Origin of the sequence: Sphingomonas sp. MMS24-J13 (genome assembly GCF_044905095.1) — a bacterium.
In the GTDB taxonomy this organism is placed as follows: domain Bacteria; phylum Pseudomonadota; class Alphaproteobacteria; order Sphingomonadales; family Sphingomonadaceae; genus Sphingomonas_I.
Map to the genome: position 1 here is coordinate 3,917,832 of NZ_CP173258.1, position 55,034 is coordinate 3,972,865.

At 65.7% G+C, this 55,034-nt stretch carries 57 protein-coding genes (2 of these 57 cut by a window edge); 31 read left to right on the forward strand and 26 right to left on the reverse strand.

Features of this window, described 5'->3' with window-relative positions; all coding sequences use genetic code 11:
* Positions 1–140 carry the beginning of a hypothetical protein gene (locus AB4Z44_RS17935; protein ID WP_404711038.1) on the reverse strand. It extends 175 nt beyond the left edge of the window, so the window shows 140 of its 315 coding nt (coding positions 1–140); its start codon is at positions 138–140; its stop codon lies beyond the left edge, outside the window.
* Between the two features lie 31 nt (positions 141–171).
* A complete protein-coding gene (locus AB4Z44_RS17940; RefSeq protein ID WP_404714271.1) occupies positions 172–1,497 on the reverse strand; it encodes a replication-associated recombination protein A in 1,326 nt (441 codons plus the stop codon).
* Between the two features lie 183 nt (positions 1,498–1,680).
* Here AB4Z44_RS17940 and AB4Z44_RS17945 point away from each other — a divergent pair, with 183 nt between their 5' ends.
* Together AB4Z44_RS17945 and AB4Z44_RS17950 are read left to right on the forward strand one after the other, a co-directional pair.
* The gene (locus tag AB4Z44_RS17945) at positions 1,681–2,274 is read left to right on the forward strand and encodes a PadR family transcriptional regulator (RefSeq protein ID WP_404711039.1); all 594 of its coding nucleotides are present in this window, start codon (positions 1,681–1,683) and stop codon (positions 2,272–2,274) included.
* Between the two features lie 83 nt (positions 2,275–2,357).
* Positions 2,358–2,687: a DUF2218 domain-containing protein gene (locus AB4Z44_RS17950; protein WP_404711040.1), complete on the forward strand. Its 330-nt coding sequence runs from the start codon at positions 2,358–2,360 to the stop codon at positions 2,685–2,687.
* A gap of 5 nt (positions 2,688–2,692) precedes the next feature.
* On the opposite strand, the gene AB4Z44_RS17955 is transcribed toward AB4Z44_RS17950, so the two are convergent.
* Positions 2,693–3,520: a DUF1932 domain-containing protein gene (locus AB4Z44_RS17955; RefSeq protein ID WP_404711041.1), complete on the reverse strand. Its 828-nt coding sequence runs from the start codon at positions 3,518–3,520 to the stop codon at positions 2,693–2,695.
* A gap of 70 nt (positions 3,521–3,590) precedes the next feature.
* On the opposite strand from AB4Z44_RS17955, the gene dctA reads away from it, so the two are divergent.
* Both dctA and AB4Z44_RS17965 read left to right on the forward strand, forming a co-directional pair.
* Positions 3,591–4,865 carry a C4-dicarboxylate transporter DctA gene (gene dctA / locus AB4Z44_RS17960; RefSeq protein WP_404711042.1) on the forward strand — a complete coding sequence of 425 codons (1,275 nt, stop codon included), beginning with the start codon at positions 3,591–3,593 and terminating at the stop codon, positions 4,863–4,865.
* A complete protein-coding gene (locus AB4Z44_RS17965) occupies positions 4,865–5,329 on the forward strand; it encodes an NUDIX domain-containing protein (protein ID WP_404711043.1) in 465 nt (154 codons plus the stop codon). Before dctA ends, AB4Z44_RS17965 begins: the two co-directional genes overlap by 1 nt.
* Here AB4Z44_RS17965 and AB4Z44_RS17970 read toward each other — a convergent pair.
* Both AB4Z44_RS17970 and AB4Z44_RS17975 read right to left on the reverse strand, forming a co-directional pair.
* Complete coding sequence (locus tag AB4Z44_RS17970) at positions 5,326–5,742, reverse strand: DUF1810 domain-containing protein (protein WP_404711044.1); 417 nt, start codon at positions 5,740–5,742, stop codon at positions 5,326–5,328. The two genes, AB4Z44_RS17965 and AB4Z44_RS17970, sit on opposite strands and share 4 nt — an antisense overlap.
* A complete protein-coding gene (locus AB4Z44_RS17975; RefSeq protein WP_404711045.1) occupies positions 5,739–6,257 on the reverse strand; it encodes a DUF1993 family protein in 519 nt (172 codons plus the stop codon). The genes AB4Z44_RS17970 and AB4Z44_RS17975 overlap by 4 nt, the downstream gene beginning before the upstream one ends.
* Positions 6,258–6,362: 105 nt before the next feature.
* On the opposite strand from AB4Z44_RS17975, the gene AB4Z44_RS17980 reads away from it, so the two are divergent.
* The 4 genes from AB4Z44_RS17980 to AB4Z44_RS17995 all read left to right on the forward strand — a co-directional run bounded on the left by AB4Z44_RS17980 (position 6,363) and on the right by AB4Z44_RS17995 (position 8,810).
* Positions 6,363–6,659 (forward strand): hypothetical protein, encoded by a 297-nt coding sequence (locus AB4Z44_RS17980; protein WP_404711046.1) that lies wholly within the window; start codon positions 6,363–6,365, stop codon positions 6,657–6,659.
* Positions 6,647–7,183 (forward strand): GNAT family N-acetyltransferase, encoded by a 537-nt coding sequence (locus AB4Z44_RS17985; protein WP_404711047.1) that lies wholly within the window; start codon positions 6,647–6,649, stop codon positions 7,181–7,183. The genes AB4Z44_RS17980 and AB4Z44_RS17985 overlap by 13 nt, the downstream gene beginning before the upstream one ends.
* A gap of 77 nt (positions 7,184–7,260) precedes the next feature.
* Positions 7,261–8,031, forward strand: coding sequence for a glutathione S-transferase family protein (locus tag AB4Z44_RS17990; protein ID WP_404711048.1), 771 nt, complete (start codon positions 7,261–7,263; stop codon positions 8,029–8,031).
* Positions 8,028–8,810, forward strand: coding sequence for a glutathione S-transferase family protein (locus tag AB4Z44_RS17995; protein ID WP_404711049.1), 783 nt, complete (start codon positions 8,028–8,030; stop codon positions 8,808–8,810). Before AB4Z44_RS17990 ends, AB4Z44_RS17995 begins: the two co-directional genes overlap by 4 nt.
* A gap of 43 nt (positions 8,811–8,853) precedes the next feature.
* Here the strand turns inward: AB4Z44_RS17995 and AB4Z44_RS18000 are convergent, their stop codons facing one another.
* From AB4Z44_RS18000 to AB4Z44_RS18055, 12 genes are all read right to left on the reverse strand, one after another.
* Positions 8,854–9,192, reverse strand: coding sequence for a hypothetical protein (locus AB4Z44_RS18000; protein ID WP_404711050.1), 339 nt, complete (start codon positions 9,190–9,192; stop codon positions 8,854–8,856).
* Between the two features lie 82 nt (positions 9,193–9,274).
* Entirely contained in the window at positions 9,275–10,285 is a 1,011-nt protein-coding gene (locus tag AB4Z44_RS18005; RefSeq protein ID WP_404711051.1) for an alcohol dehydrogenase catalytic domain-containing protein, read from the reverse strand.
* 105 nt (positions 10,286–10,390) lie between these two features.
* Positions 10,391–10,981: a 2,4'-dihydroxyacetophenone dioxygenase family protein gene (locus tag AB4Z44_RS18010; RefSeq protein WP_404711052.1), complete on the reverse strand. Its 591-nt coding sequence runs from the start codon at positions 10,979–10,981 to the stop codon at positions 10,391–10,393.
* An 11-nt stretch (positions 10,982–10,992) separates the two neighbouring features.
* Positions 10,993–11,397: a VOC family protein gene (locus AB4Z44_RS18015; protein WP_404711053.1), complete on the reverse strand. Its 405-nt coding sequence runs from the start codon at positions 11,395–11,397 to the stop codon at positions 10,993–10,995.
* Positions 11,398–11,482: 85 nt separating this feature from the next.
* Positions 11,483–12,916, reverse strand: coding sequence for an NAD-dependent succinate-semialdehyde dehydrogenase (locus AB4Z44_RS18020; protein WP_404711054.1), 1,434 nt, complete (start codon positions 12,914–12,916; stop codon positions 11,483–11,485).
* Between the two features lie 68 nt (positions 12,917–12,984).
* Positions 12,985–13,779, reverse strand: coding sequence for a glutathione S-transferase family protein (locus AB4Z44_RS18025; RefSeq protein WP_404711055.1), 795 nt, complete (start codon positions 13,777–13,779; stop codon positions 12,985–12,987).
* Positions 13,780–13,791: 12 nt separating this feature from the next.
* Positions 13,792–15,006, reverse strand: a complete 1,215-nt coding sequence (locus AB4Z44_RS18030; protein WP_404711056.1) for an MFS transporter — start codon at positions 15,004–15,006, stop codon at positions 13,792–13,794.
* 28 nt (positions 15,007–15,034) lie between these two features.
* A complete protein-coding gene (locus AB4Z44_RS18035; protein ID WP_404711057.1) occupies positions 15,035–16,423 on the reverse strand; it encodes an MFS transporter in 1,389 nt (462 codons plus the stop codon).
* A gap of 129 nt (positions 16,424–16,552) precedes the next feature.
* The gene (locus tag AB4Z44_RS18040) at positions 16,553–17,509 is read right to left on the reverse strand and encodes an NAD-dependent epimerase/dehydratase family protein (RefSeq protein WP_404711058.1); all 957 of its coding nucleotides are present in this window, start codon (positions 17,507–17,509) and stop codon (positions 16,553–16,555) included.
* Positions 17,510–17,668: 159 nt separating this feature from the next.
* Positions 17,669–18,430, reverse strand: coding sequence for a glutathione S-transferase family protein (locus AB4Z44_RS18045; protein WP_404711059.1), 762 nt, complete (start codon positions 18,428–18,430; stop codon positions 17,669–17,671).
* Between the two features lie 16 nt (positions 18,431–18,446).
* On the reverse strand, positions 18,447–19,205 hold the full coding sequence (locus tag AB4Z44_RS18050; protein WP_404711060.1) for an SDR family NAD(P)-dependent oxidoreductase: 759 nt from the start codon (positions 19,203–19,205) through the stop codon (positions 18,447–18,449).
* 130 nt (positions 19,206–19,335) lie between these two features.
* Positions 19,336–20,850, reverse strand: a complete 1,515-nt coding sequence (locus AB4Z44_RS18055) for an aldehyde dehydrogenase family protein (RefSeq protein WP_404711061.1) — start codon at positions 20,848–20,850, stop codon at positions 19,336–19,338.
* 126 nt (positions 20,851–20,976) lie between these two features.
* On the opposite strand from AB4Z44_RS18055, the gene AB4Z44_RS18060 reads away from it, so the two are divergent.
* The 7 genes from AB4Z44_RS18060 (at position 20,977) to purH (ending at position 28,645) form a co-directional block, all read left to right on the forward strand.
* A complete protein-coding gene (locus AB4Z44_RS18060; RefSeq protein ID WP_404711062.1) occupies positions 20,977–21,468 on the forward strand; it encodes a MarR family winged helix-turn-helix transcriptional regulator in 492 nt (163 codons plus the stop codon).
* Positions 21,469–21,587: 119 nt separating this feature from the next.
* Entirely contained in the window at positions 21,588–22,730 is a 1,143-nt protein-coding gene (locus tag AB4Z44_RS18065; protein ID WP_404711063.1) for a glycosyltransferase, read from the forward strand.
* 43 nt (positions 22,731–22,773) lie between these two features.
* Positions 22,774–24,987, forward strand: coding sequence for a molybdopterin cofactor-binding domain-containing protein (locus AB4Z44_RS18070; protein ID WP_404711064.1), 2,214 nt, complete (start codon positions 22,774–22,776; stop codon positions 24,985–24,987).
* Positions 24,984–25,991 (forward strand): ferrochelatase, encoded by a 1,008-nt coding sequence (gene hemH / locus AB4Z44_RS18075; RefSeq protein WP_404711065.1) that lies wholly within the window; start codon positions 24,984–24,986, stop codon positions 25,989–25,991. The genes AB4Z44_RS18070 and hemH overlap by 4 nt, the downstream gene beginning before the upstream one ends.
* A 29-nt stretch (positions 25,992–26,020) precedes the next feature.
* Entirely contained in the window at positions 26,021–26,743 is a 723-nt protein-coding gene (gene phbB, locus AB4Z44_RS18080) for an acetoacetyl-CoA reductase (RefSeq protein ID WP_404711066.1), read from the forward strand.
* Between the two features lie 6 nt (positions 26,744–26,749).
* Positions 26,750–26,998: a ribbon-helix-helix domain-containing protein gene (locus AB4Z44_RS18085; RefSeq protein WP_404711067.1), complete on the forward strand. Its 249-nt coding sequence runs from the start codon at positions 26,750–26,752 to the stop codon at positions 26,996–26,998.
* 33 nt (positions 26,999–27,031) lie between these two features.
* Positions 27,032–28,645, forward strand: coding sequence for a bifunctional phosphoribosylaminoimidazolecarboxamide formyltransferase/IMP cyclohydrolase (gene purH, locus AB4Z44_RS18090; protein ID WP_404711068.1), 1,614 nt, complete (start codon positions 27,032–27,034; stop codon positions 28,643–28,645).
* 39 nt (positions 28,646–28,684) lie between these two features.
* Here the strand turns inward: purH and AB4Z44_RS18095 are convergent, their stop codons facing one another.
* Positions 28,685–29,452 carry a hypothetical protein gene (locus AB4Z44_RS18095; protein ID WP_404711069.1) on the reverse strand — a complete coding sequence of 256 codons (768 nt, stop codon included), beginning with the start codon at positions 29,450–29,452 and terminating at the stop codon, positions 28,685–28,687.
* Positions 29,453–29,592: 140 nt separating this feature from the next.
* Here AB4Z44_RS18095 and AB4Z44_RS18100 point away from each other — a divergent pair, with 140 nt between their 5' ends.
* On the forward strand, positions 29,593–31,917 hold the full coding sequence (locus AB4Z44_RS18100; RefSeq protein WP_404711070.1) for a DNA translocase FtsK 4TM domain-containing protein: 2,325 nt from the start codon (positions 29,593–29,595) through the stop codon (positions 31,915–31,917).
* A gap of 30 nt (positions 31,918–31,947) precedes the next feature.
* On the opposite strand, the gene AB4Z44_RS18105 is transcribed toward AB4Z44_RS18100, so the two are convergent.
* Positions 31,948–34,191: a S8 family peptidase gene (locus AB4Z44_RS18105; RefSeq protein WP_404711071.1), complete on the reverse strand. Its 2,244-nt coding sequence runs from the start codon at positions 34,189–34,191 to the stop codon at positions 31,948–31,950.
* 98 nt (positions 34,192–34,289) lie between these two features.
* Here AB4Z44_RS18105 and AB4Z44_RS18110 point away from each other — a divergent pair, with 98 nt between their 5' ends.
* The 5 genes from AB4Z44_RS18110 to AB4Z44_RS18130 all read left to right on the forward strand — a co-directional run bounded on the left by AB4Z44_RS18110 (position 34,290) and on the right by AB4Z44_RS18130 (position 39,283).
* Positions 34,290–34,955, forward strand: coding sequence for a pyrimidine 5'-nucleotidase (locus AB4Z44_RS18110; protein WP_404711072.1), 666 nt, complete (start codon positions 34,290–34,292; stop codon positions 34,953–34,955).
* The gene (dapD, locus tag AB4Z44_RS18115; RefSeq protein WP_404711073.1) at positions 34,952–35,788 is read left to right on the forward strand and encodes a 2,3,4,5-tetrahydropyridine-2,6-dicarboxylate N-succinyltransferase; all 837 of its coding nucleotides are present in this window, start codon (positions 34,952–34,954) and stop codon (positions 35,786–35,788) included. Before AB4Z44_RS18110 ends, dapD begins: the two co-directional genes overlap by 4 nt.
* Before the next feature lie 124 nt (positions 35,789–35,912).
* Positions 35,913–37,931 carry a M13 family metallopeptidase gene (locus AB4Z44_RS18120; protein WP_404711074.1) on the forward strand — a complete coding sequence of 673 codons (2,019 nt, stop codon included), beginning with the start codon at positions 35,913–35,915 and terminating at the stop codon, positions 37,929–37,931.
* A 17-nt stretch (positions 37,932–37,948) separates the two neighbouring features.
* Positions 37,949–38,314, forward strand: coding sequence for a VOC family protein (locus tag AB4Z44_RS18125; protein WP_404711075.1), 366 nt, complete (start codon positions 37,949–37,951; stop codon positions 38,312–38,314).
* Positions 38,315–38,386: 72 nt separating this feature from the next.
* Positions 38,387–39,283 carry a DMT family transporter gene (locus AB4Z44_RS18130; RefSeq protein ID WP_404711076.1) on the forward strand — a complete coding sequence of 299 codons (897 nt, stop codon included), beginning with the start codon at positions 38,387–38,389 and terminating at the stop codon, positions 39,281–39,283.
* Between the two features lie 18 nt (positions 39,284–39,301).
* Here the strand turns inward: AB4Z44_RS18130 and AB4Z44_RS18135 are convergent, their stop codons facing one another.
* Entirely contained in the window at positions 39,302–39,853 is a 552-nt protein-coding gene (locus AB4Z44_RS18135; protein WP_404711077.1) for a TlpA family protein disulfide reductase, read from the reverse strand.
* Between the two features lie 16 nt (positions 39,854–39,869).
* On the opposite strand from AB4Z44_RS18135, the gene argH reads away from it, so the two are divergent.
* The 6 genes from argH to AB4Z44_RS18165 all read left to right on the forward strand — a co-directional run bounded on the left by argH (position 39,870) and on the right by AB4Z44_RS18165 (position 45,504).
* Entirely contained in the window at positions 39,870–41,246 is a 1,377-nt protein-coding gene (gene argH / locus AB4Z44_RS18140; protein ID WP_404714272.1) for an argininosuccinate lyase, read from the forward strand.
* Positions 41,243–41,488: a hypothetical protein gene (locus AB4Z44_RS18145; protein WP_404711078.1), complete on the forward strand. Its 246-nt coding sequence runs from the start codon at positions 41,243–41,245 to the stop codon at positions 41,486–41,488. The genes argH and AB4Z44_RS18145 overlap by 4 nt, the downstream gene beginning before the upstream one ends.
* Positions 41,489–41,494: 6 nt before the next feature.
* Positions 41,495–42,769, forward strand: coding sequence for a diaminopimelate decarboxylase (gene lysA / locus AB4Z44_RS18150; protein WP_404711079.1), 1,275 nt, complete (start codon positions 41,495–41,497; stop codon positions 42,767–42,769).
* An 18-nt stretch (positions 42,770–42,787) separates the two neighbouring features.
* Positions 42,788–43,660 (forward strand): UTP--glucose-1-phosphate uridylyltransferase GalU, encoded by an 873-nt coding sequence (gene galU, locus AB4Z44_RS18155; protein ID WP_404711080.1) that lies wholly within the window; start codon positions 42,788–42,790, stop codon positions 43,658–43,660.
* Positions 43,661–43,782: 122 nt separating this feature from the next.
* Positions 43,783–44,541, forward strand: a complete 759-nt coding sequence (locus AB4Z44_RS18160) for an NAD(P)-dependent oxidoreductase (RefSeq protein ID WP_404711081.1) — start codon at positions 43,783–43,785, stop codon at positions 44,539–44,541.
* A complete protein-coding gene (locus AB4Z44_RS18165) occupies positions 44,542–45,504 on the forward strand; it encodes a zinc transporter ZntB (protein ID WP_404711082.1) in 963 nt (320 codons plus the stop codon).
* Positions 45,505–45,512: 8 nt separating this feature from the next.
* Here the strand turns inward: AB4Z44_RS18165 and AB4Z44_RS18170 are convergent, their stop codons facing one another.
* The 5 genes from AB4Z44_RS18170 to AB4Z44_RS18190 form a co-directional block, all read right to left on the reverse strand.
* Positions 45,513–46,748 (reverse strand): NupC/NupG family nucleoside CNT transporter, encoded by a 1,236-nt coding sequence (locus AB4Z44_RS18170; protein ID WP_404711083.1) that lies wholly within the window; start codon positions 46,746–46,748, stop codon positions 45,513–45,515.
* Between the two features lie 71 nt (positions 46,749–46,819).
* A complete protein-coding gene (locus AB4Z44_RS18175; RefSeq protein ID WP_404711084.1) occupies positions 46,820–47,533 on the reverse strand; it encodes a dienelactone hydrolase family protein in 714 nt (237 codons plus the stop codon).
* A gap of 156 nt (positions 47,534–47,689) precedes the next feature.
* Complete coding sequence (locus AB4Z44_RS18180) at positions 47,690–49,804, reverse strand: sodium-translocating pyrophosphatase (protein WP_404711085.1); 2,115 nt, start codon at positions 49,802–49,804, stop codon at positions 47,690–47,692.
* A 115-nt stretch (positions 49,805–49,919) separates the two neighbouring features.
* Entirely contained in the window at positions 49,920–50,816 is an 897-nt protein-coding gene (gene thiL / locus AB4Z44_RS18185; protein WP_404711086.1) for a thiamine-phosphate kinase, read from the reverse strand.
* Between the two features lie 104 nt (positions 50,817–50,920).
* Complete coding sequence (locus AB4Z44_RS18190) at positions 50,921–51,514, reverse strand: J domain-containing protein (protein WP_404711087.1); 594 nt, start codon at positions 51,512–51,514, stop codon at positions 50,921–50,923.
* 38 nt (positions 51,515–51,552) lie between these two features.
* Here AB4Z44_RS18190 and AB4Z44_RS18195 point away from each other — a divergent pair, with 38 nt between their 5' ends.
* The 3 genes from AB4Z44_RS18195 to AB4Z44_RS18205 are packed head-to-tail and all read left to right on the forward strand — an operon-like array spanning position 51,553 to position 52,999.
* Entirely contained in the window at positions 51,553–51,840 is a 288-nt protein-coding gene (locus tag AB4Z44_RS18195) for a BolA family protein (protein ID WP_404711088.1), read from the forward strand.
* The gene (locus AB4Z44_RS18200; RefSeq protein WP_404711089.1) at positions 51,837–52,292 is read left to right on the forward strand and encodes an NUDIX hydrolase; all 456 of its coding nucleotides are present in this window, start codon (positions 51,837–51,839) and stop codon (positions 52,290–52,292) included. Before AB4Z44_RS18195 ends, AB4Z44_RS18200 begins: the two co-directional genes overlap by 4 nt.
* A complete protein-coding gene (locus AB4Z44_RS18205; protein ID WP_404711090.1) occupies positions 52,289–52,999 on the forward strand; it encodes a glutathione S-transferase in 711 nt (236 codons plus the stop codon). Before AB4Z44_RS18200 ends, AB4Z44_RS18205 begins: the two co-directional genes overlap by 4 nt.
* A 12-nt stretch (positions 53,000–53,011) precedes the next feature.
* Here AB4Z44_RS18205 and AB4Z44_RS18210 read toward each other — a convergent pair whose 3' ends face one another.
* Positions 53,012–54,376: a hypothetical protein gene (locus tag AB4Z44_RS18210; RefSeq protein ID WP_404711091.1), complete on the reverse strand. Its 1,365-nt coding sequence runs from the start codon at positions 54,374–54,376 to the stop codon at positions 53,012–53,014.
* Between the two features lie 144 nt (positions 54,377–54,520).
* Here AB4Z44_RS18210 and AB4Z44_RS18215 point away from each other — a divergent pair, with 144 nt between their 5' ends.
* Positions 54,521–55,034, forward strand: partial view of a peroxiredoxin gene (locus tag AB4Z44_RS18215; protein WP_404711092.1) — the 5' portion only. It continues 26 nt past the right edge of the window; only the first 514 of its 540 coding nucleotides appear in the window; the start codon lies at positions 54,521–54,523; its stop codon lies off the right edge, out of view.

A 55,034-nucleotide genomic window follows, 5' to 3' on the forward strand; every position in this document is an offset into this window, starting at 1 on the left:
GCCATCATCGCCTCGATCACGCCATGATCGAGGCGAAGTCCGAAGCTGGTATCGGCTTCGCGACTCGAACCGAGGAAGGCGTTCCCGTTCGCCTTGACCGCAGGCGCGCCATAGCTGGTCGATAGCTCGGCGCCCGGCAAGGCGAGCGCATAAGCGATCGCCTCTCCAGTGTCATTTCAGCCCGCGCTCCGCCCGCAGATTCTCCCAGTAAGCGAGCCGCTCGGCGATCTTCGCCTCGAACCCGCGCGGCGTGGGTTCGTAGAAGGTCTGCGGCTCCATCTCGTCCGGCCAGTAATTGTCGCCTGAAAACGCATCCTCGGCGTTGTGGTCGTAGGCATAGTCGCGGCCATAGCCGATCGACTTCATCAGCTTGGTCGGCGCGTTGAGGATGTTTCGCGGCGGCATCAGCGATCCGGTTTCCTTCGCCGATCGCGACGCCGCCCCATAGGCCTTGTAGCCCGCATTCGATTTGGGCGCGGTCGCGAGATAGACGACCGCATTGGCGATCGCGAGCTCGCCTTCCGGGCTGCCGAGGAAGTCATAGGCATCCTTGGCGGCGAGGCATTGGACCAGGGCCTGCGGATCGGCGAGCCCAATATCCTCGCTCGCCATCCGCACGATCCGGCGCAGCAGAAAGAGCGGCTCCTCCCCGCCGACGAGCATGCGCGCGAGATAGTAAAGCGATGCCTGCGGGTCCGATCCGCGCACCGCCTTATGGAGCGCGGAGATGAGGTTGTAGTGGCCCTCGCGATCCTTGTCATAGACCGCGACGCGGCGGTGAAGCAGCTGGGCGAGGCCGCCCGGATCGAGTTTCTGGGTCAGCCCGACCGAAAACAAGGTCTCGGCCTGGTTGAGCAGGAAGCGGCCATCGCCGTCGGCGCTGGCGATCATCGCCGCGCGGGCGGCGTCGTCGAGCGGGAGCGGGCGGCCCTCGATCGCCTCCGCACGATCAAGCAATTTTTCGAGTGCGGCGCTGTCGAGCCGGTTGAGAATCAGCACCTGAGCGCGCGACAACAAAGCCGCGTTCAGCTCGAACGACGGATTCTCCGTCGTGGCACCGACCAGCACCACCGTCCCGTCTTCGACATAAGGCAGGAAGCCGTCCTGCTGCGCGCGGTTGAAGCGGTGAATCTCATCCACGAAGAGCAAAGTACGCTTGCCCATCCGGGCATAGTCGCGCGCTTCGGCAAAGGCCTTCTTGAGATCGGCCACGCCCGAAAACACCGCCGAAATCGCATGGAAGCGCAGTCCCACCGCGTCGGCGAGCAGGCGCGCGATGCTGGTCTTGCCGGTGCCGGGCGGGCCCCAAAGGATCATCGAGGATAACCGGCCGGCCGCGACCATTCGGCCGATCGCCCCCGCCGGCCCGGTCAGATGCTCTTGTCCGATCACCTCCTCGAGCGCGCGCGGGCGCAGCCGATCGGCGAGCGGCGCATCCTCAACAAGCGCGGCATCGGGCGAGTCGGGCAACGGATCAGCGGCGAAAAGGTCGGCCATGCCAGTGGATATAAGCATGACCGTCGCCCCTGCGAAGGCAGGGGGGCCATCTCTCTCACGCCATAAACCGTCTTCGGATCGGGGAGACATGGGTTCCTGCCTGGGCAGGGGCGACGAGAGATATTGACAAAAACGACTCAAGATATATCGTAGACCCATCGTGATTCATTGGAGATAGAAGAAATGCGATTTGGACATGGTTATGGCCGCTGGCTTGGCGGTGGATTTGGCGAAGGTCGCGGCGAGCATCCCGGCTTCGGTTTCGGACGCGGCGATCATCATGGTCGCGGCGGTGGTGGGGGCGGACGGCGTGGCCGGATGTTCGACGGGGGCGAATTGCGCCTCGTCCTGCTCGCCTTGCTCGTCGAGCAGCCCCGCCATGGTTACGATCTCATCCGTGAGATCGAGGAGCGGACCGGCGGCAGCTACGCGCCCAGCCCGGGCGTGGTGTACCCCACGCTGACGATGCTCGATGAAATGGGGCATATCGACGAGGTGAAGGAAGAAGGCGCCCGCAAGCGCTTCGCGATCACCGATGCGGGCCGCGAATTTCTGGCCGGGAAGCAGGAGGAGGTCGAAGCCTTGCTCGCCCGTCTCAGCCAGCTCAGCGAGACGCAGGGTCGCAGCGGCGCGGGGCCGATCAAGCGTTCGATGGTGGGGCTCCACATGGCGCTCCGTGAGGCGCTTGCATCGGGCCGGGGCCGCGACGACATGGTGCACGATATCGCGGCGATCCTCGACGAGGCCGCCCGCAAGATCGAGCGCCTCGAGCGGTGACGCGACTGGCGGTGCTGCGCCGGCGGCTGGGGCTCGATCCCACCGCCGGCAAGGTCGTCCCTTTCAGAAAGGATAAACAGGATATGACAATCACCAAGGTCAGCAGCGTGTCGCGCGTCCCCACCGCGAGCGCGAGCCGCTATCTGCAGCAGACATGCAAGCATTGGGCGCACAATCTGGCGGTCGAATTCACCCCCGAGCATGGCACGATCGTCTTCCCGCGCGATGCGCGCGGTGCGGATCATCCCGGCGATGCGCTGGTGACGTTCGACGCGGACGCGGAAGCGCTCACCACCCGGATCGAGGCGACCTCCCCGGCGCAGCTTGAAGGCCTGAAGGGCGCGGTCGCGCGGCATGTCGATCGCTTCGCGTTCCGCGAGGCGCCGCTGCCGTTCGCGTGGCAGGATGATTGAGGGACCTAGGCCGGCCTTTTGACGAGCGTCTCGTAATCGCTTCGTGGGCCGGCCAAGTCCGCCGCCAGCCGTTCGTAAAACCGAGCAAACCCCTCGAACACCTCGCCCGCGCCGGGCTCGGTCGCGCCGAACTCCGCGATCTCGCGCATCTCGGGCGCCCAGCGCCACGCGCGCGCGAAGACCGAAGCCGCAGTGCGGTCGAGTTGATCCAGCACATGCGGCAGCCGTTCCTGCAGTTCGTGCGTCAATGCGCCGCCGACGCCGGCCCCATCGGCAGCGAGGCGCATCATGTTGCCGAGCGCGAGCAGGCCCTTGTTGATCCCGGCAAAGCACATTTTCAGCGATGCCGCCGCGCCGATCGGAGCATCCAGCACGGTCCAGCGCAGGCCATGGTCCGCTAGCGCGCCGGCAGCGGCTGCATGCGGCCCGCAGGCATAGAAACTCGGCCCGCCCGGATCGTTCGGTCCGCCGATGATGCATGCGTCGACCATCGATGCGCCCGCCGCTTCGACGATAGCGGCCACCGACGCCTTGGTCGCGGGGCTCAGCGCATTACAATCGACATAAAGGGCCGGCCGCCCAATGCCTTTTGCCCACTCGGCGAAAGATCGCGCGACTTCCTCGGCGGTGTGCGGCGGCACGATCGACAGGAAGATATCCGCGCCCGCCAGCGCCGCCGGCGCCGCATTCTCCAACCCACCCTTTCGCGCGCGCTCGACCGATTCGGCGCTGCGCCCTTCCAGCCGGGTGAGGACGCGCGCGCCATGGTCGGCCAGCCGTGCGCCCACCGCGCCACCCATCGCTCCGGGTGAGACCAGTCCGATTGTCAGCATCGCACCCTCCACATGGTTTCGGTCCGGCTAAGCCTTTGTGAAGCGCTGCGCCACCGTCTAAGCAACTTCTGTGGAGAGCAACCAGACCGTCAAACGCCCGCGCCTGATCGGCCAGCTCTGGCTGCAGGTGCTGTTGGCAACGCTCGCGGGCATCGTCCTCGGGCTGGTCGCCCCCAATGCCGCCGCTGCATGCAAGCCGCTCGGCGATGCGTTCGTTAATTTAATCCGGATGATGATCGCGCCGGTGATCTTCTGCACCGTCGTCCACGGCGTTGCCGGGATGCGCGACATGGGACGGATCGGGCGGGTCGCGTTGAAGGCGATCGTTTATTTCGAGGCGGTCACGATCCTCGCGCTGATCTTCGGGCTGGTCGTGGTGAATGTGTGGCAGCCGGGTGTCGGCATGCACATCGACGCTACGCAGATCGACACGAAATCGATCGCCACCTACGTCGCCAGCGCCAGGGAGCAGAGCGTCAGCGGCTACCTGCTTCACATCATCCCCGATACGCTGGTCGGCGCCTTCGCCAAGGGCGATGTGCTGCAGGTCCTGTTCGTATCGGTCCTGTTCGGGATCGCGCTCGCTGCAACCGGCGAGGCCGGCCGGCCGGTGGCCGAGGTGGTCGAATGGCTGTCGGCGGTCTTCTTCCGGATCGTCGCGATCATCATGTACGCCGCCCCGATCGGTGCGTTCGGCGCGATCGCCTTCACCGTCGGCAAGTTTGGATCGGGCTCCTTGTTGTCGCTGGGCGGGCTCATCGTCGAATTCCTGGTCGTGTGCCTGCTGTTCACCGCGATCGTCTTCGGCGGGATCGCGCGTTGGGCGGGAATCAGCCTGGTCGCGTTGCTCCGCTATATGCGCGACGAGATCGTGGTGGTCGCGGCCACGACGTCGACCGAAACGGTGTTGCCCCGTGTCATCCAGAAGATGCGCGCGGTGGGCGTCGAGGAAAGCGTCGCCGGATTCGTCGTTCCGGCAGGGTATTCGTTCAATCTCGATGGCACCTGTCTCTACCTCACCACCGTCTCGATCTTCCTGGCGCAAGCGACCGACACGCACCTCACCCTGTGGCACCAGCTCGGGCTGATCGCTGTGCTGTTGCTGACCTCGAAGGGTGCCGCCGGGGTCGCGGGCGCCGCGTTCATCGTGCTCGCCGCCACGCTCAGCGCGACCGGCACGATCCCGGTCGCCAGCATCGCGCTGGTTCTCGGCATCCACCGCATCCTGGCCGAAGGTCTCACCTTCGTGAACCTCATCGGCAATTGCCTGGCCGCGATCGTGGTGGCGAAATGGGAGGGTGCGCTGGATCAGGGCATGCTCGCCGAACGATTGGGCCGGCGCTGATGCCCACCCGCAGCGCCGGGGTCTTGCTTTATCGCCGCACCTCGCCGCGGCTGGAAGTGCTGCTGGCATTGCCGGGCGGGCCTTTCTGGCGTGGCCGCGATGCAGGCGCCTGGCAGATCCCCAAGGGCGCGATCGAGGAGGGCGAAAAACCATCCGAAGCCGCGCAGCGCGAGGTCGCGGAAGAACTGGGCGTGCATCTGCGTGCCGATCCGTGGCCGCTGGCGCAGGTCAGGCAATCGGGCGGCAAATGGGTCGAGGCGTTCGCGCTCGAGCAGGATGTCGATTGCGCGGCGGTGAAGAGTATCGAGTTCGAGATGGAATGGCCGCTGCGATCGGGCCGTTACCAGAGCTTTCCCGAGATCGACCGCGCCGAATGGTTCGATATCGATCATGCGCGGCAGATGATCCTGCCGAGCCAGGCGCCACTGCTGGATGCGCTGGTGGCGGCGTTGGAAGGATCCTAAAGCAACTTCAGGGTTGCCGCATCCTTGCTTCCAAACCAGCGCTCGATCGCGGCTTCGAACATCCGTTCGCCCGACGCTTCGGCAAACAGGGTCAGCGAAGAGCGCAACTTGATCGCATCGATTCCCCCGAACACGGCTTCCGCGCTGGTCGGCGGCAGATCCTGCAGCGCGGCGACGCATTCGTGCAGCCGGGTACCCAGCAGCGGATGGGCGAGGTAGGCGCGGGCCTCGTCGATCGATGAAATCGCGAAATGCTGCGCGGTCGGGCTGCGGCCGAGCCCGGCGACCTGGGGGAAGATGAACCACATCCAATGGCTCCGCTTCGCGCCGCGTTTTATCTCGCCCAGCGCGGTCGCATAGACGCTCTGCTGCGCCGCGACGAACCGGGCGAGATCGTACGGATCGTCGTTCATTCCTTGCGCACCACCGGTCCGATGAAATCCATCTTGCCGATGGGCACGCCCTGATGGCGCAGCAGGGCGTAGGCGGTCGTGCAGTGGAAGAACACGTTGGGCAGCGCAAAATCGAGCAGATAGTCGATCCCTTTGAACACCATCGTCGCACGCGGTGTCTTGAGTTCGACGTCCGCATCCTCGCGACCATCGATAGCCTCGCGCGGGGCGGCTTCCAGATAGGCGATCGTCGCAGCAATGCGCGTCTGAAGCTGGGTGAAGGTCGTCTCGTCATCCGCCATCGGCGGATTGTCGAGCCCGCCGATCCGCGCCACGAAGAAGCGCGTGGCATCGCTCGCGCGCTGCACCTGATATGCGAGCGGGTGCATGTCGGGATAGAGACGCGTCTCGAGCAGGCTTTCGGGCGCCTTGCCCTCGCCCTCGGCATAGGCCGCACCCTTGTCGAGGATGGCCGACAGATTTCTAAGCGCGCGGATGAAGACCGGAACGCTGAGATCGTAGAGCGACGTGGACATGACGCTTCTCCCCCATGATATGATCAGACGTCGCGATTGGGCGTCTTGACCGGACGCAGGCGCATGTAGTGTGCGCATGCATCCGCCACCATGGTCTGGAGGAAAATGTCGATCCGTTTTGCGCTCGCTCTGGCCCTGCTCGCCGCACCCGCGGGCGCGGCCCCTTTGTGCCATGATCTGCGGGGCCTCTACACGCCGTGTCCGCCGGGCCAGGCAAAGCCCAAGCCGAAACAGCATATGGACCAGCTGGAACGGGAAGCGACCCCCATGGTCGCCGCGACCGAACCGGCGCCGACCGCTCAGGCGCCTGCGGCTGCGAAGAGATCCCGGCCGCCGCTGGTGACGCAGGGCCACAAGCTCTGCCACGATACGAAAGGTCTCTACACCCCGTGTCCGCGCTGAATGCCAAGCTGCGGCTGGCGCGGGACGAGGATGTCGAGGCGCTGGCCGAGCTCAAGCTGCAGACCTTTCGTGAAACCTTCATCCATGGCTTCGCCATCCCCTATCCGCCAGCCGATCTCGCCGCGTTCGAGCAATCGCATTACGCGCCCGCGATCGTTGCCGCCGAGCTTGCCAACCCCGCGCGCACGACCTGGGTCGGCGAAGCGCCGGATGGCAGGCTGATGGGCTATGCCCAGGTCGGCCCTTGCAAGCTGCCCCATCCGGAGGTGACGCCCGACGCCGGCGAGCTGTACCAGATCTATGTTCGCAACGAGGCGCAGGGCATCGGCCTCGGCGGGCAGCTCATGCGCGTCGCGCTCGGTCATCTCGAACGGACCAAGCCCGGCCCGATCTGGCTCGGCGTATGGGAGAATAATCTCCGTGCGCAGGCGGTTTATGCCGGGCGCGGCTTCCGTGCGGTCGGCAGCTACAGCTTCATGGTCGGCGATTGGGAGGATCGCGATCTGATCTTCCGCCGCGACTGATCGCATCGAGCCGGAATTTCGATGGCGCTCGCCCATGCGCCAATATAACAAATGATAGAAAATCGGAGAGGAATGCGATGGCTGACGTCACGCTGTATCACTGGGAGCCGAATGCCAATTCGGGCAAGCCGATGCTGGCCTTGGCGGAGAAGGGTGTCGCCTTCGAGAGCCACTATCTCGATCTGCTGAACTTCGACCAGCACGATCCCGAATATCTCAAGATCAACCCGGCCGGCACGATCCCCGCGATGACGCACGGGAATCTGATGCTGACCGAGTTGACCGCGATCATGGAATATGTCGACGAGACGTTCGGCGGGCCCCGCCTGATGCCGTCCGACCCGGTCGATCGCTGGCGCGTGCGCTGGTGGATGAAGTTCATGGATCAGTGGCTCGCGCCATCCTTCTCGATGCTCGGTTGGAGCGAGTTCATCGGCCCCGCCGTCCGCGCGCGGGATCCCGAAGTGCTGGAAGCGAAGATCAACCGCATTCCCATGGAGGAGCGCCGCGTCGCGTGGCGCAAGGCGATCTACAATCTCTTCTCGGCCGAGGAATTGGCCGAATCGAAGCGTCGCTGCGCGATCGGCACGCAGATGCTCGAGGATGAGCTCACGAAGCACAAATGGATCGGCAGCGATCACTATTCGCTCGCCGACGCCAATGGCTTCAACCTCGCCTACATCATCCCGCTCGGCCAGCCCGATCTCGCCAACGACACGAAGACGCCGCACCTAATGGAATGGCTCCGCAAGATCTACGAACGCCCGGCCACGCAGCAGATCTGGACGCTCAGCCGGGTCGAGCGGATGAGCACGCGTGTTAAATTCTTGGCTCGGGAGGCCGCATGATGGCGACGATCCTCTATCATGGTGAGCCCAACGGCCCGTCCTTCACCGTCCTCTCCGCGCTGGCCGAGAAGAACGTCGAAGCCGAGCTGAAGCCGATCGACCTCGCGAAAGGCGAACGTCATTCGCCGGCGGTGCCCAAGAATGCCGAAGTCGCGATGAGCATCGAGGGCGAAGGCCCGGTGCTGGTTGTCGACGGCGAACCGATGGCCAATTCGGTCTTCATCGCCTGCTATCTCGACGATGTCGGCAGCGGCCCGGCGATCCGCCCGGCCGATCCTTATGCGCGCTGGGAGATGATGGCATGGTGCCGCTTCGTGATCGAGCGGATCGCGCCGGCGGCGGCCTTCCTCGGCACGCGCGCGCATCTGACCGGCGAGCTCGGTGCACTGTCCGATGAGGCGTTCGCGGCTCTGACGGCGAACATCGCGAGCACGGATCTGCGCGAACGGTGGGAGATGGTGCGTAAGGGTGATTTTGCCGATGCCCAGGTCGCCGATTCGGAAGGCAAGATCATCGCCGGCGTGGCGCGGGTCGAGCTTCGGCTGGAGAATCGCGACTGGCTGATCGGCGATTTCTCGATCGCCGATCTCGAAACCTATGCTTGGCTCGCCGGCATGGTGAGCCTGGTGCCGGCCGCGTTCGAGACCGCGGAGCGGACGCTTTTGTGGATGGAGCGGGTCAAGGCGCGGCCGGCGGTGGCGGCAGCGTTGGCCAAGGCGAGCGGCGGCGATCCGACGGTGGTCTGGGCGCCCGGTCCCGAGATCAATCGCTGGGGGTAAGCTTCTGGCTGGCTGCTTCCTCGCCCACGGAAGAGGAAGCGGTTCAGTCGTGCCCGCGGGGGTGGGGGCCGCCTGAAAAATGCAGCATTCTCATGCCGCGTCCGGGATTGAACGATCCCTGCATGGCGTGGAAACGACCCCCGTCGGGGCCGACGTCACGGCGGAAATGGGTGGCGTCGCCGCGGCGGAAGTGGCGCTCATGCGCGCCGCCACGATAATAGAAGAAGCCGTCATCGCCCCAATAGCCGTCATAGACCGGGCCGTAAAAATCGTCGTAGAAGCCGTTATACGCGTAGGGTCCACCGGCGTAATCGACATGGCCATAGCCTGCGGCGCAACCGCCTAACGAAAGGGCGGCGGCCGCGATCAGAAAGCGTTTCATAGACAACCTCGAGCACAGATATTGCCGCGAACGAGCGGTGATTGCACGAGTTGCATCCGGCTGCGACGAACCGTTGAATGGATCAGGATCCCGGCGCGATCATCACCTTGCACTGATGGGTGCGCTTTCGCAGCGACTCGAATGTCTCGGGCAAGCTATCGAGCGACACAGTATCGGTGATCATCGCGCGCGGCTCGACCGCGCCGGCGTTGAGCACGTCGAGCGCCATCTCGTATTCTTGCCGGGTGAAGAAGGCCGAGGTCTGGAGCCGCACCTCCTTCGACAGGGCCACGAACGGCACGAGCGTATCGGGCTGGGTGCACAGGCCGAGGATCACGACCGTGCCCTTGATCCGCACCTGATCGACCGCCTGCGCGATCAGCCCGGGCAGGCCGACGCATTCGAACACGATATCGGCCTTGCCGCCCAGCGCGCGCCCGGCCGCGCCGACCGGATCGGCGCGATCGGTGACGAAGCCGGTCGCGCCCATCGATAGCGCGCGCTCCTGCTGGTGAGCGGCGATATCCTGCACGACGACCTGACCGGCGCCGAGACGCCGCGCCCAGAAGGCGACCGCCAGCCCGATCGGGCCGGCGCCCAGCACCAGCACCTTGTCCCACGGCTTGAGCCCCGAAAGCGCGACGCCATGCAGCGCCACCGCCAGCGGCTCGACCAGCGCGCCATCGGCGAGGCTCGCGCTCTTGGGCAACGACACGCACTGTTTGGGTGTGGTCAGCGCATATTCGGCATAGCCGCCGCCCTGCAGCGTCATGCCGTTGGTGCACCAGGCGGTCTCGCCCGACAGGCAACTCGGGCATTGTCCGCACCCGCGCAGCGGGATGACCGAGACCAGATCCCCGATCCGGAGCGTTTCCACCTCCCGTCCGAGCGCGACGATTTCGCCGGCAAATTCATGGCCGATCACATCGCCCGCTTTGACCCCGAAAGCGGGATCCTCGGTCATGTGCAGATCGGATCCGCAAATGCCGCAACGGCCGACACGAACGACGACCTCGCCCATGGCTGGCGTGGGATCGGCGATCGTCTCCACCGCCAACGGCCGGTGGTGGCCCTGCATCACGGCAGCGCGCATGGGGATGTCCTTACAGTTAGCAGTCATCCCCGCGTAGGCGGGGATCCATATTCTCAAAGGTTTGGAGGTTATGGATTCCCACCTACGCGGGAATGACGGTATTTCTTACAGATACAGCTGCTTGTTGGGCTCGATGCCCTTCTCGCGGCAGTAGCTCTCATAGTGGTTCATGAACCACCACACATCGAGCGCCTCGACGAAATTGCCCTGGTCGTCGTAGAATTCGTTGACGCCCTGCATCCAGAACAGGGCCTTCATGCCTTCAGGATTGTCCGTCACCAAAGTGTGCGCGGTGCCCGGGAATTCGGTGATGAACTCGCCCGGCTTGCAGACCCAATCATATTCCAGGTAGCGGAAGTTGCCCTCGAGGCAGACCGCCCACACCATGCCCTTGTGCTTGTGGGTGCCGATCACGCCCGGCGCCTTGATCCACAGGATGTTGCAATAGCTGTTGTTGCGCACGTCGAAGGCGAGATGGCGGATCGCGGCGCCGTCACCGAAGGGAACCCACGGGCTCTCTTCCTCGGATGTGCTGATATAGGTGCCCTCGACGCCGCGCGCCTTGATCAGGTCCCCGTAAAGCTCGGGCACGTCGACGATCTTGTAGGCGCTCGACGGCGGCGCGGTCATCGTGCGCGGTTTGGGTTTGCCCTGCTCCTCTTCCAGCGCCTCGGGGATGATCGCTTCCGTCGCCATAGTCAGTTTCCTCAGTGATGGCCGCTGCGGTAGTTCAGTTCCAGCAACACGCCGTTGGGATCGTGGACGAAGATCTGCTTGAGATCGATCGCCTTCACATGGTTGCGCCGATGCGCCAGGCCGAGCCGTTCGAGCTTGGCGACCATCGCGTCATGATCCTGGCAGTCGAGCGCGACATGATGGACCGCGCCCGTATCCTCGCCGATATGGATATCGCCGATGCCGGCCATCGATCCCGGCGAGGTGAGATGGAAGATCGCATCGCCGCCCGCGCCGAACATCCACTGGACCAATCGGGGATCGAGCGGCGGGGGCGGATCACCCGCGTCGAGATCGAGCACGTCGCTATAAAAGCGCACTGTCTCGGCCAGCTTCACCGTCTGGATGTTGACATGATCGAGGCGCGCACTTGCCATGTCCGCTGCCTAGCGGATTCGTAGCAGGCTATCCATCCCAAAGGCGCTGTTTCCGCTCGTTCAGGAGCCGAGCGGAAAGCCGGGATCAGGATTCGTGAACGGCCTTCAGCACCAGACAGGCATGAACGCCCTCGGCCCCATCCTCATGCCCATGGCCCGACCATTTGACCCCACCGAACGGCGCATCCGCGCCGCCGATCATCGGCGTGTTGATGCCGAGCATGCCGGTTTCGATCTCGCGCTGCAGGCGGCGTTGGCGGCGATCGTCGCGCGTCCACATATAGGCGGCGAGGCCGTAGGGCAGGCGGTTCGCCTCGGTCACCATCGATTCCTCGCTGCCGAAACGATTGAGGATCGCGACCGGGCCGAACGGCTCCTCGTTCATGATCTCGGCATCGAGCGGCACGTCCGAGATCACCGACGGGGCGTAGAAGAAACCACGATTGCCGATCCGCTCGCCCCCGGTGTGGAGCTTCGCGCCACGCGTGACGGCATCACCGATGAGCCGCTCCATCGCGTCGGGGCGGCGCGGATTGGCCATCGGGCCCATCTGGGTGCCTGCATCGAGCCCGTTGCCGACGACGATCGTCTTCGCGCGCTCGGTAAAGCCCGCGACGAAGCGATCATAGATACCGTCCTGAACGATGTAGCGGGTCGGCGCGACGCAGACCTGGCCGGCATTGCGATATTTCTGCGGGACGACCGTATCGAGCACCTGATCGACGTCGACATCGTCGAACACGAGCACCGGCCCGTGCCCGCCAAGCTCCATCGTCGTGCGCTTCATGTCTTCGGCGGCGAGCTTGGCGAGATGCTTGCCGATCACGGTCGAACCGGTGAAGCTCAGCTTGCGGATGATCGGCGACCCCAGCAGGTGGCGCGAGACCTGATCGGGCACGCCGAACACCGCCTGCGCGACCTCCTTGGGCAGGCCGGCATCGTAGAGGCACTGGAGCACGCCGATCGCGGAAGCGGGGGTCTCCTCGGCCGACTTCATGACGACCGAGCAGCCGGCGGCAATCGGTGCGCCGAGCTTGCGGCCCGGATTGCCGAGCGGGAAATTCCACGGCGAAAAGGCCGCGACCGGGCCGACCGGCTCGTAGGTCACGGTCGAGCGGAAACCCGCCGGGCGAACGAGCGTGCGCCCATAGATGCGCTGTGCCTCGCCTGCGTAGAAATTGAACAGGCCGACATTCATCATCAGTTCGATCTTCGCCTCGGCGAAGGTCTTGCCCTGCTCCATCGTCGCGATCCGCGCGAGATCGTCGGCCCGCTCGACCATCAGGCGGGCGGCACCGCTCAGCACCGCCGCACGCTCCTGCGGGGTCGAGTTCCGCCAGATTTTGAAGCCCTTCTGCGCGGTTTCCAGCGCGCGATCGAGATCGGCGGCATCGGCCAGCGGCAGTTCGCCGAGCGGTTCGCCGGTCGCGGGATTGACCACGGTGAAGGTCTCGCGGTGGCCGGGCGTGGTGATGCGCTCACCGTCGATGATCATGCAGAGCTGCGGATAGTCGGTCATGCGAAGTCCTTTAGACGCAAGTTACATGATTCATCAACGGATTCTGCCGGGTTTTTGCCAGATCGGATTCAGGCCGCCAATCCCAGCTCGGCATCGGTCGCGGCATGGCCCCATTTGTCCCGCGGCGGCATCGGGCGGGTGCGCCAGTCGATCTCGGGCGCGAAGCTGGAGATCGTACGGCCCGCGGGGATGCGGCCATTCCCGCCGCCCTGGCTGTAATCGTAATAGAGCTTGATCAGTTCCTCGCGCGTACGGTGCTGCGCGGCCGGGTGGCTGACGCAGGCCTCGCGCCAGCGCAGCACGCGTTCGAGGTGCGCCGGCACTTCGTAGCCTTCATAATATTCGAGGAACCACAGCCGCTTGAACATCGGCGCGAACGCCACCTCGGCCCAGCCGTAGCGATCGTCGAACAGAAAATCGGCACCCGTCGCATAGCGCTTCAGGAAGGTGTCGAGCCGGGCATATTGGGCATCGACCTCGGCCTTCAGTTCGTCACGCTTGGCGGGATCGCGGTTGAGGATCATGCGGTAGCCGGAACCCGAAAAGGCGCCGTCGGTCGCGCACAGCATGCCCTCGACCGCGTGGCGATACGGATCCGGATTGGCGATCGGCGGCTCGGGGAAGCGATCCTCCAGATAGCGCATGATCACCATGCTCTCCTTGATCGTCTCGCCATTATCGATGTCGACGAGCGGCAAGGCGGTGGTGCCCCCGCTCTTGGCCAGCAGCCAATCGGGGCGCGGCTTGGAGATATCGATCTCGACATCCTTCATCGCGACGCCCTTGAGCGCGAGCATGATCTCGATCCGCTCGGAAAAGGGGCAGCCGGGGATGTGGTAGATGGTGAGCGTCGGCTCGGTCATGTCGTCCTCTTCTTATCGATCCCGGCGCAGCATCGGCGCGGTCTCTTCGAGCATCAGCGCCAGCAGGCCGGCAATAATCGCGAAGCCCAGGCAGAGCCACAGGGGTGCTGCGAGCCCGAACGCATCGGCGGCATTGCCCGCCGCAAAGGGCGCCACCACCCCGCCGAGCAGTTCGTCGGTGCCCATCGCCAGACCGATCGCGCTCGTCACCATTGCCGGCGGCACGCTTTCGGACGGGATGACCGCGCAATAAAGTGGTGCGATGCCGATCGGGATCCAGCCGATCAGGATGGCGAGCGCGAGCGGCACCGCCGATCCGGCGGGGATCAACAAAAGCGCGATCGGGGTGCCGATCGAGGCGAAGCAGGTGATCGCGCAGACCGGGCGGCGCCCGATCCGGTCGCTCAGGCCGGGCAGCAAGATTCCGCCCGCCATGCCGGCCAGCCCGCACATGCCGAGCACCCATCCCATTGTCGTGGACGACAATCCCTTCGCCTGCGTCAGATAGACCGGCAGGAACACATTCTGCACCATCACCCACGCCGAATAGACCGCCGCCAGCGCGATCGCGATCCGCATGTTCCGGATCCGCAACAGGGTAGCGATGGTCGCAAGCAACGGCAGTCTGTCCTCGCGCGCCGCCGGCTTCGGGGTATCGCGGACGTAGAGCGCGAGGCCCAGGGCAAGCAGCAGACCCGGCACGCCCGAAAGGAAGAAGGCCGCACGCCAGCCATAAGCGTCGGCGATATGCGTTGCGAGAATCGGCCCGATCATCGCGCCGAGCAGGAAGGCGCCCACCATCTGCATCAGCCCCATGTTGAGGCCGCGCCGCGCGGGCGCCGACGCATCGGCCATCATCGCTTGCCCGACCGGCACCATCGGTCCCTCCGCCAGCCCCAGCGCGAAGCGGGCGAGGAAGAGAAAGAGGAAGCCCGATGCGAAGCCGCCGAGCGCCGATCCCACGGAGAAGACGATCGTGCAGGCGACGAGGATCGTCTTGCGCTTGCCTGTCCGGTCGGCGACCCGACCTAGCAGGAAGGCGCTGACCGCGATCGCGAGGCTCAGGCTCGCGCCGAGCAACCCGAGCTGGGTGTTGGTGAGCTTCAGATCGGCGACGATGTACGGAGACAGGAAGCTCGCGGTCAGCCGGTCGAGCCCGACCACGCCGTTGGCGAATGTCAGCAGGATGAGCAGGCCGATCTCATAGCCCCTGCTCGGCCGCGCCATCCGCTCTCTCCCCTGCTTTTTTATCGTGTCAGGCTGAAAGCGCCTCTAAGCGGGCAACTTCGCGGCCATAGGGCCGGATTGCAAGCGCCACCGCAACCACCGCGATCGGCAGGATCGCGCCGACCGCGATCATCATGGACAGCCACAATTTGCTCTCGTCGCCGACGACGAAGCGCGTGATGAGTGCCACCACGAACGATCCCAGCGCGCCGAACACGGTGTAGCTGAACAGATAGAGCGCGGTGATCTGCCCGCGCATCTGGTTGGGGGTGACCGTCTGGATCGCGGCGTTCTGCGGCACAGCGCCGGCCATGCCGAGCGCGCCGCTGAAGCCGGTCATGATCAGCGACAAGGGCGCGGTCGGCATCAGCGGCGCGAGCAGCGAGAAGGGCAGGCAGCAGGCCATCATGATCGCGGTCGCGCGGACCGGCGCGTCGCGATGGCGCTTGCTCAGCCATTCGGTCATGGTCGTGCCGATCAGCAGCCCGAGCGGGAAGGCGATGAAGACGGTCAGGCCTGACCATGCGCCGACCTGCGCCGGGGTCCAGCCATAGGTGCGCTGGAAGAAGGGCATGCGCCAATCGATGATACCCATCACCTCGACCTGCGACAGGCCGAGCCCGAACATGAGCGGGAAGTAGACGCGGCGGCGCGTCCACACCTCGGCCATCACCGCGCGAAACGGCAAGCTGTCCGCGGTATGGATGCGCCCGCGCCGCGCGGGTTCGGGCAGCGCCCAGGTGAGTGCCGCGACGATCAGCCCGGGCAGGCCGACGATGATCAGCACCCATTGCCAGCTATGGATGACCAGCCCAGCGATCTCGCTCGGTCGCCACCCGCTCGTATAGCCGATCAGCGCGCCGCCGACGATCGAGGCGCCGCCGGTGCCGACGACATAGCCGATCTGCAACCCCGCGATCGCGCGCGGCAGTTTCTTCGGCGGGAAATAATCGGCGAGCATCGAATAAGTGCCGGGCCCGTGCGCCGATCCGCCGACCCCGCTCACCATCCGGGTGAGGAAGAGCGAGGCATAGCCCTGCGTGATCCCGCAGATCGCGGTCATCCCGCTCCACACGGCGATCCCGCAGGCGAGGACGATGTTGCGCGGATGGATATCGACGAGCCGCGCCATCGGAATTCCGATGACGAGATAGAAGAATACGCCGGCGGGGCCGAGCAGCAGGCTGAGCTGGAGGTCGGTCAGCGCGAAATCGCGCTTCACCATCTCGATCACCATCGCGAAGATCGATCGATCGAGCTGGGAGAACATCATCGCCAGCGCAAGGACGAACAACGCCCACCAGGCGGTGGCGGGCCTGGGCCAGGATTGCGCGCCGGCAGGAGCGTCGATCATGGCGCCGTCCTCGTCGCCATCACGCGCAATCGCATCACCTGCCATCGCCGGTGCCAGCGCCATCCATAGCTCCTCCCGCCTGCCGCCGGTTCGGCCCTACCGACTTCCCGGACGAGAGTAAGCAGAATATTCCACCCACTCCTGCAGCGCTGCTTTTGCAGCTTATCCTTTACCCGATATTTCAGGATCGGATTATGCGGGCCGCATCTCCTTCGGCGAGAGATAGGACGGATCATGAGCGAAGGGCAGGGCCCGATCCTCGCGCAACGCGTCCAGCACTTCGCTGAAGCCGGTCCGGCAGCGGAAACCCAGCCGGCGTTCGGCATGGCCCGAATCATAGACCCGGCCGATGCTCGCCGGCAGCGTCCAGCCGCGCCGTGCATAAAGTTCGGCCGCATCGGGGAAATGGCGCGATATCACGGCGGCCGCATCATGCTTGAGCTCGGCGGTCTCGGACCGGTTGAATGGCGTCGGTGCGGCGAGGATGAAAGTGTCGAAGCCAAGCTCGGGCGCGCGGTCGAGCGCCATGATATGCGCCTCGGCCGCATCTTCCACCGTCAGGCGGCGGTGGAGCATCTCGTTCGCCTTGAGATTTTCGCCCGACGGCGTGGCGTGGGTATCGTCATCCTCGGGAAAGAAGCGCGCGGTGCGCAGCACCATGCAGCCGATGCCATGATCGGCCGCATAGAGCCGGCACAGCCCCTCGGCCGCCAGTTTGGTGACGCCATAGATGTTGCGCGGCGCCAGCGGGCCGCTCGCCTCGTCGAGCCAGATCGCGGCATCGCCCGCCTCGTCGCGGATCGTCTGGCTGATCATCAGCGACGTGGTGGACGTGAAGACGAAGCGGTCATGCCCGGCGATCCGCGCGGCCTCGAGCAGGTTGAGCGTGCCGGTGACGTTGACGTCGACGAAGGTCTGGATCGGGTAACGGACGATATCGGGTTTATGAAGCGCGCCGGCGTGGATCACTGCGTCGATCCCGTGCGCGAAGGCTGCATCGACGGTCGCGCGATCGGCGACCGAGCCGATCATGTCGGTATCTGCGCCGGGGGCGACGTCGAGGCCGAGCACCTGGTGGCCGACCTCCCGCAAGCGGGGTGCAAGGAAACGGCCGAGCCAGCCGGACGAGCCTGTCAGAAGGATGCGCATGGAGAGGCTGTATAAGATCCTCTCCGGAACGGGGAGGGGGGCCATTTCGAAGAAATGGTGGAGGGGCGGTGCCACGCGCGCTGCGCCCAGTCGGACCGCCCCTCCACCACACCGCTTCGCGGCGCGGTCCCCCTCCCCGCAAAGCGGGGAGGATTTATTTCACCTGTCGCCCGACCAGGTCCGCAGCCCGGGCTGGGTGTGATCTGGCATCGCCGCCGCTTGCTTCGATGCCGGCCGTTCGGCCACGCGCGTCCGCCAGTCCACCAGCCGCGGACAGCGCTTCGCGATCTCCATCTCGGGGAACATGCGCTCCACCATCATCCCGCAATGCGAATAGAAATTGATGTCGGCGAGCGTGTACATGTCGCCCGCCAGCCATGGAGTCTCGGCCAGCTGCGCCTCGACCTTGTCGACCGCGACCTCGATCTTGCGGGTCGCGTTGGCGAGATCGGCCTCGGAGAAGCCCGAGCGTGCCGTCCGCCATTTCTCGCGCTGCTCGTGGAGCGGGATGTTGGCGAGCAATTTCTCGAACTCGCCGCTGTCGATATTGCGCGCGATCACGCCGACCATGCGGTGCCAGCCGTGCATCGAGACGAAGTTCATCACATGCTCGTCGACGAACTTGTTCCAGATGCGCATCCGCGCATTGCCAACTGGCGTGTTGGGGCGGAGCGGCGGCGCGTCGGGGAAGGCATCTTCCAGATATTCGTTGATGACGGTCGTCTGCGTGATGATCGCGCCGTCATGATCGAGCACGGGCACCTGCCCCTCGGGATTGATCGCCTTGAACCAGTCCGAATGCTGTTCGAACTTGTGCAGGTCGACATAGACGCTCTCGAAGGCGAGGCCCTTTTCGAACAGGGGCAGCATCGACTTCAATGAATTGGCCAGCGGCTCGGCATGATAATATTTGAGCGTCATTTCTCTCTCCCGATCCTCAACCGACCGCGAGCGTGCCGAGCACGCCGCCATCCACCGCCCAGCTCTGCCCGGTGACGTGGCTCGCCGCGTCGGACAGCAGGAACGCCGCGACTTCGGCCAGTTCGTCCGACGATCCGATGCGGCCCTGCGGCACGACTTTCCGAAGAGTCGCGGCAACGGCGTCGTCGATATTCGCCAGCATCGGCGTCTCGATGAAGCCGGGGATGATGCAGTTCACGCGCACATTGTGCGGCGCGACCTCCAGTGCAGCGGCGCGGGCGAGGCCCAGCACGGCATGCTTGGACGCGACATAGCCCGGGTTGAACGCCATGCCGCGCTCGCTCGACAGGCTGCCGGTGACGAGGATCGCACCCTTGCGGCGCTCGATCATCGCCGGCAGCACGCGTTTCATCGCCCAGAAGGCGCTGTAGAGATTGGTGCGCAGCACGCTCTCGAACATCTCGTCGCTATAGGCGGTGAAAGGCGCGAATGCGCCGCCCGTGCCGGCGTTGGAATAAAGCCCATCGATCGGGCCGAAGGCGTTCTCGGCGGCATCGATCGCGGCGAGCAGCGCCGCCTTGTCGGACACGTCGGCAGCGCAGGCGTCGGCAATCCCGCCGGCCCCGCGAATCTCGGCGACCGCCTCGTCGAGGATGGCCTGGCGGCGCGCGATCAGAAACACTTTGGCGCCGCGCTTCGCCAGCAGGTTTGCGGTCGCACGCCCCATGCCGGTGGAGGCGCCGGTGACGACGATATGGTGGTTGTCGAAGGTCATTCGGTTCTATCCAAACGGGCCCGTTCGTCCCGAGCGAAGTCGAGGGACGTTTCCGAACGGAGCGGCTGTTCCGCGGGGAAACGTGTCTCGACTTCGCTCGACGCGAACGGGGTGTTCTCCTGAGTTGGCCTCAGAGCTGGATGATGACCGACTTGAGCTCGGTATAAGCCTCGACGCCCTGGCGCGCCTGCTCGCGGCCGAGGCCCGATTGCTTGAAGCCGCCGAACGGCAAGGCCGGATCGATCACGCCGTGGCAATTGCCCCAGACGGTGCCTGCCTTGATCTTGGCGGCGAGCTTGTGCATCGCGCCGATGTCGCGGGTCCAGATGCCGGCGCCGAGACCGAAGCAGGTGTTGTTGGCCTCCCTGGCGACCTCGTCGAGATCGTCGAAGCGCTGCGCCACCACGACGGGTCCGAAAATCTCTTCCTGCACCACGCTCATGTCGGGCTTCACATCCACCAGCACGGTCGGGTTCACATAATAGCCGCCGTCGCTCGAAGGTGCGTCGCCACCGATCGCCACCGACGCGCCGGCTTTCTTGCCTGCATCGATATAGCCCATCACGCGATCGAACTGCTCGGACGACACCAACGGGCCCATATGGCCCTCGGGATCGAGCGAGGGACGCGGCGCCCAGAATTGCGCGGCGCCGGCCATGCCCTCGATCAGCTGATCGAAGATCGAACGGTGCGCATAGAGGCGCGAGCCGGCAACGCAGACCTGGCCCGAATTGAAGAAGATCGCGCCTGCCGCACCCGGCCCGGCGGTCGCCACGTCGACGTCGGGCAGCACCACGACCGGCGATTTGCCGCCAAGCTCCAAAGTCACGCGCTTGAGCGTGTCGGTGGCGTTGCGGTTGATCAGCTTGCCGATCTCGGTCGATCCGGTGAAGGCGACCTTGTCGACGTCGGGGTGCTTGACCAGCCGGTCACCCGACGTGTGGCCGTTGCCGGTGATGATGTTGATCACGCCCGCGGGGAAGCCGGCCTCGGCGACCAGATCCGCCAGCCGCAGGGCGGTCAGGCTGGTTTGTTCGGCAGGCTTGAGGATCAGGGTGCAGCCGGCGGCGAGCGCGGGCGCGATCTTGAGGATCGCCATCAGCAGCGGGAAGTTCCACGGTACGATCTGCGCGGCGACGCCGACCGGCTCGCGGCGGACATAGGAGTGGAACAGGCCGCGCGGGATCGCCATCGGCTCGATCATCTCGCCGCCGAGCTTGCTCGCCCAGCCGGCCATGTAATGCATCATGCCGATCGCACCGGGTATGTCGATGTTCGCGGCCATGCCCTTGGGCTTGCCGTTGTCGATCGCTTCCAGTTCGGCGAATTCGTCCGCATGCTGGCCGATCAGGTCTGCCAGCTTGTGCATCATGCCTTCGCGCACGATCGGCGGCAGGTTGGACCAGCGCCCATCGTCGAACGCGGTGCGGGCGGCGGCGACGGCGCGATCGACATCGGCGTCGGAGGCATCGACGAAACGGCTGACTTCCTTGCCGCTCGACGGATCGATCACGGCGATCGTCTCGCCATGGGAGGATTCGACCCATTCGTTACCGATGAAGAGCGCGGGCTTGCGGGCGAGTGCCGCTTTGGCCGCATCCGAATAGGCCCACTGAGACAGGGACACCTTGGTCATCTCGTTCATATCATCCGCTCCGACTCGTTTGCTGCGCAGCATGCGATTGTTCCGATACAGGCTAGCAAGGAAGAGAGCGGAACGATACTAACTTCCGATAGAATGCAGTCGGGGGCAGGTGAACGGGAGAGGGGAATGGGTCAGCGCGCGGCGATCGCGACTGCGGGTAATGGGGCCGACGCTGCCGCGTTGGAACCGTTGCTGGTGCAGCTGCTAAAGCTGGCAGCGATGATCAACCGGCCGATGGAGGATGGCGTCGCCGCCCCCAACGGCCTGTCGCTCAACGAGTTGCGGATCATGATGTGCCTGCATGGCGAGGGTGCGTGCGCGGGCCACGACATCACCGAATTGATGGCGATTCCGGCGATGAACGTGAGCCGCGCCTTCGCCACGCTGACCCAGCGTGGCTGGATCGAGCCGGCAATCGATCCCGCCAACCGTCGCCGCCGTCCGGTGCGGCTGAGCGCAGAAGGGACGCGGGCCTGCCTGCGGATGGAGGCGGACATCGACAAGGTCGCGCATGATCTGCTCGGCATGCTCGGCGCGACCGAGGCGACCGCGCTTGGCCGCTCGATCGATGCGGTGATCGGGCGGCTGGCCCAATGGCCTGCCGAGCACCCGCGGTAAGGCGGTCTCAAGATAAGTTCGGTTTGTCGCCGGCTTTTTGCTAAGCCGCAATACGGGCGCAACGGGCCGGCGCGAAGGACATGCTCCGCAAGAACCGGCCGCACGAAAGAGCCTATCGCATGTATTGGTCAAGTGAGGCGCTGTTCGGAGATCAGGCTGCGTCTGCGGCCGACCATGTTGCGCTCGTCCTCCATCAATTGTCGACCGGGGGCACCGAGCGCGTCGCAGTGCGGCTCGCCAACGCCTGGGCGGCCGCCGGGCGGCGGGTGACCCTGTTTTGCGGGAGCAGCGACGGTCCGCTCGCGCCTCTGGTTTCGCCAGACGTCGAGATCGTGCCGATCGCGCATAACCAGCCCCGATCGCGCGCCGAACTTGGCCGCGCCCTGGCAGTGCAGATGCGGCATCATGCGCCCGACGTTGTGGTCGGCCCCGGCAATTATCATGTGCCGATCCTGGCAGCGATGCAGCATGCGCTCGATCGCCAGTGCCCGCCGATCCTGTGCAAGATCAGCAACCCGCTTCGCCGTGCCGATCGCTCGGGCATCCGCCAGATCGCGTTCACCGCGGGCTTCCGCCGGATGACGCGCCGCTTCGATGCGTTGATCGCGATGTCGCCGGTGTTCGCGGCGGAGGCGGCCTTCGTCACCGGCCGGCACGATATCGCCTGCATCGACGAGCCCAATCTCGATGCCATGCCCGATGCCACGCGAGGCGATGTGCAAAGCCACACGATCCTCTGCGTCGGCCGGCTTACCCGGCAGAAGAATTTCGGTCTCGCACTCGAGGCCTTTGCGCGCATGCCGCGGCAGACGCAGCTCGTGTTGCTCGGCGAGGGCGAGCAGGATGCGATGCTGCGGGCCCGCGCGGGCGAACTGGGTATCGCCGATCGGGTGCGGTTCGAAGGCTATGTCCGCAATGTCGGCGACTATCTGGACAGGGCCGATGTCCTGCTCTGCACCTCGCTCTACGAAGGCTATCCGGCAGCCCTGATCGAAGCGTTGGCGGCGGGTGTGCCGCTTGTCACGACGCCCTGTTCGCTGGCGCTGCCCGAGATATTGACGCACGAATTGTTCGGCACGGTCGCGGCGGCGCGCCCCTTCGATCTCGCGGTTGCGCTCCAGGCGGTGATGGCGCGGCGGACCCGCCCCGCGCCGGCGCCGCTCGCCGAACTCGCCCGGCGTCACCAACTCGCGCGTTCGGCGGGGCTCTGGCTCGGCCTGATCGATCGCACCGTTTCCAGCCGGGCGCTCGCGATCGCTTGAAATTGGGGTGACGGGCGCAACCGGGCGCCCTACAGCCGCTTGCATGACGAAGGCACAGGCGAAGCCGGCGGGTTTGAACCGGCGCACCATGCTGATCGGGGGAGGCGCCGCGATCGGCCTCGTGCTGGCGTGGGAGATATGGCCGCGCCAATACCGGCCCAATCTGGCGGTCACCCCGGGAGAGACCGTCCTCAACGCATTCCTCAAGATCGATACGGCGGGCCGCGTCACGGTGGTCGTGCCGCAGGCCGAAATGGGCCAGGGCGTGTGGACCGCCTTGCCGCAGGCGCTGGCCGATGAACTGGGCGCGGACTGGCGTCAGATCGCGGTCGAGCCTGCGCCGATCAACCCGCTTTACGCCAATCTTCTGATCGCGGGCGATGCCGGCGCAGCCGCGGTCCCCGAATTCCTGCGCGGGATCGGCGGCTGGGCGGGGCGCGAGTGGGCGACGCGCCATGCGCTGATGATCACCGCCGGCTCGACGTCGATCCGCGCCTTCGAGCAGCCCTTCCGCGAGGCCGGGGCGTTCGCACGCGCCTTGCTGTGCATGGCGGCGGGCAAAAGGCTGGGCGCCGATTGGCAGGCCTGCGACACCGATGCCGGATTCGTCGTGCGCGGGCAGGACAAGTTCCGGTTCGGCGAGCTTGCGGCAGAAGCGGCGGCCTTTACGCCTCCTCCACACGCGCCGCTGCGCCGTCCCGGCGAGGGCAATATCTCCGGCAAGACGATGCCCCGGCTCGATCTGCCCGCCAAGGTGGACGGCAGCCTCCGTTATGCCGGCGACGTGCGGCTGCCGAACATGGTCTACGCCTCGATTCGCCATGGTCCGCTCGGCGATACAAATCTGGTGAGCCAGGACATGAAGGCCGCCGATGATGTGCCGGGCGTGCTCGGCGTGGTCCGTGCCGATGGCTGGGTCGCGGCGCTCGCGGAGAATTGGTGGGCGGCGGATCGCGCGGTCGATGCGATGCATCCGCGCTTCGCCACGCGCGGAACCCTGCCCGACAGCGCTGCCGTCGGCCGCGCGCTCGACGCGGCCTTCGCCGGCAAGGCGAAGCGCTTTCACGCGGTCGGCGATGTCGATGCCGCACTGGTCGGGGCCGGTGTGATCAGCGCGGGCTATGAGGTGCCTTTCGCGGCGCATGCGACGATCGAGCCGCTGGTCGCCACCGCGCGGATGAATCAGGATCGGCTTGAAATTTGGGTGCCCACGCAAGCACCGGGTCTCGCAAGATCGGCTGTCGCGGCGGCCACGGGCTTGAGCGAGGGCCGGGTCACGATCTTCCCGGTGCAGGTCGGTGGCGGGTTCGGGCGCAAGATCGAGAATGACGCGGCGTGCGAGGCCGCGATCCTGGCCCTGCACGCGAAGCGTCCCGTGCAACTGATGTGGAGCCGATCGGAAGAGATGCTGCGCGGCCGTCATCGCCCGCCGGTCAAGGCGCGGCTGGCTGCGCGGCTCGACGCGCGCGGACGGATCGCGGCCTGGCGTGCGACGATCGCCGCGCCGGCATCCGAGCATCTGCTGGCGCGCCGGCTTGGGCTGCCGGGCGGCCGCACGGGGGTCGCAGCCGCTGCGGTCGAGGGAGCGATACCGCCTTACGCCATTCCCAGGCTCGGCATAGCGCACGCCCCGGCCGAAATCGGTATCGAGACCGGGCTGTGGCGTGCCGCCGCGCATGGCCACAACGCCTTCTTCATCGAAAGCTTCATCGACGAGCTTGCCGCCGTCGCCGGGCAGGACGCCTTGTCGTTCCGCATGGCAATGCTCGGCCCGGCGCCGCGCCTCGCCCGCTGTCTAAGTCAGGCGGCGGCATCGGGCGGGTGGAGTGGCGAAGCGCATTCCGGCCAGGGACTGGCGGCGCACAGCGCTTTCGGCAGCCATGTCGCCCTTTATGCGGAGGCGGAAGAAGATGCCGGCGCGATCAAGGTCGGCCGGCTTGTCGCGGTGGTCGATTGTGGGCGGGTGATCAATTCCGATATCGTTCGGCAACAGATCGAGAGCGGCCTCGTTTGGGGCATGGCGGAAGCATTGGGGAATAAAGTGACCTATACGCGCGGACTGGCCGATCAGGTGACGCTCGATGCGCTGCATCTGCCGCGCATCGCCGACATGCCGGAGATCGATGTCCAGATCATCGCCTCGCACGATGCCCCGGGCGGCGTAGCCGAGCTCGGCGTCCCGGTCGTCGCGCCGGCGATCGCCAACGCGATCTTCTCCGCGACCGGCAAGCGCCTGCGCAGCCTGCCGCTCGCATGACCCTCCCGTCCGAACATCCCGCGATTCCGCGCCCGCGCATCGGCGTCCTGATCGTCAATCTGGGCACGCCGGATGCCGCCGAGGCCGGAGCCGTGCGGCGCTATCTGGCGGAATTCCTGTCCGATCGCCGGGTGGTCGAAATTCCACCTTTCATCTGGCAACCGATCCTGCGCGGCATCATCCTCACGACCCGGCCGAAGAAATCGGCGCATGCCTACAAGCAGGTCTGGCGCGAAGACGGCTCGCCGCTTGCCGTGATCACGGCCGCGCAGGCGGCCGCGCTCAAGGGCGCATTCGGGGACGACGTGTTGGTCGATCATGCGATGCGCTATGGCTCGCCCGCCATTGCCGACAGGCTGGCGGCGTTGAAGGCGGCCGGGTGCGAGCGTATCCTGATCGCCCCGCTTTATCCGCAATATTGCGCAGCAACGACGGCCACGGCCAACGACGCGGTGTTCATCGCTTTGGCCGCCATGCGCTGGCAGCCGGCGATCCGCACGCTGCCGCCTTATTACGACGATCCGAATTATATCGACGCATTGAAGGTGAGTATCGAGAGTTCGCTAGCGGTCTTGCCGTTCGAACCGGACGCGATCCTGGCCAGCTTTCACGGCATGCCGGCGCGCACGCTGGCCCTCGGCGATCCCTATCATTGCCACTGCCAGAAGACGGCGCGCTTGCTCTCGCAGGCGCTCGGACGCGAATTGACGATCACGTTCCAGTCGCGCTTCGGCAGGGCAAAATGGCTCGAACCCGCTACAGACATCACCTTGGCGGCCCTTCCGTCCCGCGGCATCAAGCGCATCGCAGTCGTCTCGCCCGGCTTCTCGGCCGACTGTCTCGAGACGCTGGAAGAAATCTCGATCCGCGGCCGTGAAACTTTTCTCGCCGCCGGCGGTACCGACTTTGCCTATCTGCCCTGTCTCAATACGGACGATCCCGGAATCGGGATGCTGCGCATTTTGCTGCAGCGGGAGCTTGCCGGTTGGCTCGCGGGTTCATAGGCTGACTGGGCATTTGAGGAGAGGAAGTAATGGCGCGCGTTGCGATCGTGACTGGTGGAACCCGTGGCATTGGCGAGGCGATCAGCCTGGCGCTGCAGGCCGAGGGCGTGACCGTCGCCGCGGCTTATGCCGGCAATGACGAGCGGGCGCGTGCTTTCTCCGAGCGGACCGGCATCCAGGCGTTCAAATGGGACGTCGCCGATTTCTATGCGTGCCAGGACGGTGTGAAGCGGGTCGAGGCCGAAATCGGCCCGGTCGATATCCTCGTCAACAATGCCGGCATCACGCGCGACGCGACGATGAAGCGCATGACCTACGATATGTGGTCGGATGTGATGCGCACCAACCTCGCCGGCTGCTTCAGCATGGCCAAGGCGGTGTGGGACGGGATGACTGCACGCAAATATGGCCGCATCGTCAATATCGGTTCGATCAACGGCCAGGCCGGCCAATATGGCCAGGTCAATTATGCCGCCGCCAAATCGGGCATCCATGGCTTCACCAAGGCGCTCGCCCAGGAGGGCGCGCGCGTGGGCATCACCGTCAATGCGATCGCGCCAGGCTATATCGATACCGACATGGTCGCCGCCGTGCCCGAGGACGTGCTTGCCAAGATCGTCGCGCGCATCCCGGTCGGCCGCCTCGGCAAGGCGAGCGAGATCGCGCGCGGCGTGACCTTCCTGTGCGGTGAGGATGCCGGCTTCGTCACCGGGTCGACCCTGTCGATCAACGGCGGCCAGCACATGTATTGATCGGCGATGGCCGGCCCGATCAAACGTTCGGTCATGATCGCCGGCCACGCGACATCGGTCAGCTTGGAGCCGATCTTCTGGGATGAACTGAAACGCGCGGCGGAGGCGGAGCATCTGCCCATCTCCGCCTTGGTCGCGCAGATCGACGCGCGACGGATCGGTGATGCCGATCCGCCGAATCTCGCGAGCGCGATCCGGGTTTGGATCATGGAGAGACTCTTGGATCCGGTCCGGAACCAGGCGGATTTTCAGTAGCGCTTCGCCGCTCATTCGCTAAAGGCGCGGGGCATGACCGACATATCGATCAAGCGCGCGCTTCTCTCCGTTTCCGACAAGACCGGCCTCGCCGATCTCGGCCATGTCCTCGCCAGTTATGGGGTCGAGCTGGTTTCGACCGGCGGCACCGCCAGGGCGCTGCGTGAAGCCGGACTGACGGTGAAGGACATTTCGGATCTCACCGGCTTTCCCGAAATGATGGACGGCCGCGTCAAGACGCTCCACCCCAAGGTCCATGGCGGGCTGCTCGCGGTGCGCGACCATCCCGAACATGCCGCGGCGATGGCCGAGCATGACATCGGCGCGATCGATCTGGTCGTGGTCAACCTCTATCCGTTCGCGCAGACGGTCGCGAAATATGCCGGCGGCGCGGCCGACCCGGCGGCGGCGCGCGACGACATCATCGAGAATATCGATATCGGCGGCCCGTCGATGGTGCGCTCCTCGGCGAAGAACCATGCTTATGTATCGATCGTCACCGATCCGGCCGATTATCCGGCGCTGATCGAGGAACTGGCGGCGCATGGCGGCGCGACCACGCTGGCGACGCGCAAACGCCTCGCCGCCAAGGCGTTCGCCGCCACCGCCCAATATGATGCGATGATCGCGTCGTGGTTCGCTTTTGCCGACCAGGGCCAGCTCTTCCCCGACAGCCTGTCGATCCCACTCAAGAAAGCGGACGAACTGCGTTACGGCGAGAATCCGCACCAGAAGGCCGCGCTCTACCTGCCGGCCGGGCCGACCACGCGCGGCATCGCCCAGGCCGAGCAGCTCCAGGGCAAGGAGCTCAGCTACAACAATTACAACGACGCCGATGCCGCGCTCGAATTGGTAGCGGAGTTCCGCGATGGGCCGCCGACGGTGGTGATCGTCAAGCACGCCAATCCGTGCGGCGTCGCCTCGGCCGACACGCTGATCGAGGCCTATGAGGCGGCCTTCGCCTGCGACACCGTGTCGGCGTTCGGCGGCATCATCGCGGTCAACCGCCCGCTCGACGGGCCGACTGCCGAGGCGATCAGCGGGATCTTCACCGAAGTCGTCGCCGCCCCCGCCGCCGATGACGCGGCCCGTGCGGTCTTCGCGAAAAAGAAGAACCTACGCCTGCTGCTCACCGGCGATCTACCCGATCCGGCGCGGCCCGGCCTTGCGATCAAGTCGATTGCTGGCGGCATGCTGGTTCAGACCCGCGACAATGGCGAGATCACCGCCGCGGACCTGAAGGTCGTGACCAAGCGTCAGCCGACCGATCAGGAATTGAAGGACTGCCTGTTCGCGTGGACGGTGGGCAAACACGTCAAATCGAACGCGATCATCTACGCGAAGGATGGCGCGACTGCGGGGATTGGCGCCGGCCAGATGAACCGGCTCGAAAGCGCGCGCATCGCCGCTTGGAAAGCCAAGGATGCCGCCGAGAAGGCTGGCTGGGCCGAGCCGCGTACGATCGGATCGGCGGTGGCGTCGGACGCCTTCTTCCCGTTCGCGGATGGTTTGCTTGCGGCGGTCGAGGCAGGGGCTACGGCGGTCATCCAGCCGGGCGGATCGCTGCGCGACGCGGATGTGATCGCTGCAGCCGACGAAGCCGGCCTGGCGATGGTCTTCACCGGGATGCGCCACTTCCGACATTGATGGAGGTGAGGCGGCGCCGAAACGCCGCCTCGCGCCTGATTAGTAGCGGCGGTGCCAGCCGGGGCGGCCATAATAACCGGGCCGTCCATAGCCATAGTGGCGATAATAAAAGGTGCGGTACGGATAAGGCCGGTAGGTCCAGCGGCCGCCGTAGAAATACCAGGGCTGATACCAGCCCGGCGCCGCATACACATAATCGGGCGAGTCGTAATAGAAAGTGGGGGCACCGCTCCGCACGACGAAGCCTGGCGGGCAGCCGGGGCTGGTCGCGCCTTGCTGGGCCGATCCGACCGCCGCACCGCCGGCCGCGCCGAAGATGCCGCCGACCACGGCACCACCGCCACGATCGTGGCGGCCGGCCACGCTCGAACCGATCAACGCGCCGAGCAGGCCGCCGATCAACGCCCCGCCGCCGGCATTGCCGCCCGATTTGACGCAGTTGCGCGTCGCCCAATCCTCGGCAAAAGCCTCGTAGCGCTGATCGTCGGGGCCAGGGCCGCTGGTGCCGGGCTCGGGTTGATAGCCCGGCGGCGGGGGCGGCGGCTGGGTGCCGTCGTAACCCGGTGGCGGCGCGCTGGCATACCCATCGTTATAGCCGTCGTTGTAATTGCCCTGCTGACTTTGCTGACTTTGCTGACTTTGCTGATCTTGAGCTGCCGCGCGTCCGGCTTCATAGCCGCGCCGATAGGCATCCTGGTCGCTGGGCGGAGGGGCGGATTGGGCGGCGGCAGCGGATGCCGCCAGCGGCGAAATGGCGGCAAGCAGAGCGAGCGCAGCACTCAGGGTCGGCAGTCGATTAACGGTCATCGGATGATCCCATCACAAAGCTCGAGCGAAGCTACATCCCGTTGGGTGAACGCAAACTGACGCGTGGCGGAAACGCTCCGCCGATTTGCATGGCTGGAACATTTCGGGCACAATTGGGGGCGTTTCGAGGAGGTATGGCGATGGCGAGCCGGGTAGCAGTCGGTGCGGAATGGCGCGGCCATGCGCGGCGCATCGGCGTGCGCAGTGGCGCGATTCTCGGTGCGCTCGGCATCGTCGCGATCGCTCTGATGCTCGGTTTTGCGCTGGTGAGCTATCATTCGAGCGACGCTTCGCTGATGACGGCGGCCGGCGGCCCGACGCTGAACGTCCTGGGTCAGCCGGGCGCCTGGATCGCGGATTTGCTGCTGACCTCGTTCGGCCTTCCGGCCGGCTTGCTGATCCCGCCATTGATCGTGGTGGCGCTTCGGCTGTGGCGTGGGGTTTCGCCGGGCAAGTGGAAGCGCGCATTGCCGATCACCCTGCTGGCCATGCTGTTATGTGACGTTTCATTGGCGCTGCTGCGCGGCACGACGATCGCGACGCTGCCCGGCGGCCTGGGCGGCTTCTTCGGACTTGGGGGGGCCAAGGCGATCGATGCGGGTCTGGCGCTGATAGGGAATCACACCGTGGTGACGGGGCTGCGTGTGGCGGCGATCGCGCTATTCGCGGTTCTGGGGCTCACCGCCGCTTGCATGTCGCTCGGCCTCGATGCCGAGGAGCGTTCGGCGCTCTTCCGCCGCCGTATCCGCGAGTTCATGGACGAGCCCGAGGAGGCACCTGCCTCGATCGTGCGGACCCCGGCGCCGTCGCGCCCCAGAGCGGTGCGCGAGCCCGAGCCCGAAGCGCCCGAGCCGCCGCGCCCGACGATCAGCACCCCGGTCCGCACGCCGCAACCGAGCGCGCGCGGCCAGCGCGAGCGGCAGGCCAAGCTCGCGCTTGGCGACACCTGGACCTTGCCGACGCTCGATCTGCTGTCGCCGGCGCCGGTCCAGAACAATGTCCAGATCGACAAGGCCGCGCTCGAACGCAATGCGCGCCTGCTCGAGACGGTGCTCGAGGATTTCCACGTTCGCGGCCACATTACCGAGGTCCGCCCCGGCCCTGTCGTGACGATGTACGAACTGGAGCCTGCCGCCGGCATCAAGGCGAGCCGCGTGGTGGCGCTGGCCGACGATATCGCGCGCAACATGTCCGCGCTTTCGGCGCGTGTCGCGACGATCCCCGGCCGTACCGTGATCGGTATCGAGCTGCCCAACCAGAAGCGCGAAAGCGTCGTCCTGTCGGAGCTGATCGCCAGCCACAGTTTCGAAAATCATGCGCCCGGTAGCCTCGCCTTGATCCTCGGCAAGAATATCGCGGGCGATCCGGTTATCGCCGACCTTGCGCCGATGCCCCACCTGCTCGTTGCGGGTACCACCGGGTCGGGCAAGTCGGTCGGTCTCAACGCGATGATCCTCTCGCTCCTCTATCGGCTGACCCCCGACCAGTGCCGCATGATCATGATCGATCCCAAGATGCTGGAACTCAGCGTCTACGACGATATCCCGCATCTCCTTTCCCCGGTCGTGACCGAGCCCGCCAAGGCAATCCGCGCGCTCAAATGGACGGTCGAGCAGATGGAAGAACGCTATCGCATGATGGCGACCGTCCAGGTGCGCAGCCTCGCTTCGTTCAACGACAAGGTGCGCACCGCCAAAGCCAAAGGCGAGGCGCTCGGGCGGCGCGTCCAGACCGGCTACGATGCCGAGAGCGGCCAGCCGATCTACGAGGAAGAGAAGCTCGAATATGAACCGCTGCCGACGATCGTCGTGGTGGTCGACGAGCTCGCCGATCTGATGATGACCGCAGGCAAGGAAGTGGAATTCCTGATCCAGCGTCTCGCGCAGAAGGCGCGCGCGGCGGGAATCCACCTGATCATGGCGACGCAGCGGCCCTCGGTCGATGTCATCACCGGCGTCATCAAAGCGAACTTGCCGACCAGGATCAGCTTCCAGGTCGCTTCCAAGATCGATTCGCGCACCATCCTCAACGAACAGGGTGCCGAACAGCTGCTGGGCAAGGGCGACATGCTCTACGTCGCGGGCGGCAAGCAACTCATCCGTGTCCACGGCCCGTTCGTGGGGGATGAGGAGGTGCGCTCGGTCGCCGAACATTGGAAGGCGCAGCGCCAGCCGGATTATGTCTCGGCGGTGACCGAGGAGCCGATCGATGGCGGCTACGAGATCGAAGGCGCGCCGACCGGGCCCGACGATCCCGAGACGCAGAGCTACCGTCGCGCGGTCCAGCTCGTGGTGGAGAATCGCAAGGCATCGACTTCGTGGGTCCAGCGCCAGTTGCGGATCGGCTATAATAGCGGCGCGCGGCTGATCGAGCGGATGGAGAAAGCCGGCATCGTTTCGGCGCCCGATCATGTCGGGCGGCGCGAGGTGCTGATCGAACCGAGCGACCTGCCGAATTACCTCTAAGGATCCTCCCCGGCTTCGCCAGGGAGGACTCTACAGGTTGATCCCGTACCGTATCGCGCCGCCAACATCGTTGGGCGCGAGCGCGATATTGCCCGGCTGGGTGCGCAGATAAAGGTTGGTGTCGAGCCAGCCGCCCCAGATCTGGAGCCCGTAGCTCGCCTCCAGATCGCGCTCGTGGCCCGTTGGCGCGAGGTTGAGATTGGTCAGCGTGTAATTCGCGCTCAGGGTCGAATAATCATAGCCTGTCGGCACCGAGAGCCCGAAGCCGCCATGCGTGACCCGTAACGGTTCGGAATAACGCAGGCCGAATTGGGTCGCGCCGCCGGTCCGGCCGATATCGAAGGCCGATGCGATACTCTGGAGCCGTCCGCGTACGAGCGCCCCGCCGGTTGCCGTGCTGGTCCAGCCCTGTCTCCGAGCCGCATGAAGGCTCCAGCCGCGGCCGAGATTCAGGCGCGCATCCAGTTCGGCGGTGCGGGTCGATGCCCCGCGGCCACCGAGCAAGGCGCCGAAACGCGAACCCAATACGGTCCGATCCTCGTCGAGCAAGCCCGTGCCGATGCCCAGCGCGAGTGGCCCGAACGTCCGCGTCGCACGCATCGTCATCATCGTGTAGGCCGATTCGCGTTCGCCGCGGAGCAAGGCGGCGAGGGCGCCGCGCTCGGCAGTGACGTCGATCGCGAGCCGGCCGAAGCGGTGGCGGAAGGCCGTCGCCATCCCGCTATTGCCATCGAAGCCCGGGCCGTCGGTCGGCGATCGCGCGACAAGGTAAGCGCCGCCCGAACCCTCGCCGCCGTCGATCAGATCGCCGAGCCGGCGGCCGCTGGTAGCGAAGCCGAACCCGGCGATCGTGTCGCGATCGATCGCCATCGTCGCGGTCGCCGTCACCGTGCGGGCCTGGATCTGGCCGTTGGCGGTCAGTCCACGCTGGCCGAAGCCGGCCCAGGGTTCGCCTGCCAGATCGCGCGCCATCGTGAGCGAGACCGACAGCGGACCTTCCTGTGTATTGCGCGTCACCAGAGCGCCACCGATCGCGCCGGTCAGCGGGCGGCGCTGGCCGATATGCGCGACGGTACCGGCCAGATTGACGCTGAAGGCGCGGCCATAGCCATCGAGGATGATCGTCCGATCGAGTCCCGATCCGGCCATGGTCGCGTCGCCCATCGCACCCGACAGCACTGCATTCTGGGTCAGCGAGACAGCGGCCGTACTGCCGGCCAAACTGCTCGTCCCGATCGGCTGAAAAGCCTTCACCAGATTGAGCAGGCCATGCCCGAAGGTCGAATCGACCCCGGCCGCACCCGCGTCGGTCGCGCTCGCGTAGATCAGGTTAATCACCTGCGCCGGCGTCAGATTGGGAAAGGCCGCCTCGATCAGCGCGACCGCGGCCGCCACGGCCGGCGCGGAGAAGGAGGTGCCCGAATAAAGGTAATCGGCGCCCTTGTTGTCGAACGAGCGAACGTCCGTGCCGAGCGCGGTGATATAATAGGGGGCGAACGTGCCGGCCTTGTCCGAGAAACTCGAAATCGCGCCGCTCGCATCGTGCGCACCGGCGATGATCACCAGCCCGTGCGCGATCGGGTCGGCAGCGATCTGGGCGAGGATATCGGGTTCCGCGTCGCCGTCATTGCCGCCCGCGATGACGATGATCACGCCGGCAGAAGTCGCGCGGTTGATCGCGGCGCGCATCTGCGTCGTGGCCGGGCTGCCGCCCAATGACATGTTGATCACCTTGGCGCCGTTGGTGACGGCGTAATCGACCGCAGTGGCGAGTGCCGCCGTGCTGAAGGCGCAGCCTGCGGTGGTGGCGCAACTCCCCGCATTGTCGGTGCGCAGCGCCATCACCGTGGCGCCGAAAGCGAGGCCTTCGATATCGCTGGCGTTGCGCGCCGCCGCCGCGACGGCCGCGATCGCAGTGCCATGGCCGTCCTGATCGGCATAACCCGCCGAATCGCTCAGCGACGTGCTCGCGGACGAGATGCGGCCGGTGAACTGGCCGGTCGGATCGCTCAGCCCCGTATCGAGGATGGCGATGGTTATCCCGGCGCCGGTGCTGCCCGCATTCCACGCGCTGATCGCGCTCGCATCGGTCGCCGAATTCGATCGCGTATATTCGGCGTCGTTATAGTTGATGACCGGCGTCGTCGGAATCGTCGTCGTTCCGGTCGATCCGCTCGCCGGGGTTCCGGTCGAGTTGACGCCGCCACCGCCGCCACATCCCGATAGCAGCAATAGCGCCGCACCGGCGGGCAACGTCCAAACCCTGTCAGCCATGTTCTTCACCGGCGCCCCTGCGCGCTTGTCGCCCGCCAATCGCGTATCACAATGTCCTATTATGTTGCCCCAATATTTCCGGACGGTTAGCACCCGGCATGCGCAGCGAACTGGCTCATATCCATGCCTGGATCTTCGATCTGGACAATACGCTCTATCCGGCGTCGTGCGATCTGTTCGGCTTGATCGACAAGCGCATGACGATCGCCGTTGCGCGCCGGCTCGATTTGCCGCTCGAGGAGGCGTTCAAGGTCCAGAAGCGCTATTTCCATGAGCATGGCACGACGCTTTCGGGGCTGATGGCCGAACATGGCGTCGATCCGCACGAATTCCTGGCAGAGGTCCATGCGATCGAGATGGATGCACTCCGCGAGGATCGGCGGCTGATCGATGCGATCGGCAGTCTGCCCGGGCGCAAGCTGATCTTTACCAACGGCGACGAGCCTTACGCGCGCCGCGTGCTCGCCCGGCTCGGCCTGTCGGAAAGCTTCGAGGCGATCCACGATATCCATGCCATGGCCTATCGACCCAAGCCGCATGCGCATGCCTATGAATCGATGCTGGCGACCTTCGGCGTCGATCCGACGCGGGCGCTGTTCGCCGAGGATATGGCACGCAATCTGAAGCCGGCGAAGGCGCTAGGCATGACCACCTTGTGGGTCGACAACGGCTCCGAACAGGTCGGCCGCGAGACCGAACATGTGGATTTCATCACGAGCGATCTTGGGGCATGGCTCGCCGAAATCATGGAAGGACCGGAATGAGCGGGGAATTGCAGGCGGCGATCGATGCGGCGTGGGACGCGCGCGAGACGCTTTCGATCGGCACGAAGGGCGAAGTGCGCGATGCGGTGAACGAGGCGTTGGCCGGACTCGATGCCGGCACGTTGCGCGTCGCCGAGAAGGGCGAGAGCGGCTGGATCGTGAACCAGTGGCTCAAGAAGGCGGTGCTTCTCTCCTTCCGTCTCAACGATAACGGTCTCATCCAGGGGCCGGGCGGCTCGATGTGGTTCGACAAGGTCCCGTCCAAGTTCGAGGGCTGGGGCGAGAATCGCTTCCGGGAAGCGGGCTTCCGCGCGGTGCCGGGATCGGTCGTTCGCCAGGGAGCGTATGTCGCCAAGGGCGTCGTGCTGATGCCGAGCTTCGTCAATATCGGCGCTTATGTCGGCGAGGGCTCGATGGTCGATACCTGGGCGACCGTCGGCAGTTGCGCGCAGATCGGGCGCAATGTCCATTTGTCGGGGGGCGTCGGCATCGGCGGCGTGCTCGAGCCGCTCCAGGCCAATCCGGTCGTGATCGAGGACGATTGCTTCATCGGCGCGCGCTCCGAGGTGGTCGAGGGCGTGATCGTCGAGCAAGGCGCGGTGCTGGCGATGGGGGTGTTCCTGTCGTCGACCAGCAAGATCGTCGATCGTGCCACCGGCGAGGTGTTCGTCGGTCGGGTGCCGTCTTACTCGGTGGTGGTGCCCGGCTCGTTGCCGGGCAAGCCGCTGGCCGACGGCACGCCGGGGCCGAGCCTGTCGTGCGCGGTGATCGTCAAGCGCGTGGATGCGCAGACGCGTGCCAAGACCGGCATCAACGAGCTGCTGCGCGACTAACCCGCAACCTGGATCGGCGGGCGCACTGGCTTTTTGTCGGGGGCTGGGTAGGTTCTCCTCAGGCGCGCGGATGCGCGCACCCACCCCCGACCTCTCCTCATCCCGGGGAGGGCTTTGAAAGCGTATGATGCGCAAAACCCTGCTGTTTCTCCTTGCCGCGACCGCCACCTGCGCGCTCGCCCAATCGTCCTCGCCGCCCAAATATGGCCCATGGGGCGTCGACTATGCCGATATGGATCGATCGGTGAAGCCGTCGGACGATTTCTTCCGCTTCGCCGAGGGCACCTGGCTGCGCGATCATCCGATCCCCGCCGACAAGACCGGCGCCGGCTATAATTACGATCTTCCCGACGAAACCGAAAAACAGGTCCGGGCGATCGTCGAGGAGGCCGCCAAGCGACCCGAAGACGCAACCGCGCGCCAGATCGGCGATTTCTACGCGGCCTGGATGGACGAGGCGGGGATCGAGGCGCGGGGCACGGCGCCGCTCAAGCCCTATCTCGCGCGGATCGATGCGGTGAGGGACCGGTACCAGCTCGTCCAGCTCATGGCCGATTCCGGCTTCGCATCGCCGATCGATATCGGCCCGACCGTCGATGAGAAGGACCCGACCCGCTACATCGTCGGCGCGAGCCAGGCGCGGCTCGGCCTGCCCACGCGCGATTATTACCTGCTGAAAGGCGAGAAATACGAAGCCTTCCGCAAGGCCTATCGCGCTTACATCATCCATATCCAGACGCTGGCCGGGATCCCGGATCCGGCGGCCAAGGCCGACGCGATCATCGCGCTCGAGACCCGCCTGTCGCAGGACCAGTGGACGCCCGAGCAGAATCGCGATCCGGTCAAAACCTACAATCCGATGACGCGCGCCCAGCTGACCAGGCTGGCGCCCGAATTCGACTGGACGCCGGTGCTGGCGCGGATCGGCCTCGGCAAGCAGCCGATCGTCGATGTGGCGCAGCCGAGCGCGGTCGCCGCGGCGGGCAAAAGGATCGCCGACGTCGATCTGGCGACGTGGAAGGCGTGGATGACGTTCCGTTTCATCAGCAATCACGCCACCTATCTGCCCAAGGCTTTCGATCAGGCGCGCTTCGATTTCTACAGCAAGACGCTGAACGACGTGCCCGAGCAGCGCGCGCGCTGGAAACGTGGTATCCAACTGCTCGACCGGAATCTGGGCGAGGCGGTCGGCCAGCTCTACATCGCCAAGCATTGGTCGCGCGAAACCGAGAGGCAGACGCAGGAGCTGATCGGTGACCTGCGCACGGCCTATGGCGCGCTCATCCGCCATGCCGACTGGATGGACGAGCCGACCCGCAAGGAGGCATTGGCCAAGCTGGCGAGCTTCGATCCGCGCATCGGCCACCCTGTCAAATATATCGATTATTCCAGCTTCAAGGTGAGCCGCGCCGATCCGCTGGGCAATGCCATCGCGTCGCAGGATTTCCAGTGGCAGCTGGGGCTTTCACGTCTCGGCAAGCCGGTCGATCGGACCTTGTGGGATATGACCCCGCAGACGGTGAATGCTTATTACGATCCGACCATGAACCAGGTCACGTTCCCGGCCGCGCAACTGCAGCCGCCCTTCTTCGATGCGGCGGCCGATCCGGCGGTCAATTATGGCGAGACCGGCGCCACGATCGGGCATGAGATGGGGCATGGCTTCGACGATGAAGGCCGCCAGTTCGACGCCAAGGGGCGCCTGCGGGATTGGTGGACCAAAAGCTCGGCCAGCCTCTACAAGGTGCAGGCCGAAAAACTGGCCAAGCAGTTCGACGCTTACGAGCCGATCCCGGGCGTCCATATCAAGGGCCATCTGACGCTGGGCGAAAACCTGGCCGATCTGGGCGGGCTCGAGGCTGCTTATGCAGCCTATCGTCTCTACGTGGCGCGCCATGGCGAGCCGCCGGTGATCGATGGCTATACCGGCGATCAGCGCTTCTTCATCGCTTATGCCCAATCCTGGCAGGGCAAGCGTCGCGAGGGCGCGACGCGCTCGCAATTGCTGTCCGATCCGCACAGCCCCGACGAATTCCGGGTCAACGGCATCGTCCGCAATTTCGGCCCCTGGTACAAGGCGTTCAACGTGCAGCCCGGCGACAAGCTCTATCTGCCGCCGGCGGAGCGCGTACACGTCTGGTAAGACATGAGAGGATGCCGATGACCCGCTTCAATTTCGTCAAGGTGCCGACGCGCGATCTCGCTATCCAGCTCGCCTTCTACGAGACGGCGTTCGGCTTCACCTATGTCGCGATGTTCGAGAATGACGAGATGGAAGAGATATTGGCGCGGCAGGAAGGGCAGGACTTCCAGCTCTGCCTGATGCGTTTGAAGACGCCGCCGGCCGATGCGGCGTCGATTATCGGCGTCATCGGCTTCGTCACCGACGATATCGACGCGGCACTCCAGCGCGCGCTCGATGCGGGAGGCAACCTCAAGCAATCGCCGTTCGAGGTCGATGGGATAAAGATCGCGTTGCTGTGGGATCCCGAGGGAAACGAGATCGAGCTGGTTCAGTTCGGCTGAGCACGCTTCGGCCGCAATCCACAGGGTGCGCTGCTTTCTTCGAGCGACTATCGGCCTAGCATGGACAAGCCGATGAGCCGCACCGATTGGGGCATCATATTCGCGCTCGCGCTCCTCTGGGGCGGGTCGTTCTTCTTCATCGGCGTCGCGATCCGCAGCGTCACCCCGCTTACTCTCGTGCTGGTGCGGGTGACTCTCGCCGCCGCGTTCCTCTGGTTTTGGCGGGCCATGCGTCGCGAGCCGCTCGCCTTGCCGCCGAAAGCCGTTTTCGCCCTGGTCGTGCTGGCGCTGCTCAATACCGTTCTCCCCTTCGCCCTGTTCGCATGGGCGCAGCGCACCTTGCCCTCGGGCCTCGCCTCGATCCTCAATGCGACCACGCCGATCTGGACGGTGATCGTCGCGCATCTCTTCACCAGCGACGAGAAGGCGACGCCCGCCAAGATCTTGGGTGTGTTGCTGGGCTTTGCCGGTGTCGCCGTGATGATCGGTGCGGATCTGCTCGGCCAGATCGGGACGCACCTGTTCGCGCAACTGGCCTGCCTGATGGCGAGCCTGTGTTATGGATTCGCTGGCGTCTGGGCTCGGCGCTTCCGCGGAATGGGGTTGGACCCGGTTGCGGTCACGACCGGCCAGTTCACCGCTGCGACCCTTTTACTGAGCCCATTGGTGCTGCTGTTCGAGCCGCCATGGCACGCTTCCGCTCCGGCGCCCGTGGCATGGGCTGCGCTGATCGGGCTCGCTTTGCTCAGCACGGCCTTTGCCTACGTTCTCTATTTCAAGCTGCTCGAATCCGCGGGCGCGACCAATTCGTTGCTCGTCACCTTCCTGATCCCGGTGACCGCCGTACTGCTGGGCAGCCTTTTTCTCGGCGAGCGGCTTGAGCCGCGCCACCTTGCGGGGATGGGGTTGATCGCGCTGGGGCTGGTCGCGATCGATGGGCGGTTGCTGGTGCGCCGCCGCCAGCGATGAAGGTAGCGGGCGGGCGCCTCAACCCGCCTGCGCGACCAGCGCCTTGGCCTTTGCGCTGGTCCAGTCGAGATCGCCGCGCATGCGCCATACCTCCTTGCCATTGGCATCGTAGAGGATCGTCACCGGCAGCCCCGGCTCCTTGAGACCGAGCATCAGTGCGTTGGTCGAATTGAGATAGGGTTTCAGCGTCTTGAAGCCGCGCTTGGCCAGGAACGGCGTCACGACGCGCGCGCCCTCCATGTCCTCGCTGATCGCGATCACCTGCAGGTTGCCGCCCTGCGCGGCAAGCTTGTCGAGCGTCGGCAATTCCTTGACGCACGGTACGCACCAGGTGGCCCACAGGTTCACCAGCAAAGGCTTGCCCTTGAAGTCGGCGAGCTTGACCGGCTTGCCGGCCATATCCTTGATCTCGGTCGCGGGCACCGGCTTGCCCTTGCCCGCCATGTCGGCAGTGCGGGGCTCGGCCTGCCCCGCGGCGGTGGGCTGCGCTTGCGGCGGCGGAGGTGCTTCCTTATGGCAAGCCCCCGTCGAAGCCAGCAACAGCGCGGAAAGTAGGATAGGTCGCCGCATGTCGGACTCCAATACGATGTGGGGCGGTCGTTTCGCCGATGGGCCTAGCGCCATCATGCGCGAAATCAACGCTTCGATCCCGTTCGACAAGCGTTTGTGGCGGCAGGACATCGCCGGCAGCCGTGCGCATGTCGCAATGCTGGGCGCGCAGGGGATCATCGCGGAAGACGATGTCACCGCGATCGACGCCGGGCTGGCAGGGATTGCTGACGAATATGCGCTGTCGGGCCCTCCGGAGGATCTGGCGCTCGAAGACATCCACATGACGGTCGAAAGCCGGCTGGCCGCGATGATCGGCCCGACGGCAGGGCGGCTCCACACCGCGCGTTCGCGTAACGATCAGGTCGCGACCGATTTCAAATTGTGGGTGCGCGACGCGATCGACGCGGTGAGCGCTGGCCTCGAGGCGCTGCAGATCGCACTGGTGACGCGCGCCGAAGAGCATGCGGCGACGATCATGCCGGGCTTCACGCATCTCCAGGTGGCGCAGCCTGTGACGCTCGGCCATCATCTGATGGCCTGGTACGAGATGACGCGGCGCGATAGCTCGCGCTTCGCCGATGCGCGGGTGCGGATGAACCGCTCGCCGCTCGGCGCGGCTGCGCTCGCCGGGACCGGTTTCCCGATCGATCGCGCCGCAACCGCCGCGGCGCTCGGCTTCGACGCGCCGACCGACAATTCGCTCAATTCGGTCTCCGATCGCGATTTCGCGCTCGATTATCTGATGGCCGCCACCCAATGCTCGCTCCATCTGTCGCGCATGGCCGAGGAGTTCGTGATCTGGGCGAGCCAGCCTTACGGCTTCGTCTCGTTGCCCGACGCCTACTCGACCGGATCGTCGATCATGCCGCAGAAGCGCAATCCCGACGCGGCCGAGCTGGTGCGCGGCCATTCGGGGCGGATCGCCGGTTGCATGGTCGCGCTGACGATGACGATGAAGGGCCTGCCGCTCGCTTATTCGAAAGACATGCAGGACGATAAGCCGCCGGTGTTCGAGGCGCACGATCTGCTCGCGCTGTCGATCGCGGCGATGACGGGAATGGTCGAGACGACGCGTTTCGTGCCCGAACGGATGCGCGCCGCGGCCGAGGCAGGCTTCTCGACCGCGACCGATCTGGCGGACTGGCTGGTGCGCGCGGGCGGCATTCCGTTCCGCGAGGCGCATCACATCACCGGCCGCGCGGTGAAGCTGGCGGAAAGTGAAGGGCTGGCTTTGTCGGCGCTGCCGTTGGAAGCGTTGCAGGCGATCGATCCGCGCATCGACGAGCGGGTTTTCTCGGCGCTCACGGTCGATGCCTCGGTCGCGAGTCGTGCCAGCCATGGTGGCACGGCGCCCGATCAGGTGCGCGCGCGGGTGGCCGCGGCCAAGGCCGCGCTGGGGATCGAAGCATGACCGGGCTCCGCACGGGATTTGGGTTGGGTCTGATGCTGCTCCTCGCTGCCTGCGGCGCCGAACAGCAGCTCACTCCCAAAAAGGGCGCAACGCTCCCTGTCAAACCCGCCACGTCGCCAACGCGGCCCGATTCGGACCAGCTCCTCGTCGCGCCGCAGACGGTGAAGCCAAGCCGCAGCGATGAGTTGCTCATCAGGTCGCAACCGCGCAACGACGATCGTTTCGACCTCCCCCCGCACTAGGGCATCATGGACCATTTCAATCTCAAGGATGGCGTGCTCCACGCCGAGGACGTGCCGCTCCCGCTGATCGCCGACGGCGCGCAGACGCCGGCCTATGTCTATTCGACCGCGACGATCGAACGCCATGTCCGCGTGTTCCGCGAGGCGCTTGCGGGGCTCGACACCCCCTGGATCTGCTTTGCGGTCAAGGCGAACCCCAACAAGGGGGTGCTGGCGACCTTGGCGGCGCAGGGGCTCGGCGCCGACGTCGTCTCGGGCGGTGAACTGCTGCGCGCGCTCGCCGCCGGCATTCCGGCCGAAAAGATCGTGTTCTCCGGCGTCGGCAAGACCGCCGACGAAATGGCGCTCGCGCTGCGCAAGGGAATCGGCCAGTTCAATCTCGAATCGGTCGAGGAGGCCGAGACGCTCTCCACCGTCGCCGCGGCGATTGGAATGACCGCGCCCGTGGCCTTCCGCATCAATCCGAACATCGATGCCGGGACGCATAGCAAGATCTCGACCGGGCGCGCCGACGACAAGTTCGGGGTCGCATACGATCATGCGCTGGCGGCTTATGCGCGCGCGGCCGAACTGGTGGGGCTCCGTGTCCAGGGTGTCGCAGTCCATATCGGCAGCCAGCTCACCAGCCTTGCCCCGAGCCGGGCGGCGTTCGAGCGGGTCGGCGCGCTGATTGCAGACCTGCGTGCGGCCGGCCATACCATCACCACCGCCGATCTGGGCGGTGGCCTGGGCGTCCCCTACAACCCCGCCGTCCCCGTGCCCCCGAGCCCGGCCGATTATGGCGCGATGGTGCAGGAGGTTACGCAGGGCTGGAACGTGCGGCTGATCTTCGAACCCGGCCGCGTCATCGTCGGCAATGCCGGCGTGCTGATCGCGCGCGTGATCCGCGTGAAGGAAGGGGTGAATTACCCCTTCGTCGTCCTCGATGCCGGCATGAACGATCTGATGCGGCCCAGCCTCTACGATGCCTGGCACGAGATCCGCGCGGTACGGCCGACCGGCGAACGCTTCGTCGCGAACATCGTTGGGCCGATCTGCGAAACCGGCGACACGTTCGCGCGGGCGCGCGAAATGGACGAGGTGAAGGAGGGCGATCTGGTCGCCTTCATGACGGCCGGGGCCTATGGCGCGACGATGGCGAACACGTACAATTCGCGCGGGCTGATTCCGGAGATCATGGTTTCCGGTCATGATTGGGCGCTAGTGCGGGACCGTCAGCCGATCGAAGCGTTGATCGCGGCAGATCGACTGCCGCCCTGGCTCGATCGTGGTGCGGAATAATCTGGGGGTAGGAAGCAGATGACGATCAAGCGCGTACGCAAGGCGATCTTTCCGGTGGCGGGCTTCGGCACGCGCTTCCTGCCTGCGACCAAGTCGGTGCCGAAGGAATTGCTGCCCGTCGTCGATCGCCCGCTGATCCAATATGCCGTCGATGAGGCGTTGGCGGCGGGAATTGAGGAGATGATCTTCGTCACCGGCCGATCCAAGCATGCGATCGAGGATTATTTCGACCGCGCGTTCGAGGTCGAGAGCGATCTCCAGAGCAAGGCCAAATATGATCTGCTCGAAACCCTGTCGGGCACGCGGCTCCAGCCCGGCCAGGCAGCGTTCGTCCGGCAGCAGGAAATGGCCGGGCTCGGCCATGCCGTCTGGTGCGCGCGCTATCTGATCGGCGACGAGCCGTTCGCGGTGCTGCTGCCCGACGAACTGCTGTGGAATCCCGCCAGCCCCTGCCTCAAGCAGATGTGCGACACCTACGAAGCCAAGGATGGCAATGTCGTTGCAGTGATGGAGGTGCCCGAGCAGCACACGCATCGCTACGGCATCGTCAGTCCGGGCGTATCCGAGGGCGCGGTGACCGAGGTCAAGGGCCTGGTCGAGAAACCGCGCGCCGGCACTGCGCCGTCGCGGCTCGCCGTGGTCGGCCGTTACATCCTGCAGCCCGAGGTGCTCAAGATCCTCGAGGCACGCGAGACCGGCGCGGGCGGCGAGATCCAGCTGACCGATGCGATGGCCAAGCTGATCGGCAAGCAGCCCTTCCACGCCCAGACGTTCGACGGCGCGCGCCACGACTGCGGCGACAAGGCCGGCTTCATCCAGGCGAACATCGCGCTGGCGCTGGAGCGGGCGGACTTGGCGGGACCGATCCGCGAGTTCATCGCGACATTGTGAGCAGCGGGGCGTGAACAGACCACTCCGTCATGCTGAACTTGTTTCAGCATCCACCAGGCAATTTGCACGGACAGTGCGGCACGCCCGGTGGACCCTGAAACAAGTTCGGGGTGACGGCCCTCATGCATAGTCTCCCACTCTTCATCCGCCTCACCGGGCGCCCGGTCATCCTCCTCGGCGACGGCTACATGGCCGACGCCAAGGCGCGCCTGCTCGTGCGGGCCGGGGCGGACATCGTCGGCGAGGACGCGCAAGCCGCCATCGCGGTCGTCGCCATCATGGAAGCGCCCGAAGCCGAAGCCGCCGTCGCCCGGCTCAAGGCGCGGGGTATCCTCGTCAATGCGGTCGACCGGCCCGATCTGTCGGATTTCACCTTTCCCGCGATCGTCGATCGCGATCCGGTGCTGATCGCGATCGGCACCGGTGGCGCTTCGGCCGGGCTGGCGGCGGCGTTGCGCCAGCGGCTGGAGGCGGTGCTGCCTGCCGGCTTGGGGCGGGTTGCCAGCGCGCTTTACGCCGCAAGGGCGTATTTCCGGCAGCATTTTCCCGCGCTCGACGATCGCCGCCGCGCTATCGCCGATCTGCTCGCCGCCGGCGGTGCGCTCGATCCGATGGTCGAGCAGGCCGATCCGCACGCTGCGATCGCCGGTGCGCGTGCGGCGGAGGATCGGATCGAACGCCTGACGATCGGTTCGGCCGATCCAGACGATCTCACGTTGCGCGCCGCCCGATTGCTGGGCCTGACGGATCGAATCTACCACACGCCCGATATGCCCGCCGCGATCCTCGATCGTGCGCGGGGCGATGCGGTCCGGATCGTCGGCGCGGCGCCGGCGTCGCCCGAGCCCGGTCTCACACTCGAGCTGATCTGGAAATCCTGAGTGAACCGCTTTGCCATCGAACTGAAGGACGACGGCAAGGGGCACGATGTCGATGCCGCCGAGGCGTGTGCCTATCGCGAGACACCCGCGAAATTCGTTCGGGTCCATCTCGACGGGCGCGAGCAGGAGACGCTGGGCTGGCTACAGGCGCATGCCGGCGTCCCGACCACGGTGATCTATGCGCTGACTGCGACCGAAACCCGCCCGCGCAGCGAGGCGATCGAGGATGGTGCGCTGATCAACCTGCGCGGGCCGGCGGAGGGCGATATCGAGGGCGACAAGCTCGTCTCGATTCGCGCCTGGGTCGAACATGGCCGCGCCATCACCGTCACCTTCCGCCACCTCGGCGGGCTCGACGATCTCAAGGCGCAGATGGAGCGAGGCGCCATCAAGGATCCGGGCGATCTGATCTCGCACCTCGCGATGACGATCACCAAGCGGCTCGATCCGATCATCACCGATCTGGGCGACGAGGTCGATGCGTGCGAGACCTCGATCGAGCCCGCAAATGCGTTCGAAACACGCCGCAAGATCGCGGCCGCGCGCTCCGACGCGATCGTCTATCGCCGCTTCGTCGCGCCCCAGCGCGAGGCGCTGGCCCATCTCGCCGAACTCGAATGCGACTGGCTGGAGGATGATGACCGCCTCCATCTGCGCGAGGCGGCCGATCGCTTCGCGCGCATGACCGAGGAACTGGAGGCGGTGCGCGAACGATCCGCGCTGATCCACGAGCAACTGACCGACCTCAGATCAGAGCAGATCGAGAACCGCGCGCTGCTCCTCTCGATCGTCGCCCTGGTCTTCCTGCCGCTGACCTTCCTGACCGGCCTGCTCGGCATGAATGTCGAAGGGATTCCCGGTGCGCATGAACCATGGGCCTTTGCCGCGGTATGCGGCGTATGCGTGGTGATCGCGATCGGCATCACCGGGTGGTTCGTCGCGGCGCGGTGGTTCAAGGGCTGATCGTCGGATCAGCCTATCAGCATTCCCGCCAGCGCCGCCGACATCAGGTTCGCGAGACTTCCCGCCAGCAGGGCCTTCAGTCCCAACTTTGCGATCATCGGCCGCTGGTTGGGTGCCAGCCCGCCGGTCACCGCCATCTGGATCGCGATCGAGGAGAAATTGGCGAAGCCGCATAGCGCGAACGTCACGACCGCCTGGCTATGCGGATCGAGCGCCGCGCCAAGTTTCTCGAAATGGATGTAGGCGACGAATTCGTTGAGCACGATCTTCTCGCCGAACAGGCCGCCGGCAATGCTCGCCTGATCCCACGGGATGCTGAGCAGATACATGATCGGCGCGAACACATATCCCAGCAGGCTCTGGAAGGTCAGGTTGGCGATCCCGAACCAATGACCGATGCCGGAAAGAAGACCGTTCGCCAGCGCGACCAGTCCGACGAAGGCGAACACCATCGCGCCGACCATCACCGCCAACCGTACGCCGAGTTGCGCACCCTGTGCGGCCGCCATGATCACGTTGGCAGGCTTGTCGTCCTCGTCGCCATGGCTGGTGTCGACCATCTCGGTGATCGGCAATTTTGCCTGATTGGGATCGTCGGGCATGATCAGCTTGGCCATCAGGATCGCGCCGGGCGCGGACATGAAGCTCGCCGCGAGCAGATATTCGATGCGGATGCCCATCGAGGCATACGCTGCCAGGATCGTGCCCGCGACCCCCGCCATGCCGCTGACCATCACCTGGAACAGCTGCGCCGGCCGGAGCGCGGCGAGATAAGGCCGGATCACCAAGGGCGATTCGGACTGGCCGACGAAGATGTTGGCGGCGGCGCACAAGGCCTCGACCTTGCTGATCCCGATCACCCATTCGATCGCGCCACCCACCCAGCGCACGATCCGCTGCATGATACCGAGATAATAGAGGATCGAGACCAGGCTCGCGAAGAAGATGATCACGGGCAGCGCCTGGAGCGCGAAATTCGCGCCGAGCGGCGATGCGGCGAACGGCCCGAACAGGAAGGCGGTGCCCTCGGCCGCATAACCGAGCAGATTGCCGACCCCGGTTGCCATATGCTGGATCGCATCGCGCCCGGCGGGCACATAGAGCACCAGCACCGCGATGCCGGCCTGCAGCGCGAAGGCGGCGCCGACGATTCTGAGCCTGATCCACCGCCGGTTGGACGAGAGCGCGACGGCGATCGCGAGAATGACGATCATCGCGATCAGGCTAAGCAAGCGGCTGGTCATGAGCGCCGGAAAATCCCCACCGTAAAAAGGGGACGATACACGCTGCTGCGGCGAGGGCTAGAGCGTTCGGGTCAGCCGGTCGGGCCGAACAGCTCCTCGAGGAAATCGATCAGCGATCGCCAGCTGCGTCGGTCCGCGGACGGGCTGTACATCGTCTCGCGTGCCGGGTTGGTGAAGCCGTGGACGGTGTGGCCATAAGCATGGATCTGCCAGTCCACCCCGGCATCGGTCATTTCCTTGGCCAGCGCGAGCACCGTTTCGGGCGGATCGAGCGGATCATTCCAGCCGTGCAGCACCAGCACCTTCGCCTTGATCGCTTCGTTGGCGAAAGGCGGCGCATCGTAGAGCCCGTGGAAGCTCGCCACGCCGGCAACGTCCGCGCCGCTTCGGGCGAGATCGAGCACGCATTTGCCGCCGAAGCAGAAGCCGATCGCGGCGACCTTGGCAGGATCCGCAGGCGCATCCACGCCGAGCGCCACCTCCAGCGATGCGCGCAGTCGATCGCGCAGCAAGGACCGATCGTCGTTGAGCACGGCCATGGCCGTGCCCGCTTCATCGAAATTGGCGGGCCGATTTTCGATCCCATAGAGATCGATCGCGACGGCGACGTAGCCGGCCGCGGCGAGCTTGCGCGCTTTGTCCTCCTCGAACGCCGTGCGTCCCATGAAGGTGCCCGCGATCAGGACGATCGGTCTGGGCGCATCGCTCGCATCGTCCCACGCGGCGAAGGCCTCGAACGTGACGCCCTTATGCTGGTGGCGCAGCGTCTGGGATACAATCGGCATGGGTCGTCTCCGCGAATCTTCTTCGACGACCCTGCACGCTTCGGCCGCGCATTTGAACCATCCGCGCCGGGCAAGACCGAGTCGTGGTTTTGTGGAGATCAAAAAGGGGGCGGTGGACCGCGGTCCACCGCCCCCTTCTTCAGGCCGACGTCTCGCTTAGCCGACGTGTGCCGCTAATGCGGCCAGCAGCAACAACGCCACGATGTTGGTGATCTTGATCATCGGGTTCACCGCCGGGCCGGCCGTATCCTTGTAGGGATCGCCGACCGTGTCGCCGGTCACCGCCGCCTTGTGCGCATCGCTGCCTTTGCCGCCATGATTGCCGTCCTCGATATATTTCTTGGCATTGTCCCACGCGCCGCCGCCCGAGGTCATCGAGATGGCGACGAACAGTCCCGAGACGATCACGCCCAGCAGGAGCGCGCCGAGGCTGGCGAACCCGTTCTGCTGGCCCGCGACCGCCGTCACTACGAAATAGACGACCACCGGCGCGAGCACCGGCAGCAGCGACGGGATGATCATCTCCTTGATCGCCGCCTTGGTGACCAGATCGACCGTGCGGGCGTAGTTGGGGCGGCTGGTGCCCTCCATGATGCCGGGGTTCGAGCGGAACTGCTCACGCACGTCGACCACCACGGCGCCCGCCGCGCGGCCGACTGCGGTCATGCCGAACGCGCCGAACGTGAAGGGCAGCAAGGCACCGAGCAGAAGCCCGACGATGACGTAAGGGTTTTCGAGCGAGAAATTGACATTGAGCGAGGGGAAGAACTCCTTGAGGTCCGCCGTATAAGCGCCGAACAGAACCAGTGCGGCCAGCGCCGCCGATCCGATCGCATAGCCCTTGGTCACCGCCTTGGTGGTGTTGCCGACCGCGTCGAGCGCATCGGTCTTCACGCGCACCTCGTGCTCGAGCCCCGCCATTTCGGCGATGCCGCCGGCATTGTCGGTCACCGGGCCGTAAGCGTCGAGCGCCACCACCATGCCGGCAAGCGACAGCATCGCGGTCGCGCCGAAGGCGAGCCCGATCACGCCGGCGACCTGGTAGGCTGCGACCACCGCGATCACGATCACGATCGTCGGGGCGGCGGTCGATTCGAGGCTGATCGCGAGGCCCTGAATCACGTTGGTGCCGTGGCCGGTGACGCTCGCCTGTGCGATCGATTTGACCGGGCGATAATTGGTGCCGGTATAATATTCGGTGATCCAAACCAAGGCGCCGGTGACCGCCAGGCCGATCAGCGAACACCAGAAAAGATCGATGCCGGCGATGTCCTTCGGCGCCGCGCGCCCCACCAGGTCGATCGAAAACAGGACACGGTGGAGATCCCCCAGCGCGAATTGCATCGCGAAGTAGATCGCCGGGACGCCCAGGATCGCCGAGGTCAGGAAGCCCTTGTACAGCGCGCCCATGATCGATCCGCCGCCGAGGCGCACCATGTAGGTGCCGATGATCGAGGTGATGATGCATACGCCGCCCATCAACAAGGGCAGGCTCATCAGCGCGAGCACGTCGGCCGATTTCACGAACAAGGCGATCGACACCATCGTCACGCCGAGCGTCACGACATAGGTTTCGAACAGGTCGGCCGCCATGCCGGCACAATCGCCGACATTGTCGCCGACATTGTCCGCGATCACGGCCGGGTTGCGTGGGTCATCCTCCGGAATGCCGGCCTCGACCTTGCCGACCAGATCGGCACCGACGTCGGCCGCTTTCGTGAAGATGCCACCGCCGAGACGGGCGAAGATCGAGATGAGCGAGGCGCCGAAGCTCAATGCGACCAATGCATTGATGACCGGACGATCGGCCGGGGCGTGGCCGGCAATGCCGACCAGATAATAGAAGAATACCGAGATCGCGAGCAAACCGAGGCCGGCCACCAGCATGCCGGTGATCGCGCCCGATCGGAACGCGGTGGTGAGCCCAGCCTGGAGCGACTGGCGCGCCGCTTCCGCGGTGCGGACGTTCGCCTTGACCGAAATATTCATGCCGACAAAGCCGGTCGCGCCCGACAATATGGCGCCGATCAGGAAGCCGACCGCGGAGATCGCGCCGAGGAAGTAGAAGACGAGCGCGACGACGACCAGGCCGACGATGCCGATCGTGGTGTATTGGCGGTTGAGATAGGCGCGGGCACCTTCTTGGATCGCCGCGGCAATGTCTTGCATACGCTGGTTGCCAGCGGGCTGTTTGAGCACCTGCGCGGCGGTCACGATACCGTACAGGACTGCTAACAGTCCGCACGCAATGGATAGTTCCACGATCAACATGGTCTTCCAGACTCCCCACTCTATTCAACCGCCTCGTTGGACGGCGTTGTTTGGGTCAGTCTTAGGGCGACGCGAAGGGCACGGCAAGTAAAGGCGATTTCGGCTCGTCTTCGGCTCAGTCGTTATTGTGTTCGTAGCCCAGAGCAGAGGGCAGGCCGATCGGGATGCCGCGATCGAACAGCGTGAGACCGCTTCCTACGATGCCTCGCCCGATCGCCGTTACAGGGGCGAGGCCCGGTGGGAGGGTCAGGCCCGCCGGCCCCGCAAACAGCAATTCGTAATCATCCCCGGCGGTCACCGCTGCCATAGGCGTACCGACGACCGGCACCGTATCGAGATCGATCGCGATGCCGATCCCGCTCGCCTGCGCCATGCGCTGGGCATCGATCAGCAGCCCGTCGGAAATGTCGGCCATCGCATGGACCGACGGCGCAAGCGCCTGTCCCTCGGCCAGGCGCGGCGTCGGCCGTCGATAGGCCGCGAGCCAGCCCTCCGCATCCGGACGCTCGCCCCTGGCCACGGCGAGGCCGAGCCCGGCCGCACCTATTCTGCCGGTGACGTAGAGCGTGTCGCCCGCTTTCGCCCCGCAGCGGGCGGGCGCTTGCCCCGGTTTGGTTTCGCCGATCGCGGTCAGCCCCAGATGGCGCGGGCCGGCGCCCGATACGGTGTCCCCGCCGAGTAACGGCACCTCGAATGCCATAAGGACCGCCTTCAGCCCCTCGGCAAAGGCGGCATCCCATACGGCATCGCCCAGCGGGAAGCCGAGCAGGACTCCGAGCGGCTTGGCGCCTTTGGCGGCCAGATCGGAGAGGTTTACGGCCACCAGCTTCCACGCCACATCCTGCGGCGGATCGCCGGGCAGATAGTGGATGCCCTCGACGATCATGTCGTGCGTCAGCACGATATCGCGATCGCCGAGCGAGAGGACGGCGGCATCGTCCTTCAGCCCGCGCGCAGCGGGATGTGTCGCGAAGGCTGCGAGCCGGGCAATGAAGTCGCCTTCGCGAGACATGCACTTCCATTTCCGTTCGTCCCGAGCGAAGTCGAGGGACGTTCCGCGCCAGCGTGTCTCGACTTCGCTCGACACGAACGGGGACCTCTAGCCCTGCAGTGTCCTCATGCGAAGGCCGGCGCGCCCTTCAGTCGCTGATAGGCGCCGATCACGTCGCTCAGCCTCTTCTCGAAGCTGCGGTCGCCGCCGTTGCGATCGGGGTGATATTGGCGGACCAGTTCCGAATAACGCTGGCGCAGCGCGCGCCGATCGACGTCGATCTCCAGCCCGAGCAGTTTCAGATCTTTCCGGTTCTCGCCTGACAGCGGCCTGCCGTCCTTGCGGTCTTCCTGGTGCAAACGCTGGAAGCGCGCCTGGATCGCGTCGAGCGGATCGATGAAGTCGGCCCAGCGCGGCGGGCGATCCGCGCTGCCGGTGAAGGCGCGGGTCTCGCGTTCCCAGCCGGCATAAGGCCGCTGCTGCGCCTGGATTTCCTCGGCGCTCATGCCGTTGAAGAAATTGTAGCGGCTGTTGAATTCGCGGACATGGTCGAGGCACAGCCAGCGCCAGTCGCCCGGGCCGTTGAAATTCGATCGGGCACCGTCCTCGGGCGGCGCGCGGAATTCGCCATGCGCGTCGCATCCCGGCTCACTGCACGGGCGCTCGCCCGGCACGCGACCGTGGAATTTCGTCTGTCTCGGCTTGGCGTCGTCAGCCACTCTGTCGCGTCTCCCTCAAACCATTCTATATAAGCCGCATGACGCAAACTCCCACCGGGCCGGTCGCGGTCGAAATCGAAAATCGGCTGCGCGCCGCCTTGTCCCCCGAACGGCTCGCCGTGATCGACGACAGCGCCAAGCATGCCGGCCATGCCGGTCATGATGCGCGTGGCGAGAGCCATTTCACCGTCGAGATCAGCGCCGCTGCCTTCGCCGGCCAGTCGCGGGTCGCCCGCCAGCGCATGGTCAATAGCGCGCTGGCCGATCTGCTGCGCGATCGCGTCCACGCGCTCGCGATCAAGGCGCGCGCGCCCGGCGAGGCATGATCCGGCGCGAACGGCCGGCAGCGCGGCTGCTGGTGCTCGATCCCGAAGACCGGATCCTGTTGTTTCGATTCACCCCGCCGAACGGGCCGGCCTTCTGGGCGACGCCGGGCGGCGCGGTCGATCCCGGCGAGAGCTACGTCGAGGCCGGCATGCGCGAACTGCGCGAAGAGACCGGCATCGTCGCCGCTGTGGGCGACGAGGTCGCACGACGGCGGGTCGAATTCGTGACGCTGGAAGGCGATCCCGTCACCGCCGACGAACGCTATTTCCTGATCCGCGTCGACGACTGCAAGATTTCCAGCGACGGCTATACCGATCTCGAGCGGCGCATGATGACCGAGCATCGCTGGTGGAACCGGAGCGATCTGATCGCGTCTTCCGAGATCATCTATCCCGAGGATATCGTCGCGCTGGTCGAACGCGTCGCCTCCGGTCGACGAGGTGCCTTATGAGTTATGATCTCTGGTATTGGCCGGGTATTCCGGGGCGCGGCGAGTTCGTGCGGCTCGCGCTCGAGGCGGGCGGCATCCCCTATCACGATCGTGCGATGGAGGCCGGCGAGGACGGCATGAGCGCGATCGGCGACGATATCGATCGCGATCGCAAAACCCCACCCTTCGCGCCGCCCTATCTGGTCGCCGGCACATTGACGATCGCCCAGACCGCCAACATCCTGCTCTATCTCGGCGAAAAGCATGGATTGGCGCCGCAGGACGTGGCCGGCCGGCTTTGGGTCAACCAATGCCAGCTTACCATTGCCGACATGGTTACGGAGGCGCACGACACCCATCATCCGATCGCGTCGGGCGCCTATTATGAGGAGCAGAAGCCCGAGGCGAAGAAGCGCTCGGCGGATTTCCGCGAAACCCGCATGCCGAGATACCTGACCTATTTCGAACAGGCGCTGGCGAAGCAGGGCGATTGGCTGGCGGGCGACACCTGGAGCTATGCCGATCTGTCGCTGTTCCATCTGATCGAAGGGCTGCGCTTCGCATTCCCCAAGCGGATGGAGACGCTGGAGAAGGATACCCGCCGGCTGGTGAAGCTGCACGATGCCGTGGCGGAGATACCCCGGATCAAGGCCTATCTGGCAAGCGATCGGCGGCAGGCCTTCTCCAACGGCATTTTCCGCCATTATCCGGAGCTGGATGCGGCGTGAAAACGGATGGAGTTATTCCTCCCGCTTCGAGATCACGAACATCTCGTCATTGAACCACAGGCCGCGGTGCCGGCGCAGCACCGCGCGGGTCGCGTCGAGATAGGCCTCCTCGCGCATCGCCGCCGCCAGCCGCGGATCCTCGATCTGGGCAACGTAAGTCGCCGCGTTCCACGCGGCGAACAGTGTCGAGATGGGGATTTTCGCATCGCCCGGATCGGTCTCGGTCGGCAGCGCGTGCATGTCGTAGCGGAAGATGGCGCGCGACGGCGGCAGCGCATGGAAGCGATAATCGGCCGCCGCCGCTCCTAATTGGCGCCGCGTCTCGCGCAGCAACTGGTGGCGCTCGTGCTGGAACGGGTCCTCGTCGGGCCATATCGTGCGCACGATCTCCATGCCAGGATCATGGCCATAGCCCTGCACGCCGAGCAGCCGCCCGCCGGGCCCCAGCGCGCGGGTCAGCGGCGCGATGATGCGGCCGGCCTTGAAGGCCAGCGACGCTTGCGCGCTCCACGCATGGCTGACGAGGATCAGGTCGAAATCGGCGCGCGCCATACCGGCCTTTGGCAGCAATGGCTCGATCAGGAAGCGCTGGTCGGCACGATAGATCAGCAAGGCGGTCGGTTGGAGGTAGATCGGATTGCCGCTCCGCTCGCTGATCCGCGCCTGCCAATTCTGCGCCAGGAACGGCGTGAGCGCTTCGATCTGCGCCTCGAATTCGCCCGCCGACTCGCCGGTCAGCGCCACTTCATGCCACACCAGCGGCACATCGGACCGTTCGGGCTTCAGCCAGGGCGCCTCGCGATAGCGCAAATTGGTCACCGCCAGCAGGGTTGCGGGGTGCTCCTGGAAGCGGTCGTGCATCTTGTCGAGCGTGAGGCGGACATTCTCCATGCTCACCTCCTGCGCGACCGCATAGATCGGGGCGGACGGATGGCGGCGGTGGATACCGCGCAGCATGCGGGCGAGCGCGGTGCCGTCGCCGGCACCACCGTCGAAGATTCGGATCGCGGGCGGCTTGAGATGGGCACGCTCCAGCTCGTCCAGCGCGAGATCGGCGATCACCTGCTTCTCGGACGAGGTGCCGACGAACATCTGATATTTCTGGCGATTGTCGAAGAACCGGAAGGCATGTTCGGGCGGCGTATTGGGCTCGAGCCCGGGGATGGTGCCGTGCAGGGACCCCGCCGGCGCCGCGCCCTTCTCCTCGATGAAGCGGTGGACGCGCTCGATCGTCGAGCGGGTGACGCGCCCACCCTGCTCCAGCCGGCCGACCAGCTTGCCGTCATTGACCGCGAGCCGCCCGAAGGTGGTGGGCGCCACGCCGAGTTTGGCGCAGGCATCGCGCACCTGCTCCAGCAGGATTTCGGCTGCCGTCATGTCCCTCCAGTGGGCAGAACCGCTTCGCATTGCGCGAGCGGCCATGATCCCTATCGCGTCCCACCCCGCATGATCAACGTCTGTTGGAGGCGGCCGGCAAAGGCGCTACATTCGGCCGGTTCACGTCGCAGAAGGATATTCAGGATGCCGCGTCTCGCCTCGATTGCCGCCGCCGCGCTCGCGCTGGCCGCGGCGCCTTTGTCCGCCGCTCTTCCGGTCGGTGCGTCGGCCCCCGAGATCCAGACGCAGGCGAGCCTCGCCGGCAAGCCGATGCCGTTCTCGCTCAAGGCCGCGCTCAAGAAGGGACCGGTCGTGCTGTATTTCTACCCGGCCGCCTTCACCAAGGGGTGTACGATCGAGGCGCATGACTTCGCCGAGGCGACCGATGCATTCCACAAACTGGGTGCGACGGTGGTCGGCATGTCGGCCGATCCGATCGATAAGCTCAACCAGTTTTCGGTGCAGGAATGCCGCAACAAGTTCGCGGTCGGATCGGCCAGCGCCGATGTGATCAAGGCCTATGACGTCGTGCTGCCGGTCAAGCCCGATATCTCGAACCGCACCTCGTACGTGATCGCGCCCGACGGCAAGGTGATCTTCGTCTATTCGGCGCTCGATCCGGCCGGGCACGTCACCGGCACGATGGACGCCGTGAAGG

Coding starts and splice junctions, on each gene's coding strand:
- dapD (WP_404711073.1), top strand. CDS start 34,952: ATGAGCGGGGAATTGCAGGCGGCGATCGATGCGGCGTGGGACGCGCGC.
- AB4Z44_RS18200 (WP_404711089.1), top strand. CDS start 51,837: ATGATCCGGCGCGAACGGCCGGCAGCGCGGCTGCTGGTGCTCGATCCC.
- AB4Z44_RS17970 (WP_404711044.1), bottom strand. CDS start 5,742: ATGAACGACGATCCGTACGATCTCGCCCGGTTCGTCGCGGCGCAGCAG.
- AB4Z44_RS18040 (WP_404711058.1), bottom strand. CDS start 17,509: ATGCGCATCCTTCTGACAGGCTCGTCCGGCTGGCTCGGCCGTTTCCTT.
- AB4Z44_RS18060 (WP_404711062.1), top strand. CDS start 20,977: ATGGGTCAGCGCGCGGCGATCGCGACTGCGGGTAATGGGGCCGACGCT.
- AB4Z44_RS18065 (WP_404711063.1), top strand. CDS start 21,588: ATGTATTGGTCAAGTGAGGCGCTGTTCGGAGATCAGGCTGCGTCTGCG.
- AB4Z44_RS17950 (WP_404711040.1), top strand. CDS start 2,358: ATGACAATCACCAAGGTCAGCAGCGTGTCGCGCGTCCCCACCGCGAGC.
- AB4Z44_RS18095 (WP_404711069.1), bottom strand. CDS start 29,452: ATGACCGTTAATCGACTGCCGACCCTGAGTGCTGCGCTCGCTCTGCTT.
- AB4Z44_RS18105 (WP_404711071.1), bottom strand. CDS start 34,191: ATGGCTGACAGGGTTTGGACGTTGCCCGCCGGTGCGGCGCTATTGCTG.
- AB4Z44_RS18135 (WP_404711077.1), bottom strand. CDS start 39,853: ATGCGGCGACCTATCCTACTTTCCGCGCTGTTGCTGGCTTCGACGGGG.
- AB4Z44_RS17990 (WP_404711048.1), top strand. CDS start 7,261: ATGGCTGACGTCACGCTGTATCACTGGGAGCCGAATGCCAATTCGGGC.
- lysA (WP_404711079.1), top strand. CDS start 41,495: ATGGACCATTTCAATCTCAAGGATGGCGTGCTCCACGCCGAGGACGTG.
- AB4Z44_RS17975 (WP_404711045.1), bottom strand. CDS start 6,257: ATGTCCACGTCGCTCTACGATCTCAGCGTTCCGGTCTTCATCCGCGCG.
- AB4Z44_RS18125 (WP_404711075.1), top strand. CDS start 37,949: ATGACCCGCTTCAATTTCGTCAAGGTGCCGACGCGCGATCTCGCTATC.
- AB4Z44_RS18205 (WP_404711090.1), top strand. CDS start 52,289: ATGAGTTATGATCTCTGGTATTGGCCGGGTATTCCGGGGCGCGGCGAG.
- AB4Z44_RS18130 (WP_404711076.1), top strand. CDS start 38,387: ATGAGCCGCACCGATTGGGGCATCATATTCGCGCTCGCGCTCCTCTGG.
- AB4Z44_RS17945 (WP_404711039.1), top strand. CDS start 1,681: ATGCGATTTGGACATGGTTATGGCCGCTGGCTTGGCGGTGGATTTGGC.
- AB4Z44_RS18005 (WP_404711051.1), bottom strand. CDS start 10,285: ATGCGCGCTGCCGTGATGCAGGGCCACCACCGGCCGTTGGCGGTGGAG.
- thiL (WP_404711086.1), bottom strand. CDS start 50,816: ATGTCTCGCGAAGGCGACTTCATTGCCCGGCTCGCAGCCTTCGCGACA.
- AB4Z44_RS18175 (WP_404711084.1), bottom strand. CDS start 47,533: ATGCCGATTGTATCCCAGACGCTGCGCCACCAGCATAAGGGCGTCACG.
- AB4Z44_RS18070 (WP_404711064.1), top strand. CDS start 22,774: ATGACGAAGGCACAGGCGAAGCCGGCGGGTTTGAACCGGCGCACCATG.
- AB4Z44_RS18170 (WP_404711083.1), bottom strand. CDS start 46,748: ATGACCAGCCGCTTGCTTAGCCTGATCGCGATGATCGTCATTCTCGCG.
- AB4Z44_RS18195 (WP_404711088.1), top strand. CDS start 51,553: ATGACGCAAACTCCCACCGGGCCGGTCGCGGTCGAAATCGAAAATCGG.
- AB4Z44_RS18160 (WP_404711081.1), top strand. CDS start 43,783: ATGCATAGTCTCCCACTCTTCATCCGCCTCACCGGGCGCCCGGTCATC.
- purH (WP_404711068.1), top strand. CDS start 27,032: ATGACCGACATATCGATCAAGCGCGCGCTTCTCTCCGTTTCCGACAAG.
- AB4Z44_RS17940 (WP_404714271.1), bottom strand. CDS start 1,497: ATGGCCGACCTTTTCGCCGCTGATCCGTTGCCCGACTCGCCCGATGCC.
- AB4Z44_RS18085 (WP_404711067.1), top strand. CDS start 26,750: ATGGCCGGCCCGATCAAACGTTCGGTCATGATCGCCGGCCACGCGACA.
- AB4Z44_RS18145 (WP_404711078.1), top strand. CDS start 41,243: ATGACCGGGCTCCGCACGGGATTTGGGTTGGGTCTGATGCTGCTCCTC.
- AB4Z44_RS18110 (WP_404711072.1), top strand. CDS start 34,290: ATGCGCAGCGAACTGGCTCATATCCATGCCTGGATCTTCGATCTGGAC.
- AB4Z44_RS18035 (WP_404711057.1), bottom strand. CDS start 16,423: ATGGCGCTGGCACCGGCGATGGCAGGTGATGCGATTGCGCGTGATGGC.
- galU (WP_404711080.1), top strand. CDS start 42,788: ATGACGATCAAGCGCGTACGCAAGGCGATCTTTCCGGTGGCGGGCTTC.
- argH (WP_404714272.1), top strand. CDS start 39,870: ATGTGGGGCGGTCGTTTCGCCGATGGGCCTAGCGCCATCATGCGCGAA.
- AB4Z44_RS17955 (WP_404711041.1), bottom strand. CDS start 3,520: ATGCTGACAATCGGACTGGTCTCACCCGGAGCGATGGGTGGCGCGGTG.
- AB4Z44_RS17980 (WP_404711046.1), top strand. CDS start 6,363: ATGTCGATCCGTTTTGCGCTCGCTCTGGCCCTGCTCGCCGCACCCGCG.
- AB4Z44_RS18000 (WP_404711050.1), bottom strand. CDS start 9,192: ATGAAACGCTTTCTGATCGCGGCCGCCGCCCTTTCGTTAGGCGGTTGC.
- AB4Z44_RS17995 (WP_404711049.1), top strand. CDS start 8,028: ATGATGGCGACGATCCTCTATCATGGTGAGCCCAACGGCCCGTCCTTC.
- AB4Z44_RS18050 (WP_404711060.1), bottom strand. CDS start 19,205: ATGACCTTCGACAACCACCATATCGTCGTCACCGGCGCCTCCACCGGC.
- AB4Z44_RS18120 (WP_404711074.1), top strand. CDS start 35,913: ATGATGCGCAAAACCCTGCTGTTTCTCCTTGCCGCGACCGCCACCTGC.
- AB4Z44_RS18020 (WP_404711054.1), bottom strand. CDS start 12,916: ATGACCGACTATCCGCAGCTCTGCATGATCATCGACGGTGAGCGCATC.
- hemH (WP_404711065.1), top strand. CDS start 24,984: ATGACCCTCCCGTCCGAACATCCCGCGATTCCGCGCCCGCGCATCGGC.
- AB4Z44_RS18025 (WP_404711055.1), bottom strand. CDS start 13,779: ATGACCGAGCCGACGCTCACCATCTACCACATCCCCGGCTGCCCCTTT.
- AB4Z44_RS18055 (WP_404711061.1), bottom strand. CDS start 20,850: ATGAACGAGATGACCAAGGTGTCCCTGTCTCAGTGGGCCTATTCGGAT.
- AB4Z44_RS18210 (WP_404711091.1), bottom strand. CDS start 54,376: ATGACGGCAGCCGAAATCCTGCTGGAGCAGGTGCGCGATGCCTGCGCC.
- AB4Z44_RS18180 (WP_404711085.1), bottom strand. CDS start 49,804: ATGTTGATCGTGGAACTATCCATTGCGTGCGGACTGTTAGCAGTCCTG.
- AB4Z44_RS18030 (WP_404711056.1), bottom strand. CDS start 15,006: ATGGCGCGGCCGAGCAGGGGCTATGAGATCGGCCTGCTCATCCTGCTG.
- AB4Z44_RS18045 (WP_404711059.1), bottom strand. CDS start 18,430: ATGACGCTCAAATATTATCATGCCGAGCCGCTGGCCAATTCATTGAAG.
- AB4Z44_RS18015 (WP_404711053.1), bottom strand. CDS start 11,397: ATGGCAAGTGCGCGCCTCGATCATGTCAACATCCAGACGGTGAAGCTG.
- AB4Z44_RS18100 (WP_404711070.1), top strand. CDS start 29,593: ATGGCGAGCCGGGTAGCAGTCGGTGCGGAATGGCGCGGCCATGCGCGG.
- AB4Z44_RS17965 (WP_404711043.1), top strand. CDS start 4,865: ATGCCCACCCGCAGCGCCGGGGTCTTGCTTTATCGCCGCACCTCGCCG.
- phbB (WP_404711066.1), top strand. CDS start 26,021: ATGGCGCGCGTTGCGATCGTGACTGGTGGAACCCGTGGCATTGGCGAG.
- AB4Z44_RS18010 (WP_404711052.1), bottom strand. CDS start 10,981: ATGGCGACGGAAGCGATCATCCCCGAGGCGCTGGAAGAGGAGCAGGGC.